Below are 56404 nucleotides of genomic sequence, written 5' to 3'. Positions count from 1 at the left end.
GTCGGCGGCCAGTGCGGCGTGGGCGTCCAGGGTGTCGGCGGGGTCGTCGGTGGTGGCCAGGAATGCGATCCGGAACCGGTCGAGCAGTGCCCGGGGCCGATGGGTGGGTGCGGCCAGCTGGGCGGCGACCTGGTCGTAGACGTCGTCGGCGGTGGCCGCCGACGGCCGCGCGGTGACACCGAAGACGTCGGCCAGTTCGGTCTCCAGCCAGTACCGCACCGGGGTTCCGGCCAGCAGCCGCCAGTTGGCGAACAGCAGCCGCCAGACGTCGCGGGCCCGGTCCTCCGGCAGCGGCCCCTGACCCACCCCGAGCCGGTCCAGGGAGATCCCGCCGGCGTGCAGCAGCCGGGTCACGTAGTGGTCGGGCTGCACGAACAGGGCGGTCGGGTCGGTGAACGGGGTGTCGTCGGCCAGGATGTGGGGGTCGACATGGCCGTGCGGTGAGATGATCGGCAGGTCACGGACCGCCTGGTAGAGCCGTCGGGCGATCGGCCGCACCGATGCGGCGGCGGGCAGCAGCCGGTCCGGATGCGGGTTCAGGGTGGGGTCCGTAGCCATGCCGCTGAGCGTGCGGATCGTTGCTCATCGCTGGCAAAGAGTTGCCATCAGTTGCACCGTGTTGTTGCGGCCGGGGTGGCGGGAAGCGCACGGTGCGCTCATGGAGAACATCATCGGCGGTCCCGGGCAGGTCCTCACCGACGCGGACGTCCGCGCCTTCGTGACGTCCCGGCTCGCCGCGGAGGACCTCGACGGCAAGCGGATCTGCGTGATCGTCCCGGACGCCACCCGCAGCTGTCCCCTGCCGCTGCTGCTCAGCGCCGTGCACGAAGCCCTGCACGGGCGGGCCGCGGCGGTCACCGTGCTGATCGCGCTCGGCACCCACGCCCCGATGTCGCCGGAGCAACTCGACCGGCACCTGGGCGGGCCGTATCCCGGCTTCGACGTGCGTAACCACGAGTGGTGGGTGCCGGAGACGCTGGTGTCGCTGGGCGGCATCAGCGGTGACCGGGTGGCCGAACTGTCCGAGGGCCGGATGCGGCAGCCGGTCGACGTCACCCTGAACCGGGCGGTGGTGGAACACGACGTGTGCCTGGTGATCGGGCCGGTGTTCCCGCACGAGGTGGTCGGCTTCTCCGGCGGCAACAAGTACTTCTTCCCCGGCGTCGCCGGGCCGGAGATCATCGACTTCTCGCACTGGCTGGGCGCGCTGATCAGCAGCGCCGAGATCATCGGCACCCGTGGCATCACCCCGGTCCGGGCGCTGATCGACGAGGCCGCCGCCCTGATCCCGGCCCGCCGGCTGGCGCTGTGCCTGGTGGTGCAGTCCGGGTCGGGAGCGCTGCACGCGGCGTCGTTCGGCGCTCCGGAACAGGCGTGGGCGGCGTGCGCGGACGTGTCCGCGCAGACTCACGTGCGGTATCTGGACGCGCCGGTCGCGCGGGTGCTGTCGATCGTGCCGGAGAAGTACGAGGACATGTGGACCGGGGCGAAGGGCTTCTACAAGGTGGAGCCGATCGTCGCCGACGGCGGGCAGGTGATCATCTACGCGCCGCACATCACCCGGATCTCCGAGATGCATCCGGAGATCGAGCAGCTGGGCTATCACTGCCGGGACTACTTCGTGAAGCAGTGGGACCGGTTCGCCGGCCATCACTGGGGCGTGCTGGCCCATTCCACACATCTGCGCGGGTCAGGCACCTGGGATCCGGTGGACGGCGAACGGCCCCGGGTCACCGTGACCCTGGCGACCGGTATCCCGGAGGCGGTGGTCCGGGGCGCGAACCTCGACTACCTGGACCCGGCGACGGTCGACGTGGCGGCCATCAGCGCCGGCCCGGAGACCTTCGTGGTGCCGGAGGCCGGTGAGGTCCTGTTCCGTCTGCGGTGACCGGTCGAGCCCCGCACCACCAGCTGCGAGGGCAGCACCACCGGCGCCTGGGTGGTGGGCCGGGCCCCCCGGGTCAGCGCCAGCAGGTTGCGCACCGCGGCCTGGCCCATCGCGTGCAGCGGCGCCGCGACCGTGGTCAGCGCCGGAGTCACCAGTTCGGCGGCGAAGATGTTGTCGAAACCGACCACGCTGACGTCGTCGGGCACCCGCACCCCGGCCGCGGTCAGCGCCCGGATCAGGCCGATCGCCATCAGGTCGTTGTAGGCCAGGACCGCCGAGGTGGGATGCCGCATCAGGTCGGCGGCGGCCGCCGCGCCACCGGCCACGGTCGGCTCGTACGGACCGAGCCGGTGGGCGTGCAGCTCCAGTTCGTGGGTGGCCTCGCGCAGCGCCCGCCAGCGGGTGCCATCGGCCCAGGACGCCTCCGGACCGGCCAGGTAGGTGATCCGGTCGTGACCGAGTTCGCCCAGGTGCTCCACGGCCCGGCGCACCCCGCGCGGGTTGTCGGTGACCACGCTCGGCACGTCGGTGACCGCCCGGTTCATCACCACCACCGGCCGCTGCTTGGCGATCATCCGGATCGCCGAGTCGGACATCCGCGAGGTGGCCAGCACGATCCCGTCCACCATCGTCAGTGCCCGTTCCAGTGCCTCACGTTCGCGGGCACCGGACTCCTGCGCGTCGGTGAGCAGTGTGGTGTAGCCGGCTTCCAGGGCGGCGGCCTGCGCGCCGCGGACGATCTCGTTGTAGAACGGGTTGGTCACGTCCGCGATGACCAGGCTGATCATCGACGTACGACCGGTCGGCAGCGCCCGGGCCAGGGGGTTGGCCCGGTAGCCGAGTTCGGCGGCGACCTTGCGGATGTGCTCGGCGGTCTCGGCGTTGACCCGCCCCGGCCGGGCGAACGCCCGCGACACCGTGGACGAGGCGACCCCCGCGGCCCGGGCCACGTCGTAGATGGTCGGGGACTTCGCCGCCCGCTCCGCCATTTGTTTCCCCCTTGTTTCCGGGAGGGCGACGCTATCCGCCCGCACAACAATTGGCAACCGCTTGCCACCGACCCGGAATCTGCGATCTCGTGGAGGCAGCCGACACGAGGGGGAACACGATGGACGGCACGGAGGTCGATGTCACGGTCGACCGGATCGGCGCGGCACTGACCGGGATCGACCGGCTCGCGGTGGCCTTCTCCGGCGGTGTCGACTCGTCGCTGCTGCTGGACCTCACCGCCCGCGCCCTGGGCCGCGACCGGGTCCTGGCGGTGCTGGGGATCTCGCCGAGCCTGCCGGAGCACGAGCGCCGCGCCGCCCACGACGTGGCCCGGCACGTCGGGGTACCGGTCGTCGAGGTGACCACCCACGAGGGCGACCGGGAGGCGTACCGGCGCAACGGCCCGGACCGGTGTTTCCACTGCAAGGACGAGCTGTTCACCCGGATCGGCGCGGACGTGCTGGCCGAGTACCGGGTGGACGCGGTCGCCTACGGGGAGAACGCCGACGACGCGCGCCGCCCGGACCGGCCCGGGTCACGGGCGGCCACCGAGCACCGGGTGCTGCGGCCGTTGGCCGATCTGGGGCTGACCAAGGCCGACGTGCGCCGGCTGGCCGCCGCCTGCGGGCTGCCCAGCGCGACAAAACCGGCCGCACCGTGCCTGGCCTCGCGGATCCCGCATTTCAGCGACGTCACCCCGGCGAAGCTGGCCCAGGTCGAGGCGGCCGAGGCCGGGTTGCGGCGGCTGGGTTTCACCGATCTGCGGGTACGTCACCACGATGACGTCGCCCGGATCGAACTGCTCCCGGAGGACCTGCCGCGCGCCGTCACCGCACCGATGCGCGACGCGGTGCACGCCGCGGTGACGGCCGCCGGTTTCCGGTTCGCCGCCGTCGACATCGCCGGGATCCAGTCCGGCGCGTTCACCCTGCCCCTGGTCCAGGTGTCCGGTGTCTGACCACCTCGGTTACGCCGACCTGGACCTGGACCGCACCGCCCGGCGCGGCTACCCGGAGGCCGTCTACTGCGCGGGTAAGACCCCGGCCCAGGTCGCCGGGATCGCCGCCGCGGTCCGGGACCGCCCGGACGTCGTCACGCTGTTCACCCGGGCCGGGGCGGACCACGCCGCGGCGGTGCTGGCCGAGTTGCCGGACGCCCGCCACGAACCGGATGCCGGGCTGCTCGCCTGGCCGCCCGCACCCCCACCGCCGACCGGGGGCCTGGTCGTGGTGGTCGCCGCCGGCACCTCCGACCTTCCCGCCGCCCGGGAGGCCGAACTGACCGCCCGCTACCTGGGCCGGCCCACCGAGTCGGTGGTGGACGTCGGCGTCGCCGGGCTGCACCGGATCCTGGCCCGGGTGGATCTGCTGCGCCGGGCCCGGGCCGTGGTGGTGGCGGCCGGCATGGACGGGGCGCTGCCCAGTGTGGTCGCCGGGCTGATCGCGGCGCCGGTGGTGGGCCTGCCGACGTCGGTCGGCTACGGCGCCGCGTTCGGCGGTGTCGCCCCGCTGCTGACCATGCTGAACGCGTGCGCGCCGGGGGTCGCGGTGGTCAACATCGACAACGGGTACGGCGCCGGTCACCTGGCCGCGCAGATCGCCGCGGATCCGGCGTGACCGGCCGGCACGCGTGGATCGACGCGTCCGCCGGGGTGGCCGGGGACATGATGCTGGGCGCCCTGCTGGATGCGGGCGCCCGTCTGGACCGGGTGCAGGCCGCCGTGGAGGCGGTGGCGCCCGGCTCGGTGCGGATCACCGTCACCGAGGTCACCCGCGCCGGACTGCGCGCCGCCAAGGCCGACGTCGAGGCGCTCACCGACAGCCCCCCGCACCGCACCTGGACCTCGATCCGCGCCCAGCTGGATGCCGCCGGCCTGCCCGAACAGGTCCGCGACCGGGCCGTCGCGGTGTTCGCCCGGCTGGCCGGGGCCGAGGCCCGGGTGCACGGCGTCCCGGCCGGCGACGTGCACTTCCACGAAGTCGGCGCGCTCGACTCGATCGCCGACGTCGTCGGTGTCTGCGCGGCGCTGCACGATCTCGGGATCGGCACGGTCTCCGCGAGTCCGGTCGCCGTCGGGTCCGGGCACGTGCGGGGCGCCCACGGCCGGTTGCCGGTGCCGGTTCCCGCCGTCGCCGAGCTGTCGCGGGGGTGGCGGGTGGCCGCCGACGGGCCGGGTGAGCTGGCCACCCCGACCGGGATGGCCCTGATCCGGGCGCTGGCCGGGGTCTGTGAGGATCTGCCCGCGATGACCCTGGACACGGTCGGGGTGGGCGCAGGTGGCCGGGACCGCCCGGACCGGGCCAACGTGGTGCGGGTCCTGATCAGCGCGGAGAAGGCCGCCGGGCCCGAACAGGCGGTGCTGCTGGAGGCCAACGTCGACGACCTCGATCCGCGGCTGTGGCCGGGCGTGCTGACCGGGCTGCTGGACCGCGGTGCCGCGGACGCGTGGCTGACCCCGATCGTGATGAAGAAGGGCCGCCCCGCCCACACCCTCAGCGTCCTGTGCACCCCGGAACGGGCGGCGGCCCTGCGCGAGCACGTCTTCGCGCACACCAGCACACTCGGGGTCCGCGAATCGCCGCGGATCAAGACGCCCCTGGACCGGCTGTTCGTGACGGTCCGGGTCCGGGGCGCCGAGATCCCGGTCAAGGTGGGTCACCGGGACGGTGTGATCGTGCAGGTGATGCCCGAGTTCGACGACGTCGCCGCCCACGCCCGCGCGCTGGACCTGCCGGAGCGGGTGGTGCTCCAGGAGGCCCAGTCGGCGGCCGGGGCGGCCGGTTACACGCCGGGTGTCACGCTGCCGCGCTGAGCACCTGCCGGACGATCTGCCCGGGGGTGCCGGCCACGTCGGCGACCATGCCGTACTCGCCGAGTTCGAGGTCTTCGAGGGTCTCCAGCTGGGACGCCAGCAGCCCGGCCGGCATGAAGTGCCCCTGCCGGGCGTGCAACCGCCCGGCGATCAGTGCGGGGGCGGCCCGCAGGTGGACGAAGAACAGCGGCCCGGCCCCGGCGACGAGCAGGTCCCGGTAGCTGCGGCGCAGTGCCGAGCAGGCCAGCACCACCGGACGGCCGGCGGACCGCTCGGCGGCGACCGCGGCCGCGCACGCGCGCAGCCACGGTTCCCGGTCCTGATCGGTGAGCGGGATCCCGGCGGTCATCCGCGCCCGGTTGGCCGCCGGGTGCAGGTCGTCGGCGTCCAGGAAGACGGCGCTGGGAAGCGCCGCGGCCAGCAGGGCGCCGACGGTCGACTTCCCGCAGCCGGACACTCCCATCACCACGATGGCCCGGGTCAAGGGGTGGCCTTCGACCAGCGGCGGCGCAGTTCGTGGGCAGCGGCCTTGGGACGGCGGTCGCGGGTGAAGACGCCCTTCTTGTTGCCGTCGACGCGGTGGATGCCGTGCGAGGTCTGGAAGTCGGCGAAGTTCCACACGTGCTCGCCGACGAAACCCTCGATCCGGTCGAAGACCCGGTGGTGCATGGCCAGGAAGGCGGACTGGTACTCCTCGGTCCACGGGGTGTCCCAGACCGAGTGCAGGCCGGCCTGAGTGTCGGCGCCGTACTCGGACATCATGATCGGCTTGCCGAAGCGCTGCAGCCAGCCGCGCAGGTCGGCTTCCAGGTACTGCTCGGCGGTGGCCAGGTCACCGGTGGCGACGTACCAGCCGTAGTAGCGGTTGATCGACAGCACGTCGAACAGGTCGGCGATCCGGTCGTTGGCGGCGGTGGCGAACATGACCGCGGAGTAGGTCAGCGGCCGGGTCGGGTCCAGGTCGCGGGCCAGTTCCACCAGCGGTTCGAAGTATTCGCGGGCGCCGTCCTCGTTGGAGGCGGGCTCGTTGGTCAGCGACCACATGACGACGCTGGGGTGGTTCTTGTCCCGGGCGATCAGTTCGGTGATGGCCTGCGCGTGCGCGGCCCGGGTCTCGTCGCCGAACGTCTCCGGGGAGAACGTCGGCCGGGGCGGGGCGCCGGTCAGGCCGGACACCACGGCCAGGTTGAGACCGACGGCGGCCGTCTCGTCGATGACCACGATGCCGTGCCGGTCGGCGAAATCCATCACCTCCTCGGCGTACGGATAGTGCGAGGTCCGGAAGGAATTGGCCCCGATCCAGTCGAGCAGCTGGAAGTCGTGCACCAGATACGCGTCGTCGTGGCCCTTGCCGCGCACGGCGGTGTCCTCGTGCTTGCCGAAGCCGGTGAACCGGAACGGCTCCCCGTTGATCAGGAATTCCAGACCACGGACCGCCACCGTGCGTACGCCGAACGGCTGCTCGTAGACGTCGTGGCCGTCGATCGAGGCCCGCAGCGTGTACAGGTAGCCCGCGCCGGGCCGCCACAGCGTCGGATCCTCGATCGTGGCGACCCCGTCGGCGCCGGTGGCCACCACCGTGCCCGAGGCGTCCAGGATCGCGACCGCGACCGCGGCGGGTTCGCTGGTGGCCACGTCGTAGGTGACGGTCCCGTCCAGGGCGGTCACCACGGTCACGTCGGTGACGTGCAGCGACGGCACGCTGTGCAGCCACACCGAGCGGTGCAGGCCGGCGTAGTTGTAGAAGTCGTGCTGGTACTGCTGGCGTTTGCGCCCGGCCTGGTCGACGGTGATCGTGCCGGGCGGAATGGTCGTCCCGGTCAGCTGGTTGTTGACGCCGATGGTCAGCGTGAACTCGCCGCCGGCCCGAACCAGATCGGTCACGTCCACGTCGAAGGGCGTGTAGCCGCCGACGTGCGAGCCGGCCAGGGTGTCCCCGACGTAGACACGGCCCTCGTGGGTGGCGGCTTCCACCCGTACCAGAATCCGGTCCCGATCCCAGCCCCGGGGAACCCGGACCGCGCGCTGGTACCAGACCCAGCCGACGTGGTCGCGGATCGCCGGGTCGGTGAACAGGTCGTTGTAGCTGGCCGGGACCGCCGCTTCCAGGGTGGTGCCGGCGTCGAAGGCGTCGCCGGCGCTGAACCGCCACAGCCCGTCGAGGCGGACCTGCTCACGGGTCGCGGTGGGGCGGGGTTTGAGCATGTCAGAGTCCGTTCCGCTGGGCGACGGCACCGAGCCAGGCCAGGCTCGGCTTGGGGGTGCGCACGAAGGTCTCCCGGTCCACGGCGATCAGCCCGAACGTGGGCGCCCAGTGGCCCCACTCGTAGTTGTCGAGCAGGCTCCAGTGCAGGTAGCCGCGCACGTCGACACCCTCGGTCACGGTGTCGGCGAGGCCCTGCAACGCCTCCGCGGTGTACGCGATCCGCCGGGCGTCGTCGCCGGTGGCCATGCCGTTCTCGGTGATCAGAATCGGCACCCCACCGGTGCGTTCCCACGTGTGCCGGACCGCCATCGCGAGGGCGTCCGGCCGGTACGCGGTGCCGATCATGGTGTTGTCCGGGTGCACCGGATGCGGCACGATGCCGTCCTCGGTCACCCACATGCTGGAGTACGACTGCACCCCGACGAAGTCGTCACCCTTCGCACCGTCCAGATAGAGGTCCTCCCGGGCGTACCGGACCTCGCGCAGTTTCTCCTCCCCGCCGGGCCGGGCGACCAGGGCCTGGTTGGCGATGGTCCAGCCGACCTTGGCGCCGGTCCGCTCACGCACGATGTCGCGGACCGCATGGTGGGCTTCGACCAGGCGGTGCCCGATGGCCGGGTCGGGGCTGGGCAGCACCGGGCGTTCGCCGTTGTCGACGGTGGGGCTCTGCCACTCGCCGGAGGCGGCCAGCCGGGCCATCATCGTCATGACCGCGAGCATGTTGGGTTCGTTCATCGTGCACACCCACGGCACGCCGTCGAGGATGCCGGCGGCGGTCTCGGCGAAGAACCGGAACCGTTCGATCGCCCGCTCCCCCATCCAGCCGCCCTCGGCGGCGAACCAGCGCGGGTTGGTGAAGTGGTGCAGCGTCACGATCGGGGTCAGGCCCAGGTCCAGCGCGGTGTCGATCATCCGGCGGTAGTGCGCGAGTTCGGCGCGCGAGACCAGGCCGGGTTCGGGTTCGATACGGGCCCACTCGATGCCGAACCGGTAGGAGTTCAGCCCGGCGCCGGCGAGCAGGCGCATGTCCTCGGCGTACCGGTGGTAGCTGTCGCAGGCGTCGCCACTGCGTTCCATGCCGGGCGCCTGGCCCTCGGCGGCCCAGAAGTCGCTGTTGACGTTGTTGCCCTCGATCTGGTGCGGCGCGGTGGCCGCGCCCCAGAGGAAACCGTCGGGGAAGGTCGGCATCACGGGGTCCTCATCTGTCGCACGGTGGTGTGGAAGGTGTCGTCCGCGGCGAGCCGCGGGTCGATCTCGGCCAGGTCCAGGCCGGAGGCGGCCAAGGCGGTCGCGCATCCGGTGGCGGGGCGGCCGGCGGCGCGTTCCCGGCGGGCCACCGGGACGATGCGCAGGCGCAGCTTGGTGAGGGTGTCCTCGGCGATCTGCGCGAGCCGGTGCTCGATGCGGGGGTTGGTGAAGCGGGCGGCCAGTGCGGTGCGGTAGGCGCGGATCTCCAGGTCCGGGAGGTGCCGGGTGGCCTCGTCCCACAGCGCCTCCACCTCGGCCCGGCCGGCCGGGTCGGTGAACGCCCGCGCGACGGTGGTGTGGCCGCGGCGGCGGCCGGTGGCGGCGAGCAGGGTGTGCGCGCCGTTGAGCAGCCAGAGTTTGCGGTTCTCCCACGGTTCGATGTCGTCGGTGAAACGGGCCGTCGACCAGGCGGGGTGGCCCGCCGGGAAGTCACCGGAGAGGACCCAGTCGGTGAACGGCTCGGTCACCACCGGGGCCTCGTCGCGGTAGCCGGTGGCCGCCTCCACCAGGCCGGTCTCCTCGGGGGTGACGCGCGGGGTGATCCGGTCGACCGAGGTGGAGACGACGCTGATGCCGGTGGGCAGCCAGTCGCGCAGCTCCGGGGACACCTGCTCGGCGAGGGTCTCCAGGGACCGCCGGACGGTTTCGCCGTTGGCGGCCAGGTTGTCGCAGGGCACGATGGCCAGGGCGGGTGCGCCGTTGCTACGGCGCAGTTCCAGGCCCAGCAGGATACGGCCGAGCACGGTCGCCGGGGTCGCGGCGGGGCTCTCCCCCCGTACTCGAAAAGCGGTCTGGAGAAGTGGAATCTCCTCCGGATCGACCTGGTAGGCCGCCTCGGTCACGGTCAGGGTGAGAATCGCCGTCCGCGGGTGCGCCAGCATCCGGGTGAACTCCGCGACGTCGCCGCCGGGGACGGCCCGCACGATGCTGCCGACCGTGCTGAACCGGTCCCCGTCCGGGGCCCGCTCGACCAGGGTGTAGACACCCTGTTGCGCGGTCAGCCGATCGGCGAGCCCGGTGCTGCGGCCGGTGAAAGCCACGATGCCCCAGTCGGCGGCGTCGGCAGCGCGATCGGTGTACCAGGCCTGGTGGGCGCGGTGGAAGGCGCCGAGGCCGAGGTGCACGATCCGCTCCGGCCGGTCACCTTCGGTGGTGCGGGAGAGGAGGGGACGCATGGCGTTCATCTGAGCGGTGTGCTCCCGCGCTGGTCAATCGGTTGCCGCTTATTGTCTTTGCCATCGCGGCAATCTTGCAAATTTGGCAACAAACGGCGATGGTGGTCGGCATGACACAGCCGGGACTGCGGGAACGCAAGAAGGCGGCGACCCGCGCGGCGCTGAGCCGGGCCGCCTGGACGATGCTGCTGGCCGATGGATTGGAATCGGTCACACCGGAATCCGTCTCGGCGGCCGCCGACATGGCGCCGCGCACGTTCCGCTACCACTTCCGCAACCGCGAGGAGGCGATCCTCGACGAGCTGGCCCAGCAGCATCTGGCGCTCGCCGACCGGATCCGGGAGCGCCCGCCCGCCGAGCCGATCTGGGACAGCCTGCTGGCCGTCCTGCCGCCGGAGGTGGTACGGATCTGCGGCGACCGCGCCGTCTTCGCCACCCTGCTCCGGGTCATCGGCGACGACCCGGCGATGCTCGCGCAGAACCTGACCGTGCTGGAACACAGCCGGATCTCCCTGGCCCGGGTCATCGCCGAACGCGCCGGCGGGCAACACCCCGGCACCTATCCGAACCTGCTCGCCGGGGTCGCCGTCACCGCGATCAGCACCGCCGTCACCCACTGGGCACTCGACACCACCGGCACCGACCTGGCCGCCGTGCTGCACGACTGCCTGCAGAAGATCCGGGAGGGCCTGTCTTGACCCACGAACTGCCCGACGAGGACTGGACCGCGTCGTGGATCTCCCCCGCCGAGCCGGCCGTGCCGCCGCCGGGGCAGCGCCCCGCCTACATGCTGCGCGGCACCTTCGAGGTCACCGGCGAGGTGACCCGGGCCCGGCTGTACGCCACCGCACTCGGTGTCTACGAAGCATTCCTGAACGGTGACCGTGTCGGATACATCGAACTCGCACCCGGCGCCACCTCCTACGCCGACACCCTGTACGCCCAGCTCTACGACGTGACCGCCGACCTGCGCCCCGGCACCAACACCGTGGAGATCCTGCTCTCCGACGGCTGGTTCCGCGGCATGAACGGCACCTGGCGCAAACCCGGAGCCTGGGGCGACCGCACCGCCGCCCGCGCCGAACTGCACCTGCACCACGCCGACGGCAGCACCCGGATCGTCCGCACCGGCCCCGACTGGACCTCACAACCCAGCACCATCACCGCCGCGGACCTGATGAACGGCCAGACCACCGACTTCACCTTCGTCCCGCCCGCACCACAGCCGGTGCTCACCGACGCCGTCACTGCGCCACCGATCGACTGGTCCCCCGCTCCCCCGGTCCGCAGGATCCAAGACCTTCACCCGGTTTCGGTACGCCTACACGCGAGCGGCTCGTGGATCGTCGATTTCGGTCAGAACGCCTCCGGCTGGCTCCGCCTCGACGACCTGGGACCGGCCGGCACCCGCACCGTCATCGACCACGGCGAACACCTCGGCCCGTCCGGCGACCTGGACACCACCCACCTGGACAGCGCCCGGCCCGGCCAGGCGCCGCTCCCGTTCGTACAGCGCGATCAGGTGGTCTCGTCCGGAACCCCCGGCGAGGTGTTCGAACCACGGCACACCGTGCACGGCTTCCGGTACGCCCGCATCGAACGTGGCGACATCCCTCTCGACCCGGCGAGTGTCGTCATGCGTGTCGTCCACACCGACCTGACCCCCACCGCCACGTTCACCTGCGGCAACGACGACGTCAACCGGCTCGCCGAGATCGCCGCCCGGAGCTTCCGCAGCAACGCCGTCGACATCCCCACCGACTGCCCGACCAGGGAACGACTCGGCTGGACCGGCGACTACCAGGTGTTCGCCCCCACCGCCGCCCGCCTGTTCGACGTCGACGGCTTCAGCCGCAAATGGTTGCGGTCGGTACGCGACGACCAGCTCCCCGACGGCCGCATCGTCAACGCCTCCCCCGATCACGCCCGCCTGAAGACGATCGAGAACCCGGAAGCCGACATCATCACCGGCTCGGCAGGCTGGGGTGACGCCATCGTCCTGGTGCCGTGGACGCTGTACGAGACGTACGGCGACGACGGGGTCCTGGCCGAGAGCTTCGACGCCATGGTCCGATGGGTGGAATGGGCCTTGAGCAAGGCCCGCGACCACCACCACCCGTCCCGCTCCGAACGGCTGCCGCACCACGAGTTCCTCTGGGACGGCACCTTCCACTGGGGCGAGTGGTGCGAGCCGAAACAGCGGGCCGCCGACGGCACCCTGATCGACCCGGTGGCCGGCGACCCGATGGCCTGGTTCATGGCCGACAAGGGCGAGGTCGGCACCGCCTACCTCCACCGCTCCACCAGCACCCTGGCAGCGACCGCCCGGGTGCTGGGCCGCACGGCCGAAGCCGACCGGTACACCTGTCTGGCCGAGAAGATCCGCGACGCCTGGCAGACCGAGTTCCTCGACAGCCGCGACCGGCCGCAGGCCTTCTACGTGCGGGCCCTCGCCTTCGACCTGGTACCGGACCACCGGCGGGCCCAATTCGCCGACGATCTCGTCGCGCTGATCCGCGACGCCGGCTTCCACCTCGGCACCGGGTTCCTGTCCACGGCGGACCTGTTGCCGGTGCTGGCCGACACCGGGCACGGCGACATCGCGTACGAACTGCTGTTCCAGCGATCGTCACCGTCCTGGCTGGGCATGCTGGAGCGGGGTGCCACCACGATCTGGGAGGACTGGGACGGCATCGGCGCCGACGGGACCGCCACCGCCTCCCTGAACCACTACAGCAAGGGTGCCGTCGTCCGGTTCCTGCACACCCACACCCTGGGCCTGCGGCAGGCGCCCGGCTCGACCGCCTGGGAACGGTTCATCGTCGCCCCCGTGCCCGACGAACGGATCGGCTGGGCACGCGGCACCTTCGACAGCCCGCACGGCACCATCACGGTCGGCTGGCACTACCAGGACGGCGAAGTACTCATCGACGTCGACGCCCCACCCGGCTGCACCGCCGAGATCATCCACCCGGACGGCCACGGCACCTGACCGTCCCCTCAGTCCGGTGTGATGCGGCGGGTACCGGCGACCAGGATCGGAACGCAGGGTCAGCTGGCAGGGCCCTGCGCCCCAGCGTCCCCGCAACCTGATCCGCGGCGGACAGCCCTGCAGAGCATCACCAACTACATCGAGTCATGGTGATGTCGTGCCGAGTCGGGTGACGTACCGTCGAACCGGCGGACGTTGTCAAAGCCGGCCGCCGCGCCCTGCCCTCTACCGGGGAGCCACCGAGATGAACCAGAACCAGGAGCCCTCCGCCACCCTCGGGGATCGCATTGGCCGTCTCCGGCGGCCCAGAGGCCTGACGCAGGAGCAGTTGGCCGAGGCCAGCGGCGTGAGCGTTGAGCTCATCCGAAAGCTGGAACGCAACGAGCGTGAGACCGCCCGCATGGAAACCCAGAACAAGCTGGCGCGGGCACTAGGTGTTCCCACCAGCGCTCTGATCGGTGACAGTGCCAACGCGACCGTGCACCGCGAGGCGGGTGACGACGGTGAGATCGGCTTGATCGAGCTTCGCCGCGTCCTGACGCCCGCTCGTGGCCTCGGCGGATTGGTGATCGGCGACGATCTCGAGGGTTCGATCACTGTGGACGGCGTTACCCGTTCGGTCCGATACACCGACGAGCTCTATCACCACGATCAGTACGCCGATGTCCTACGGGCTCTGCCGCAACTGGTGACTGATGCTCGGCAGCTCATCCGGGACGTCGAGGGCGACGACCAGGCGACTGCGTATGGTCTGCTGTCCGCGGCATACCGGACGGCTGGCAAGACCTTGCTTCAACTGCGTCGACTCGACTTGGCCCACATAGCATTGTCGGCAAGCCTGGATGCCGCAGAACGGTCCTCCGACCCGAATCGTGTAGGTGCGATGGCGGTCCGCAGCATGCTCTGGCTGCTCACCCGCCAGGCAAGATTCTCCGATGCGGAGCGGCTCGCCTTGGTTACCGCTGACACCATCGAGCCCAAGTTCAGCCGGGCGACACCGATCCAACTGGCGAACTGGGGATGGCTGCTCCTGTATAGCTCGGCCGCAGCAGCTCGGGACGCCCGGCCGGACGACGCCCGAGCGCAACTCGATGCTGCGGAGGCCGGCGCAGTCCGGCTCAGTCAGCTGATGCCGGTGCAGTGGGATGACGTCGAGATGGGCGGATTCAGCCTGGCGAAGGTGGGCTACATGCGCACGGAGGCGGCGGTTATGGCGGGTGAACCGGGCAAGGCGCTGGAAATTGCGGCTGGAATCGAACCGAGTACCGCGCCGACTCCGTCTTGCCGCAACCGACACCAACTCGATCTGGCGTCGGCCAATCTGCAACTGGGCACCAGCGCAGGTCATGCCGCTGCGAATGATGTCCTGCTGGGGTTGGGCCGGAAAGCGCCGACATGGCTACGGAACCAACGACTGGCTGGTGATTTGGTCGGTCAACTCGCAGCGACAAGACGGCGTGCGATGGGCGAGGATCTCGCCCGGTTGACGGCATTGGTAGGCGTTGATCAACAGTAACTGGTACATCCTGGGTTAGTTACCGACGATCTTCGGTGCAACTAACCCAAGACGTACCTTCATCTGCCGTAGCTATTCGGACACGATCGGGTCGGCTACGGCGGGCTACCTCACATCAGGAACGGCCGCCGTCGCCGCCGACACGGCGGGCCGTCGTTGCACTGAAATGCCTGCTCAGCCACTACCCAGGGGTTGGCCCGCCGCTTGTCGTCCGTGAAGGCGAGATGTGGGAGGTCCAATGGGTGGATTCGGCAGGGTCATGCGGCGGCTGACCAGGTACGAGGGTCGGGTTGCTGCGGCCCATCGATGGCGTGATGAGGAGAGAGCAGCACAGTCAGTTCAGTATGGCGAGTACGAGGCGGCGGTCGCCCGGATCGTAGGTCAGGGCACTGCCGAGCCTGACCCTGCTGGACTACGGCGTCTGGCATGACTGCATTCAGCGCAGCCGAGTCTGCTGTTGCGATGCAGGCGAGCGGTCCGCCGACTTTCAACGCCAACGTTCCACATTTCGCCCGGGTTTATGACTACTGGAGCGGCGGTAAGGACAACTTCGCCGTTGACCGGGAGTTGGGCGAGGTCATGCTCAAGGCAGTTCCCGGTCTGGGGTCGATGGCCGCCGAGAACCGCAGGTTCGTTCACCGATCGACCCGTGATCTGGTCGTGCACGAGGGTATCCGTCAATTCATCGACTTCGGCTGTGGGCTCCCCTTCGCGCCGAATCTGCACGAAGTCGCCCAGCACCACGTCCCGGAAACCCGGGTCGTCTATGTGGACAATGATCCCCTCGTACTGGCTCACGCCCGTGCCCTCCTGCACAGCCATCCCGCTGGCCGTATCGAGGTTGTCGGCGCTGATCTGCGGGATCCTGCCGCGATCTTGTCCCACCCGGTGCTGCTGGCCACTGTCGATCGGGGCCGGCCGGTAGGTCTCACGGTGATCGGCACGCTCATGCTGCTCGCAGATGACGACAATCCGTGGTCTCTCGTCGAACAGCTGCGCAACGCGGTGCCGTCCGGCAGCTGCTTGGTGGTCAGCCACCTCACCGTCGACTTCCAGCCAGCCGAGGTCAGCGCCGCGGTCACGGCTGCCGGTGATGCCGGTATGACCTTGGTCGCCCGTACGCGGGAGGAGGTGCGCCGATTCTTCGGTAGCTGGGAGCTGCTCGGGCCAGGGCTGGTTCCGGTGTCGGTATGGCGCCCGGACCTCCCGACAGCGAACCCGGTGGAGGCCTCCTGGTGGGCCGGTGTCGCGCGTAAACCGTGAAACGACCGGTCCCCCTGCCGTCAGTGAACTAGTTCGTCGAAGATTGGTGGTCACCCGCGATGTCCGAAAGTCCGATGCGCCTGATGGGAACCGGAGAGATCGCCCTCTGCTTCGGCGGTATCAGCCGCCAACGCGTCTCTCAGCTGACCAGACGGGCTACCTTCCCGGCCCCGATCGCGTGCCTGAACCAGGGAAAAGTCTGGCACGCCGAGGAGGTGGAAGCCTGGGCGAGCGTCTACCGCCGTCATCAGGAAGGCAGCGTCCCGGCGCCCACTGCACAGAGAGGAACACCACCGTGACTTCCGAGGAGCCCGCCCGGTGCGGACGTGCATGACGCCCCCGGGTTCCCGGACGCCGGCAAGGACTTCTCGCTCTGGCACTCCCCCGCGATGCGACCCGCGTCCACCGGCCCTCCACCTGCGGGATGTGGACACAGGGCGCAGTCTTTCCCGCGTCGATCTGCATGCTTGAACAGCGGCGGTCCGCGAGAGATCTCTCGCGGACCGCCGCACTGATCTTCTTGGCGCCCGATTGTTCGAACCAAACCGGGCCGATGGCCGGTCGGCCAGGTCGACGCGGGTCCGTGGGCGCTGCCTGTCTGTCGGTTGACGTTCGTGGCGGCTCTGCTCGGTGGCCCGTACGTCATCGGGCTCGGCGACTTCGGTGGCCGCCCGCCAGCCGGTTCGGCCGGCCATCGGGAGGTCAGCTCGGCCGGTTTGAGGCTTCGCTGGGACCGCTCGGGGTGGTGTCGACGCGAGGTGCGCGACGGTTGCGGATGCCGAACGCGATCGCGGCGATTACTCCGGATGCCGCGGCCAATCCGGCGAACAGCACGATCGTACCGACCGCGAACAGGCCACTGTCGTCGTTGCGGGCCGCATCGGCGGTCCAGACGATGGTGAACCCGACGGTCAGAGCTGCCGCCGCCAGCACCTCGCGCGTCCCGGCCCACAGGGCACCCACCAGCAGGAGAATCAGTGATGCACCGCAGCCGACGATCTGCCATACCTGGTAAGGGCCGGTGTACTCGCCGCTGGTCGGATTGAGCTGACGCTCGGTGTCCCAGCCCAGCCATGCGTACCAGATCAGGGCGGACAGCACCATGATCGTCACGGCGGCACCTGTCTGGAACAGCAAGCCGCGTCTGTTTGAACTCGCCCCTGACTCTCGGAGGCCGCTGTCAACAGTGGTGCTGCGGTGGTCGGCGGGAGTATTCATTGTCGTCGTTCTCTCAATTCTGGTGTGTGACTGCGCCTTGTTCTCGGACATGACGCTACGGACGGCGAACAGCCGGAACATCCACCCTCGGTGCCCTTCGGGCGTGGTACCGCGGTACCACTGCAGACGGAAGATGCCCCGGCCCGGTTGCCGGGCGCGGCTCATGTCGTCGTGGGCCGGCGGCCGTACTGCAGGACGTGGTTGACAAGGGCGGCGATCGGCCCCGGCACCGGACCCAAGGACACCGAAGGCATCCACGCCGAACTGAAACGACTGGTCAAGCGAGGAGTCCTGACCGAAATCGGCGCCGCGCGTGTCGTGTCGAACGTGACATCTCGCCGGGGACGATGCCGGGGCCCTGTGCCGTTTTGGCATCATTGGTGACCGATGGAACAGCGATTGATCTCTCCGGGCGCGGTGCGTCTCCAGGCCATGGGGCCGTTGCGGGTGTGGCACGGCAACGTCGAGGTCGAGGCCGGCCGCGGCGGTGACACCCGGTGAATGAGCAACCGCAGGTTCCGATCGCGGGCGACATCGTCGGGCGGGCCGCTCCGGCCCGCATCATCGAGGCGTTGCTCGACGATGCGATCACCGGGCAGGGTGCGGCTCTGGTGCTGCGCGGCGAGGCCGGGATCGGCAAGTCGGTGCTTCTCGACCGGGCGATCGAGAAAGCGCGCGGCCGGGACATGCGGGTGCTGCGGGTCACCGGGGTCCAGGCGGAGGGGCAGATTCCGTACGCCGGCCTGGATCACCTGCTGCGGCCGCTGCGCCCGGTCGTTGCGGCCGCAAGTTCGCCGTACCGCAGGGCGGTCGACGTTCTTGATCTGTTGAGCAACCGCGACGAGCCGGTACTGCTGGCGATCGAGGACGCCCACTGGCTGGACGACGCGACGTGGGAGACGCTTGCCCTGCTGTGCCGGCGGATCGAGTCGGACCGGGTCGCGGTGGTGATGGCCGTCCGTGACGGCGAGGACATCGACCGGCGGCTGGCCATCGCGGCGTTGCGGGAGCTGCGACTCGAGCCACTCTCCGCGGATGATGCCGGCGCGCTGCTCGACCGGACGGCGCCGAACCTGCTGGCAGCCCTGCGGGCCCGCGTGCTGGACGAGGCAGCCGGGAACCCGCTCGGCCTGGTGGAGCTCGGATCGGCGGCCGCGCGGTCCGGGTCCTCCGCGCTGCTCCCGTCGTCGCTGCCACTGAGCACCCGGGTGGAGCAGACCTTCGGCGGGCTGGTCGCGGACCTGCCGCCACTCACTCGGGACCTGCTGCTGATCGCGGCTCTGAACGACGGGGCCAACCTGGACGAGACCCTAGCGGCGGCACGTGTCATGACCGGCGCCGAGGTGCCGACCGAGGCGATCCAGCCCGCTGTCACCGCCCGTCTGGTGAGCGTCGACGAGCAGTACGACCTGAGGTTCCGGCATCCGCTGCTGCGGTCGGCGCTGCGCCAGCAGGCCCCGCCCGGCCGGCGCCGCCAGGTCCACACGGCCCTGGCCGAGACGCTGGCCGGCAGCCCTCAGCGGGAAGTCTGGCACCGGGCCTCTGCTGCCTCCGGCCCGGACGAGACACTGGCCCACGAACTCACCAAGGCCGCTCACCGGGCAGCCGACGGCCAGGCTGTCTCGATGGCGCTGGCCGCTGTCGACCGGGCGGTGCAGCTGAGCCAGGATCCGGCCGAGCGGGCCCGGCGTCAGCTGTGGGCGCTGCACCTGACGCACGAACAGGGAGACATCGCCGGCATCCGGCAGCGCATGGGCGACATCGACGAGATCGCTCTGCGTCCGGCCGAGCGGGCCCGGCTGGCCTGGATCCGTGACTCCTACGCCAGCGGCGCCTGGACCGGTCCGGAACGCACCCTGGGGTACGCCGACCTGGTCGAGTCCATGCTCCGGGCCGGCGACCCGGAGTTGGCGACACAGTCGATGATGGATATCGCCCTGCGGGTCTGGTTCTCCAACGTGCCGCCGTCCATCCGTGACCGTTTCGTCGATGTCACGCTGCGGCTACCGGCCGACGATCCGCGCCGGATCGGCATCCTGACACTGGTCGCGCCGGTGGAGTTCGGCGGCGCCGGGCTGGACGAGATGCGGCGGCTCGTGGACCGGACCGACCTGCCACCGACGTGGCGCAACGAGCTGGCGAACTCGGCCCGGGCGATCGGCGCGTTCGACCTGGCTGCCACGTTCGCCATGTCGGCCGCGACCGAGCTCCGCGCGCAGGGCCGGATCGGGACTCTGTCCCAGGCGCTGGTCGCGGCCGCGGCGGCGTACGCCGGAATGGGGGATGCCCGGACCGCTCTGCCGTTGGCCCTGGAATGCATTGCCCTCGCCGAGGAGGTCGGGCAGCCGATGTGGGCGGTCGGCGCCGAGCTGATGGCAGCCCTGGCCGACGCGCTGCGCGGTGACACGGTGTCGGCCCGGCGGCGCGCCGACGTCGCTGAGCGGGTGTTCTCCGCGGCCCGCAGATTCCCGATGCTCTCCGGTGTGCAGCGTGCCCGGGGCGTCGCGGCGCTCGCCGAGGGCCACTCCGAGGATGCGTTCCGGCAGCTGATGAGGGCGTTCGACCCACAGGACCCGGCATATCACGGGCATCAGCGGGCGCTGCTGCTCGGTCATTTGGCCGAGGCGGCGGTGCTCGGTGGTTTCCTGGACGAACTGGCCCCGGTGGTGGCGGAACTGGAGCCGATCGCCGTGCAGAGCCGGTCACCCGCGCTGCGTGTCGGGCTCGGATTCGCGCGGGCCGTGCTGACCGGCGACTATGCGGCGGCGCTGGCCGACGACCTGACCGCCTGGCCGTTCGACCGGGCGCGTCTGCAGCTGTTCCACGGGGCATCGCTGCGCCGCTCGTACCATGCGGCCGAGAGCCGGCCGCTGCTGCGGGCGGCCGCCGACACCTTCGACTCGCTCGGCGCCACCCCGTGGGCCGACCGGGCCCGGGCCGAACTACGCGCCACCGGGGAGACCCGGCGCCGGCCGGCGGACGCGATCGACCAGCTCACCCCACAGCAACAGCAGATCGCCCGGCTGGCAGCCGACGGCCTGAGCAACCGGGAGATCGGCGAGCGGCTCTTCCTGTCGCCCCGGACGGTCAGCACCCACCTGTACCGCATCTACCCGAAGCTGAACGTCCGGTCCCGGGCCGAGCTGGCTCGAATCCTCGGCTCGTCCGCCCCGGGGCCCGGCTGAGGCGATCAGATCGGCGACGGTCCGGGTAGCCGCAGGACTTCGGCCGCCCGTACGTCCAGAATCTGATGTTTCTCCGCCTCCGACAGGTAGGGCGAGTCGCTGATGTAGTCGACGGCCGCGGTCAGCGAGGCGAAGATCGCGTCGCTGCCCAGCAGCAGCCGGTCGGTGCCGAAGCTGTTCTGCACCAGGAACATCACCTCCGGGACGTCCTGGAACGCGGTGTCGTACCAGAAGTTCCTGAGCAGGCTCATCGGGTCGGCACGGTCGATGGGCAGGTCGTCGATCCAGGCGAAGTAGCCACGGCCCACCGCGGCGGTGGCGCTCTGGGTGATGCCGCGCCGCAGGTTGACCTCGTGGCGTTTCCAGAGCAGTGGCAGGGTGCCACCGCACATCGCGAAGATGAATCGCAGCTGCGGATAGCGGGTGGAGATCCCGGAGAACGCGATCCGTACCGCGGCCGCGGCGATCTGGGTCGGGCTGCCGTACGCGGTGTGCAGGCCCCAGTCGGCCAGTCCCGGGTGGCAGGCGCTGTGACTGCCGACCGGATGGACGTAGACGGCCGCGTTCCGTTCGGCGAGGGCGGCCCAGAACGGCTCGAACGCCGGGTCGTCGATGGGACGGCCGTCGAACGAGCAGGGCAGCGCGATCCCGGCCAGGCGCAGGTCGTCGAGTGCGCGGGCCGCCTCGGTCACGGCTTCGCCGACCCAGGGCAGCGGAACGCTGGCGAACGCCGTGAACCGGCCCCGGTAGCGCTCGGTGACCGAGGCGTACACATCGTTGATGTGCCGGCAGGCGTCGGCGTCACCGTCCGGGTAGCCGACATAGGTGTCGAGCCCGATGGCGGAGAGGATCTGGACGTCGACCTGGTTGGTGTCCATCTCGGCGAGGCGTTCGTCGAGGTCGTCGCGCTGCCGTCCGGCACGGGCCAGATCGGTGCGTCCGAGGTCGACGAGCCGGTCGAGGTAGGAGGCGGCCCAGTAGTGGGCGTGCACGTCGATACGCATGGGGAACTCCCGGGTCAGATCGGGGCGCGGTGATGGGTGGCGAACGCGAGCACCTGGCCGGTCAGTTCGGACAGGCGGTCGCTGATGTCGGTGCCTTTCGCGCTGGTGTTGATCGCGACGCCGAGTGGGGTGGGCCAGCCGCGCAGGGCGTGGACCACGGAGCGCATCGCGGTCAGGGTGGTGCCGCAGGCCTGCCAGCCGGCTGCGGTGACGATGCACCCGACGGCCCGGTCTGCAGGTAGGGAACGGTGTCGTCGCGTAGGTCCTCGAGCAGGTCGAGGGCGTTCTTGACCAGTGCGGAGATCCCGCCGTGGTAGCCGGGGCTGGCGATGATCAGCCCGTCGGCGCGGCGGACCGTGTCGACCAGTTCCCGCTGTTCGGGTGTCCTGGCCGGGTCCTCGGGGGCGAAGTGCGGCAGGCCGGCCAGGAACATGCCACCGAAGTGCACGGTGCCGGCGCCCTGCTGACCGGCCGTGCGCAGCGCGGCGGCGACGGCGAGGTCGCTGCTGGATCCGGGCCGGGTGGTGCCGCCGATCCCGACGATGAGCGGACGGCCGGTCACCGCTGGTACTCCGGGCGGATCTGGGCGGCGGTGGGTCCGGGGATCAGCGACGCGCCGGCCTTGGGCATCACCTCGGTGGCGAACAGTTCCAGGGAGCGCCGGTAGATGTCCGGGTCGGCGGTCGAACCGAACGCGAACCGCAGGTGCATGTGCGGCAGACCGGCGTCACCGTAGGCGCCGACCTGCTCCGCGACGGTTTCCGGGCTGCCGACGACGAACATCCGGTGCAGGTACGCCGACAGGCTCTCCGGGCGTCCCATCGCCGGGGCGAGCGGCCCGGCCGGCAGCCGCCACACCTCGCGCAGTGGCAGGCCCTGTTCCTCGGCGGTCGGCCGGATCCACGGCGGCAGGGTCAGGGCGCCGCCGAGCGCCGCTTCGAGGTGGTCCCACGCCTGCGTGTCGGTGTCGGCGACCATGACGATCTTCGTGTGCAGCAGCCAGGACATCGCGTGGTCGATCGGGGTGCCGCTCTCGGCGAGCGCGGCGCGGTAGACGCCGGCCAACTGCGCGGCCGTCTCCAGGTGGAACGGTCCCAGGTGCACCAGGCGGCCACGGCGGCCCGCCTCGGCGATCTTGTCCGCGGTGTTGGTACCGATCGCGAACAGCGGACGGCCCGCCCGGTAGGAGTACGGCATGATCCGCTGCCCGCGTTCGCCCATCGAGCCGGATTCCCGGCCGGTGTCGAACGTGAGGATCTCACCGGGCCGGTGTGCCCAGGCACGTTCCACCACGTCGAGCTTGGCGTCGAACAGGGCGGCCCGCTCCGCCGGGTTCAGTGTCGCGACGTGGAAGGTGGCGCCCTCGAACGGCCGGCCGGCGGAGATCCCGACGATGCTGCGGCCTTTGGTGAGCTGGTCGAGCAGGTTGACCCGTTGCACGAACAGCAACGGGTGGTGCAGGACCAACGGCACGACACTCAGGCCGACGTACGCGTTGCGCAGTTGCCCGGCGAAGTAGGCGGACATGCCGAGGCCGTCGCCGTACGGCTCGTAGTTGTTGAAGTGCTGTTCGCCGGAGTAGACCGCGGTGAAACCGTGGGCGTCGGCGTAGTGGGCCTGCTCGATGCCGAGGTCGATGGCGGCGGTGTCGTCCTGCCATCCGCCGACGCTCTGGCCGAGGAAGAGCGAGAAATGCATCAGGATCCTTCTTTCGTACGGGTGGAGAAGGTCAGCGGACGCCACGGATCGGCAGGATCGTGGCCGCGGCGACGATCGCGAAGAGCACACCGGCCAGGTACAGGGCGGTGTAGTTCTGCCCGGCCAGCCCGGTCGCCGACAGCACCGGAACGGTCAGGAACGCCGGTGCGACGGCGGGTGCCACGGACTGCGGGATCAGGTTCGCCATCCCGATCACCCCGAGGTCCTTGCCCGCGTCCCGGTCCTTGTCCGGCAGCACGTCGAGCACCAGTGCCGTGTCGACGGCGAAGTAGGCGCCCTGGCCGAGGCCGACCAGCGCCATCGCGACCAGGAACAGCCCGGTCGACGACGCGGACGGCGGCGCCAGTGCCAGGATCGTCAGGCCGCCGGTGGCGATCAGCGCGGCCACGATCACGAACACCTTGCGGCGGCGTACCCGGTCGGACATCGGCCCGAGCGTGATGCTGGCGATCACCACCATCACGGTCTGCACGGCGGTGGCCGCCGGTATCAGGGCGGTGGCGTCGGCCTCGGTCAGGCCCAGATGGGAGGTCAGGTAGAACACCTGGTAGTTGAGCACCAGCGAGATCGCCATGAAGATCGCGAACCGGCTGATCCACGCCCACCCGAAGTCGGGGAACCGGCGTGGGCTCACCCAGAAGCTGCGCGCGAACGCGGCCGGGTCGAACGGTGGCCGGTCGGCCCGGTCCAGGCGCCGGTCCCGCAGGACGCCAGCGGCGACGGTGACCAGCACCAGCGCCACCACACACGGCACCACCAGGGCAGCCGCCAGCGACACCTGCGACAGCCCGGCGACCAGGCCGACTCCGGCCATCGCGGCGAGCGCCTGGGTGAGGCCGGTGACCCCGGACATCACGCCGCGGCGTTCCGGGGCGACCTGGTCGGGAATCAGGGTCAGCAGCACCGACATGGTGGCGTTGAGGCCGATCTGGTTGAGTGACCAGCCGGCCGTCACCCCCGCCAGGCTGTCCGACACCGCGATGATCACCGCCCCGGCGGCCGAGAGCAGCGCGCCGATGAGCAGCCACGGCCGGCGCATCCCGGCCCGCCAGGTCGTCCGGTCGGAGATCCGCCCGACGATCGGGTTGGCGAGGATCCCGAACACCGCGCCGACACCGAGCACGATCGACAGGCTGGAGCCCTGACTCTGCGCGTCCGGGTCGACGGCCGAGATCTTCAAGGGCAGCGAGACGATCATCGGTGGCAGCATCGCCATCCACAGACCGAAACTGGCCAGCGCGTACGTCACCAGAAAGGTCCGCGGAATGCGGGGCGGTGGCACCACGGCGTTCATCCGCCCATGGCGCTGGACGCCATGACCTGAGCACCGCGCGCCAGAACGCCGGCCACCTCGGCGGGCGACAGGTGGTCGCGCATCGCGGCGAGGGTGCGGGTGGCGCTGCCCCACGGGGCGTCGGAGCCGAGGACGAGGCGGTCGACGACACCGGCCTGCCGTGCGGCGAGCGTGAGGACCGCGTCGATGGCCGAGGTGTCGTACCAGACCCGGTCACGCAGCAACGCCAGAATCGTGTCCGGGTCGTGCGACTCGGCGTGCCGCCGGCCCCGCTCCAGGCTGTCGGCCAGTTTGGACCGGGACACCAGCAGCGATCCGCCCATGCCGCAGACGACCCAGCGCACGTTCGGGAACCGGGCGAGGGTGCCTTTGAGTGCCAGCCGCGCCACGGCGACGGCCTGCTCGGCCGGGGAGCCGAAGACCGGGCCCAGCAGGAACGGGTACTCCTCGACGCCGACCAGGCCGGTGTTGGCCACGCCCGGGTGCAGATACGCGATCGCGCCGCGGGCGTCCAGTTCTGCCCAGAGCGGGTCGAACCGCGGATCGTCCAGGGGCAGCCCGGCCGCGGAGCAGCCCAGGCCGATCCCGTCGAAGCCGAGTTCGTCCAGGCAGCGCACCGCCTCGGCGGCGGCCTCGTCCGGGTGAGGCAGAGGGACGGCGCCGAACGCCCGCAACCGGCCGGCACTGGCAGCGGCCGTCTCGGCGTACAGATCGTTGGCGAATCCCGCCCCGGCGACCGCGGCGGCACGGTCCGGCCAGTACGGCTGCACCGCTCCGAGACCGAGGACCTGCACGTCGACACCGGCCGTGTCGAGGTCGGCGATCCGGCGGGACTGGTCGTCGGAGTGCCGCAGTGGGAAACGGGCACCGGACAGCTCGGTGAACCGGTCACCGAGCCGGGCCGGGAGATGGTGGGCATGAAGATCTACGACGGTCATGGTGGCTTGACCTCGCCTTCCTTCAGGAGAGAAACTGGATCGTACGGGTCCAGTACAGTTCGTCAAGGCCCAGTCCAATCCACCCCGGGAGCACCGAAATGGCCGGCAACACCATCCGCACACCGCAGCAGGACCGCAGCCGGGAGAAACTGGAACGCATCTACGCGGTCGCCTTCGAACTGCTCGTCGAGGGCGGGTGGGACGCGGTCACCGTCGGCGAGGTCGAACGCCGGTCCAAGGTCAGCCGCAGCACGTTCTACCTGCGCTTCCCCACCAGGGAGGCGCTCACCGACTACGTCCGGCAACGCCTGCTGCAGGAGGTCGCCACCGCCCAGGACGCCGCTTTCGAACAGGCCCGCGCCACCCCGCCCACAAGCCTCGCCGAGGCGGTCCACGCGGCGACCGAAGCCCTCGCCGGCATCTGCCGGGTCTACGGACCGGCGCTGGGCCGACTGGATTTCGGCGACGACCCCGGCGTCAGCGCCGAAGCGATGGACACCCTCAGCAACCAGTTCCAGGCCGTCATCGACCCGGTCCTACCCCCCGGAACCAGCCGGGAGCAGATCGAATTCACCATCGAACTCGTCTTCAACGCCCTCGTCGGCCGGATGCGCCACCAACAACCGTTCCCGTCCCACACCCGACAGCCCTGGGACCACTTCCTGAACCGCCTGTGCGCGGCAGCAGTCCGTTACCTGGAGTCCTGACCAGCCCGGCTCGTCGCAGGAGCTGAGTGCATGCCCGCATCCCCCGCGGCCGCGGTGAAGGCGATGACCCGGATGTCAGACCCCGGGACGGTCAGGACGTCACCATCGACCACGATCTCGCCCGCCAGCGGATGCGCGATCGTCTTACGGTCGTGGCGGCCGCCGCCGGGAACACGCTGATCTCCCCGCCTGCTCCCCTCCTCCTCGTCTGTAGGCGCAAATCCTGGAGGAACTACATGAATTACCCAGGTAATCTGGGTTCATGACGGACGATGAAATCGCGGCGTCGCTGCTGTCTCAGGTGACGGCCATCGCCGGTCAGATCACCGGCAGGATGCAGGAGGGCCTGGAGCGGCTGGACCTCACCGGGCCGACGGCGAACCTGCTGTGGGTGCTGGATCCCGAGGGCGAACCACAGTCGTTACGGAAACTCGCCACCCTGCTGCACTGCGACCCCTCCAACATCACCCAGCTCAGCGCCCAACTGGAGGAGCGCGGACTCGCCGAGCGGCGCCCGCATCCCCGCGACGGACGCGTGCGGACACTGGTGCTGACCGCCGAGGGCCGGCAGATCCGCCAGCGCCTGCTCGTCACCGTGGCCAGGCGCTCGCCTTTCGCGGACCACTCCGACAACGAACGACGGCTGCTGCAGACCCTGCTGGCCAAGGCACTGGAGGGCCCGTAATGCTTGAAAAACTCATGTATATTTTCAGGCATGAAGAGTGACGCACGCTCAAGACACGTACGGCTGACCGCACCCGGGGGCCCGGAAGTGCTCCGGGTGGAGCCCATGACGGTTCCCGAGCCCGGCCCGGGTCAGATCCTCATCAAAGTCGAAGCCGCGGGAGTGGCCTTCAACGACATCTCCACCCGTGAAGGGCTCAACCCCGGAACCCTGCCGGACGTGCTGGGCTTCGACGTCGTCGGCCACATCGAGAAGGTGGGGTCCGGTGTCGAGGACGTCACCGTCGGCCAGCGGGTCGGGGCACTCGTCGGCACCGGCGGATACGCGACCTACGTCCTGGCGGCGTCACACCGGGCCGCTCCGCTGCCCGATGACCATCCCGCCGAGGAACTCGACGCGCTCGTCCTCAACTACCTCACCGCCTGGCAGATGTTCCATCGCACCGCCAAACCGGCTCCGGGGCAGGCGGTGCTGGTGATCGGCGCGGCCGGTGGTGTCGGATCCGCGCTGTGCCAGATCGCCCGCGCGGCAGGGGCCGAGGTCTACGGCACCTCCAGCCGAGCCCGGCGAGCCCGGGTCGAGGCCAACGGCGCCACCTGGGTGCCGGACGCGGCAGCCGTGCCGGTGCTCGTCGCGGCCACCTTCGACCCGATCGGCGGGCCGTCGCTGGCACGTTCGCGACGCGCCACGCAACGGTCGGGCGTGGTCGTGTCGTACGGCTTCAGTTTCGCCGTCGGCGCCGGATACTCCAAGGCCGGAGCGTTGACGCGCACCATCGGCGCCCTCGTACGGGCAAAGCTCTCGCCCGGCGCCCGGGTGGCGATGCACGTCGTGGAACGCGCCGTCGACCGGGACACCGCCGGTTTCCGCGCCGACATGACCGCGCTGGTCGAGCAACTCCGGGCCGGCGCCCTCAAACCCGAGGTCACCACCCTGCCGCTCGACCGGGCCGCCGAGGCCCACCGCCGCCTCGAGAACCGCGAAGTCGACGGCAAACTCGTCCTCATCCCGTGACCACGCCGGGCGATATGCGGGATTCCTGCCCGGTCGGTGGTGGCTGGTAATGTCGCCCGATCACCACGTCGGCCACCACCGGCCACCGGCATATCTACCGTCTAGGAGTGCAGCAGTGCGGATCCTGCCCGAGACCTCCCGCACCTTCGGTGAGTACCTTCTCCTGCCGAATCTCACCGACGAAACCTGCACACCGGACCAGGTCGACCTGTCCGCTCCCCTGGTCCGCCACCCGGTCGGGCAGCAGTCCCCGATCCGGATCGCCACCCCGATGGTCAGCGCGATCATGGGCGCGGTGTCCTCACCCCGGCTGGCGATCGCGCTCGCCCAGGTCGGCGGCCTGTCCTTCCTGCACCAGAACCAGCCGATCGACGAGCAGGCCGCCATGGTGGCGACCGTCAAGCGCCACAAGGCCGGTTTCCGGCACAACGACGTCAACATCAAACCGTCGGCGACGCTGCACGAGGCCGATCTGCTGATCAACGAGAGCCGCCAGGACGTCATCGTGGTCACCGACGACGGCACCCCGTCCGGGCGTTTCCTCGGCCTGATCACCAGCCGCGACTACAACTTCCACCGCCACCAGCCGAACGACAGCGTCCAGTCGCGGATGCTGCCGCTCGCCGACCTCGTCACCGCACCGCGGGGCACGTCGCTGGAACAGGCCAACTCCCTGCTCTGGGACTCCCGCCAGGACGTGCTGCCCGTCCTGGACACCACCGGGCAGCTGACCGCCCTGGTCCAACGCCGCGACTACGAACTGCACGAACAGTTCCGCACCGAATCGGTCGACGACGACAAACGGTTCCGGGTCGGCGCCGGCATCAACACCCGCGACTACCAGGACCGCATCCCCGCACTGGTCGAAGCCGGCGCCGACGTGCTCTGCCTGGACTCCTCCGACGGCTTCTCGGTATGGCAGCAACGCGCCGTCACCTTCGTCCGCGAACGGTACGGCGACACCGTCCGTATCGGCGCCGGCAACGTCGTCGACGCCCGCGGCTTCCGCTACCTCGCCGACGCCGGCGCCGACTTCGTCAAGGTCGGCATCGGCGGCGGATCCATCTGCATCACCCGCGACCAGAAAGGCATCGGCCGCGGCCAGGCCACGGCTCTCGCCGAGATCGTCCCGGCCCGCGACGCCTACGCGGAGAAGACCGACATGTACGTTCCGGTGTGTTCCGACGGCGGCATCATCCACGACTCACACATGGCCGTCGCCCTCGCGTTCGGCGCGGACTTCCTGATGCTCGGCCGCTACTTCGCCCGGTTCGACGAGAGCCCGTCCCCGAAGGTCCGCGGAGCCGGCGGCCAGATCCTCAAGGAGTACTGGGGAGAGGGCAGCGCCCGCGCACGCAACGCCGCCCGCTACGGCCAGGGCGACATGGTCTTCGAGGAGGGCGTCGACGGCTACGTCAACTACTCCGGAGCCCTCGCCGACAGCGTCAAGGTGACCCTGACCAAGCTCCGCTCCACGATGATCAGCTGCGGTTCGACAAGCCTGCGCCAGTTCCACGAGACAGCGGTCCTGGAGGCGGTCTCCCAGCAGACCTTCGTACAGAACTCCGAAGAGGTCGACCGCAACGACCGCCCCACCGTCGTCTGACCGGCGGGCCTTCGACCTACATCGTGCCGGGGCCGGTCATCCGCCAGGACGCATGAACGGCCTCATACAAGGGCACGCCGAGGCGATCGCGTCCACGGTGGGAACAGAGCTGAAGAACCCGTCGGTGTACGCGAGCGGCTGCCGGGGCCGGCTCGGGGAGTACTCCGACTCGATCTTCAGCGTCCCGGCCCAGGGCGCGACCCGTCTGAACACGCTGGCCAAGGTCCGGGCCGATTGCAAACCAAGGGCTACACCATCACCGACGATCGGGAGACCGGCCGGGACGCCGGGGTCCTGGCAGCCAAGACTTCGGACGGGTTCGCGCTGGATCTGGAATCGACAAGTGGCCAGGGCTTCGCGGTAATCATTCATTCGGCCTGTTTCGAGCGCCCTTGACCGCCGCCCCGGCGATCGGCTGACCGCCGGAGAACGCATCTGATTTCCGGCAGGTCAGGCGGCAGGGGCCAGGCCACGCAGCTGTTGCTCCCAGCGGCGGGTGATCGGTGAGGTGAACCGATCAGCGGCGCGCATTCCGGAATCGTGCCTGACTCTGATCGGGGGTTACCGGCCGTTTCCCTGAGCGTGCCATCGGGGCCCACGCTGTAGCGAGGTCCTGCTGTCAATGCTGGGGTTGGAGACCTTGGAACAGGTAGACCGCCGCGAGGGTGGTAGCGAGGGCTCCGAGGAGCAGTCGCAGCGCTCGTTCGGGCAGGTGGGGCTGGAGCCGTGCGCCGAGGTAGCCGCCGACGAGTCCGCCGGCTCCGCAGAGCAGTCCGAGGGTCCAGTGCGGGGCGATGTCGCCGGTGGTGGTCAGGGCCAGAATGCCGTAGGTGCCGGCTCCGGCCAGAGAGGTCACGAAGGTGGCGGCGAGGGCTGCGGGCGCGATCTGGGTCATCGGTGTGCCGCGTCCGGCGAGGATGGGGCCGAGGATGGATCCGCCGCCGATGCCGTAGATGCCGCCGACGGCGCCGGTGATGACGCTGAGGCCCAGGATGGTGCGCCGTGCCAGTGGCGGCCGGTCGGCGATCCCAGGGCGTAGAGCACGTCGGAGAAGCCAGAGGCCGAGCGGGAGCAGTACGGCGGCCGCTACGAGGCGGAACACGTGCGGGCCGGGGATGGCGAAGACCCGGATGATCGCGCCGAGGATGACGCCGGGGACGGTGCCGACGATCAGAAGGCGGGCGAGTGGGCTGGTGAGCTGGCCGTTGCGGCGGTAGCGGGCCAGGGCGCCGGGTCCGGCGACGATGTTGTAGAGCATGTTGGTGGGGGTGACGGCCGGGTTCGGGACGTGCAGGATGCTGAGCTGGACCGGGAGCAGGAACACGGCCCCGGAGACCCGGACGGGCGAGGTGACGACGGAGATCAACAGACCGGCGAGGAAGCCGGTGAGCCCGGTCTGCCAGGTCATCGGTCACCGACGGATGTCGCATTGATCATGGCCGCGACGGTAGCGAGCAAATGTTGCGTGGCCCGCGGCCCCCACGGGATGGGATCCGAAGTCACGCACATTGATCATGGCGGGGATGCTCGGCCCGGATCCCGAGAAGACGCCCAGCCGGTCCGAAATTCACGCTCCGAGCCGGTCCTGGGCGCGGACACCAGATGGTCAGGGTCAAAGACGCAGACCTTGCCGTGTGTACGCCCGGCAAAATCGTTCAGTGCCCTATTGGCCGGGTGCAGCAGGTCGTTCAGTGCCGACCACCGCATCAACGGCGTCGTGCCGGTGTCCAACCTGATCCACACCGCCGCCGCCTCGTCATGGCGCGAACACCAGCCCATCAGCCGCAGACACAGGATCTGCGCCGTGACAGCCCCCGCCCGGCCGCTGTCACCGATCGCGAGCAGCGCCATGACCGCGTCGTCGCAGCGGCCTTGACGGTGCAGACACCACGCCCAGAACAGCCGAGCCCGATCAGCTCGCACCCACTCCCGCCGCGACTCCGCGCCGAGCATCACGTTCTCCCACAAGGCAGCGGCCTCACAGGCGTCGTCAGCCTGCGGGTCGACCTCGTCCAGCTCGATACCCATCACAAGAGCCGGGCCCACCGCATCCTGAATAGTCATCACTGACCTGCCAGAAGGCCGCGAACACCGACACGGACCGCACCGACCAACTCGGGACACGTCGCACCTGGACACCGAACCGGCAACCGCAGCGTGCGAGAGAAGACCACCACCGCGTTCTCCCGCCGCCAGCACGGCCCGTACGAGTCACAGGCCAGGCACCGTCCTGTCGCGCTCGACGTCACATGCTCGTCAAGGACCGCCTGAGCATCCCTCAACAGCTCCCCTGCCGTACCCGCGTAATACGTGGTTCCCGTCATCGCACCTCCCCTATCAGGCCCATTCCTGTGCTTCCTCCTTGAGCCTGGCCCAGCAGGACACCCTGGAGCGGCGTCGAGTTCGGTGTTCTTGGTGCGTACCGATCAGCTGGTGGTGCGGTTGGTGCGGATCGCCACGGGACAGCGCAGGAAGCGCTACCGTCCGCTCTGGACATGCCGAATCAGAACGGTCGACCGGAGAGGGACAGCTTGTGGCCGAGGAGAGTCCACCACCGGCGAACGGTCGCCTCAGCGAGCTGCTCCACCGAGCAGGATGGCGACCCGAAACCCTGGCCCGGCGGCTCAACACGGTGCTGGCGAGCAACGGCTCGGACCGGCGCATCCACGACAAGACCCCGTACCGCTGGATCCGCGGCGAAGTGCCTCACGGCGAGGTCCCCGACCTGGTGGTTCAGATACTGGCCGGAACCCAGGGCACCGAACTCACCTACGAGCAGGTGTGGAACCGGGCCCGGACCCGTGGCCCCGCACCGCTACGCGCCGATCACGGATGCGGCCTACCCTGGGACTCAGCCGGTCTACTCAGTCTCCTGGGGGAACCTGTGCCCACTCGCCGCATCGTCCTCGCGGTGACCGGTGCCGCGATCACCGGACCGGCCTGGGCCTGCCTCGACCACCCGGCCCCCACCCTCGCATCAGCCGCCGACGCCGCCGGACGTGTCACTCCACCCCTGCTGACCATGATCAACGGCATCGTCACGCACGCACAACAGCTCGACGACCAGCAAGGCGGCGCCGCCCGCGCCTTCGTGGCCGACCAGTACAGCTCCCTCGCCCGGCTCATGAAGCGAGCCTCCTACGACGCCGCAACCGGCCGCCGACTCGCTGCCGCCCTGGCACAGCTCGCCCAGACCAACGGCTTCATGGCGTTCGACGCCGCCGAGGACGGACACGCCCAACGCTGGTATCTACTCGCTCTCCGCGCCGCTCACGCCGCCGGCGACCGGGCACTGGCCGCCAGCATCCTGGCCCTGATGTCCAACCAGGCCGCCGACCGCGGCCACCCCCTGGACGCGCTGCAACTTGCCAACGCGGCCCAACACGCCGCCCGCCACGCCCCGGGTGCCGTGCGCTCACTGATCGCGACCCGCAACACTCTCGCCTACGCCGCAGCCGGCGACCTCACCGGCTTCAACCACATGCACGACCAAGCCGCCACCATCCGCAACGAACCCACCGCCGAACCCGGGCCGTCGTGGGCCGGATACATCGATCACGTCGAACTCGACGCGATCACCGGACGGGGTCTGGTCGTACTCGCCGAACACCTGCCCCGGCAACAAACCAGACTCCTACGCCAGGCAGCCCACCTGCTCCACGCACGCGCCTACACGCCGCACGACGCCACACCGCAACGCTCAGCATTGCGACACGGCGCATGGCTCAGTCTCGCTCACCTCGCCGCCCTGCGACAGAACCAGCCGACAAGCACCACCGACGACCTCGACCACTCGATCACCGCCGCACGCTCCGCCATCACGCGTCTTCCGACCGTCAGTTCGGTCCGCAGTGTCAGGCTGCTGCATCGGGTCGCCACAGAGGTCACACCAGTCGCACGCCGTTCTCCAGCCGCGCGCGCCCTGCTGCACGACCTGCGCACAGCTCTCGCCCCGACAGCGTGATGCCCACTGATCGCACCCTACCGACGTCTCGCCCCGGTTGGCTGCTTTGTCCCGGTACATCAGGTGTAGCGCTGAGATGTCGGTATCAATATGATCCTCGGCGATGCGTATCGCCTATCTCCTCGATGGTTCGGACAACTCTCTCTACGACGGCAAGCATGCGATGGACGGCCGGTTTCACACGTACGGCCAGCAGACGTACATCCTGGATCTGATCACCGCTTTCTCCCGCCGTGGCCACTCGGTTCAGGTGACGGCCCGCGGCGCGGATCGGCTACCCGTACTGACAACCCTGCAGCGTCTTCCCGGTGTGACCGTCGGCGCTGGACCGGCGGGCGGCGTCGACCTGCTGCTCGTCGACGAGGCGCCCGACGAGATGGTTGCGGCGTTCGGTCCGGCGATTCCGGCGCTGAAGATCATCCATGATCCGAAGACCGTGGTCAGCGCCTATCTCACGGACCGGTGCAGCCACTTCGTCTGCATGACCGAGAACGCGGTTCGTACGCAACGCAAACGCGTGCCGTCCAGCAAGTGCGTGCTGGTTCCGCAAGGCGTGGACCTGACCCGTTTCCAGCCGGCCGACCGGTTCGGAGGCGTCCCGGACCGGCCCCGGGTGCTGATGTACTGCCGGCTGGATTCCGGGCGCGAACGGGTGCTCACCGCGTTGATCGAGAACCTGGACCGTTTGGCGACCGACGTCCGGGTGGTCGGCGACGGGCCCGGGTTCTGGGAGCTGGAGCGACGCTTCGGCGACGAGATCCTGCTGATGAACCACGTGCCGAACCGGTCGGTGCCGCGCCTGCTGCGGGACGCCGACGTGGTCGTCTCGCTCGGCCGTGGCGTGATGGAGGCGATGGCGAGCGGGTTGCCGGTGTTGTGCGCCGGGTACGGCTACGCCGGTCCGGTCACCGAGACGAACCTGCCGGAACTGATGGAACGCAACCTCACCGGGTACGGCCACAACCGGGATCCGGGGCTGGTCATGGCCGATGTGAAACAGGCGCTGGCCACGCCACCCGGGGTCATGCGGGCCCTGGCCGAGCAGCACTTCTGTGTGGACACGTCGGTGGACCGGCTGATCGCCGGTCGACGCACGACGGAAATGGGGAGGGTATGACGACGGCGGCCTTCATCGCCGAGATCCGGGACCGGCACTTCCCGGTCAAGAACGAGAGCTCCGGGCTGATCGGCGAGGCGTGCGACGACCCGGTCCGGTTCAACGAGGCCACCGCCGCGCTGTACCGGCGGGTCTTCAACCACGAGCCGGCGTACGCCGTCCCCGAACAACGGCGGGCCGCCGCCGGGCGCCTGCGCGAGGTCCACGAGGGCATCCACCACGAGCGGTTCCTGATCAGTGACGCCGACGGCGCGGTGGTGGGCTGGATGTGCGGTGAGATGGAGGACCGGTCCACCTTCTATCTGCGCAGCACCGGGTTCCTGCCCGAGCACCGGATCCGCGGCGCCGCCCGGTTCTACCCGCTGTTCCTCGACTACCTGCGCGAACTCGGTTATGAGCGGATCACGTCGCACCATCATCCGCACAACTCGCCGGCCATCATCATGCAGCTCAAGATGGGCTTCGTGATCGACGGGATGACCTTCGACGAGCGGTACGGCCCGATGGTGAAACTCGTCCTGCACATCCACGAGGACCGCAAGCAGGAGTATCTGCGCCGGTTCCGGCTCGCATGATCGTCACGCACGGTTCCCGGGCACGGCGTCGGGTGGCGCTCACCTTCGACGCGGACCTGACCTCCGCGATGCGGGCCCGGCTGGTCGCCGGCACCGTCGACTCGTACGCCGACATGCGTATCGTCGACCACCTGGTCGCCACCCGTACGCCGGCGACCTTCTTCTTCACCGGCCTGTGGATGGCGACCTATCCCGCCGAGACGAGGCGCATCGGCGACCACGACCTCTTCGAGCTGGCGACACACTCCGAGACGCACCGCGGCTTCCGGCCCCAGTGCTACACCCTCGGGCTGGCGCCGCCGGAGGAATGGCACGACGAGGTGGTCCGGCCGGTCGCGACGCTGGAAACGCTGACCGGCCGGGCCACCCGCTACTTCCGATTCCCGGGCGGCTGCCACACCGACGAGGCCCTGCGGGCGGTGCTCGATACCGGGGCCACCGTGGTGCACTGGGACGTGGAATCGGGCGACGCCTTCTGCGACTCGGCCGACCACATCGTCGACACCGTGGTCCCGGCGGTGCGGCCCGGCTCGATCGTGCTGTTCCACATCGGCGGCCCGAACGCGCCCCGGACCGCGGACGCCCTGCCCCGCATCCTCGCCGCGCTCGCCGAGCAGGACCTCACCCCGGTGACGGTGTCCGAACTCCTCGCCGGATGACGGCCCGCGCCCTGCCACTGCTGTTCACCAGCCGGGCCCTGTCCCAGACCGGCACCAGCCTGCAGGGGATCGCCCAGTCCCTGATCATCCTCGCGATCCCCGGCGGGGACCGGCTCGTCGGGCTGGTCGCCGTCCTGCCCACGGTCTCGGTGCTGCTGCTCGGCGGGGTGGGCGGCCGGCTCGCCGACCGGTTCTCGCCCCGCGCGGTGCTGCTCGGCACCCAGCCGGCGCTCGCGATGATCGCCCTCGGCATGGGCCTCGGCAAGCCCGGTGACGCCGGAATCCTGGCCGGGGTCGTGCTGCTCAACCTGGTCGCCGCACTCGGCACCGCCGCCTGGCAGGTCCTGATTTCGGGGGTGACAGGCGACGGGCGGATCCGGCCCGGCACCATCGTCAACACCGTCGCTCTGGACACCGGCCTGATCGCCGGCTCGCTGATCGCGGCGCCCACCATCACCACGCTCGGAACCGGCGGGGCGTTCGTCCTCAACGCGGTCTCCTACGCCGTACCGACAATTGTCCTTCTGCTCCTTCCCGATGCCCGCCGCACCGTGACCCCGCGAGCCTTCACCGCACGGCAGCTGCTGGCCGGCCTGATCCGGGACCGGGAAGTCGTCACCGTGACCGTCGCGGCCACCGCCGCCGCGCTGGTCGGCACCAGCCTGCCCACCCTGCTGCTGCTCCTGGTCCATCACGAGCGGGCCACCGACGTCGCCGTCTACGGCCTGTTCCTCGGCGCGATGTCGGCGGGATCGCTGATCGGCGGGATCCTGACGTGGCGGTGGCGTTCCTCGGTGCGAACCGTGCGGATCGAGGCGGCCGCGCTCGGCGTCCTCGTCCTGGCCGTCGCGGTCGCCTCCGGCACGATCGTGACCGCTGCCCTGCTGCTCCCGGTCGGTTTTCTCTTCCTCACCCTGCGGGCCGGGGTGACGACCTTCATCCAGCAGCGGGCGCCCGCCGGCGGGCAGGCCACCGCGGTGGCGCTGCTCTCGCTCGTTCTCGCCGGTGCGCAGATCGTGGGCACCACCGGCTTCACGTTCCTCGCGGCCGTTCTCGGCGTACGCCACACCATCGCGGTGGCCGGGGCGCTCCTGCTCCTGGCCGTCCTCGCCGTCCTCACTGTCGTCGCTGTCCTCGGGAGAAGACATGGAAATCGTGACCGCCCGGCTCCTGCTGCGCGAGTTCCGGCTGGACGACGAGGCGGAGGTCCACGCGTTCGCGGCTGATCCTCAAGTGACCCGGCACACGGCATGGGGACCCTTAACCCCATCAGAGACCGCGGCTGAGGTACGGGCGTCGGTAGCGGCCGCCTCGGTGCGACCCCGGATCCGGTACGGCCTGGCGGTGACCGACCGTGCCACCGGGGCCGTGGCCGGCTCGATCGAGCTGCGGGTGGTCAGTGACCGGCACCGCCGGGCGACCCTGGACTTCGCGTTCGGCCGCCCGGCCTGGGGTCGTGGATATGCCACCGAGGCCGCCCACGCTCTGGTCGGCTACGGTTTCGCCACCCTGGACCTCCGCAAGGTCACCGCGACGTGCAGCCCGGACAACCTCGGCTCCCACCGGGTGCTGACGAAGATCGGCATGCGCCAGGAGGGTTACCTGCACGACCACATCCTGGTCCGCGACACCTGGCAGGACCGGTTGCTGTTCGGCCTGGTGTCCCCTGATGCTGCAACGGCGCTCGATCAGGCCGGATAAATAGATGACCTCGTGCCCGCATGCACGGGCACGGGCGAACAGGCAGCGCGGTCACCGCCTCCGATCGTAATGCCCGATCTCCAGGGAGACGGCCCAGAAAGCCCTCTCCACCCACACCTCCAAAAGCCCGTCCGATACGGATTTCAGCGTTTCCGCGGCCGACCGAAACTGCCGAGACCATCTTGCCCCCATCGACCGGTCGATGTGACTTTTGCCAATCAGGTCGTGCCCAGAGCGGATCCACTCCAGACCCCGTGATGATTTCATAGGAGCTAAACTCTCGCCATGGCGCGACGAGAATGGTGGCTGGTAATTGCCGCAGCCAGCGGGTTGGCTCTGGTTTCACTCGCCTCGAATGTGACGACCGTGAGTCAACTGGAAGGTCAGGCGAACACGTTGCTGGCCGGGCGGTTGACGGTCAGCCAGCTGGTCAACGCCGGGTCGGTGTGGGCCGGGCTCGCGGTGCTGTCCGGATGGCTCGTCCGCCAGCCGCTGGCGGCCGTGGCCGCCGGGGCTGCCTCCCTGCTCATCGCGTGTGTCGTGCACTATGGCGTCGGCATGGTCTTCGGAATCTTCGACGCGGATGTCTGGTCGGCCAACCGGCATTGGCTCCTGGGCGCGATGATCGTGGGTGGGCCTCTCGGCCTGGTCGGCGCGATCGCCCGGCGCCCGGGCCCGATCGGCCTGGTGAGCAGGCTCGTGGTGCCCGCCGGAGCCATGCTCGAACCATGGGTCCTCGGCCTGTTCTTCACGTCCGCAGTGCTCCCCTGGCCGAACCGGGTGGCTGATTTCGTCAGCGGTGCGGTGCTGTCGGCAGCCGGCATGGCAGGTGCCGTCCGGGTCCTCGCCGTCAGTTGGAAACGGCGGCAGGCGTCGCCGGGCCGGCTCGTTCCCGGCGAGAAGTGATCCTCCCGGGCGATTCACCAAAATAGCAACACCGACCGGCGGATCACTTGCTGTGCGTTTCTATGCCCATATCGGCGTTCCCGGCATCCGATGTGCCGGTGGGCTCGTCCGCGCTTTCGAGAACAATTTTACGATCAGAAATCGCCGATTGATGCGCGCGCCCTCCTCCGGTTGATCGCAATATTCAGGTTGAAATCGACGTCGGCGTTCTCGATCAGGGCGTAGTTCTGGCCGCATTAATGTCCTGAATTCGGTAGCGGTGCGTTCTGGCCAGAGGCCCTGCCCGGTCTCATGAGTCCGGCTCGTAACTGGTTCGCCAGATCGATGGTTTTTGGATCCGGTTCGGCGTCGAGGTCGGTGAGGGCTTTCGTCAGGGCTCGCAGGACGGTGCGGATGCCGTCGCTGTCGCCGAGGGCGTGGTGGGCTCGCATGGCCGCTTGGTAGAGGTCTTCGCGATATGGGTCGAGGGTGATGGCTTTGGCCAGGATGTCGACCGCTTTCTGCGGGGTGGCGGCGAGAAGGTCTTCGGCGAGCAGGAGGTGGGCCTCGCTCGCCCAGCGGCGTACAGCTTCGCGGTGCGGGTCGATCCACTCGTAGTCGTGGCCGTCGGCCAGTGGGGCCGTGTACAGGTCGCAGGCCTGCTGGAGCAGGTCGGTGCGGTCCGGGGCCGGGGTGAGGCGGGCGCGTTGCAGCAGGTCGCGTAGTTGCCACAGGTCGACGGTGACGGTGGCCGTGTCGAAACGATACCGGCTGGTGGTGCCGCGTTTGAGCAGGTAGCCGCCGGGGTTGAGGCCGCCGGCGCGGGCCAGGACGTGGCGCAGGTTGGAGGCGTTGGTGTGGACCTGTTGTTTGGCCTGGCGTAAGCGGACGTCGCCGAGCAGGTGTTCGCCGATGGTGTCGGTGTCGGCGCCGTCGGGGTGACAGGCCAGGAAGACGGCGAGTTCGGCGGCCTTGGCGCGCAGGTTGTTGCCGGGCCGGGTGATGCCGTCGATGCGCGGGGCTCCGAGGACGCGGATCCGAACGGGAGCAACGGTGCCGGGCTCGGCTGTGGGTTCGCCGGTGTTCTGTTCGACCGGCTGGGTGACCGGTTCGAGCTGGGACGGGTCGGGCCATTCGGGCTGGGAAGGTTCGGTGGTGGCGGTTTGTCCGGTGTGGGCTTCGCGGATGGTGGCCAGCAGGGCGAGGGCGTCGCCGCGGTCGAGGACGTCGACCTGCTCGGGCAGCAGGGGCGAGTGGCCGTCCTGGGCTGTGGTGTGACCGTCGGCGGTGATCTGGTGGGTGGTGCCGTCGCGCCACGGGCCGATGAGTGCGGCGGTGATGTCCAGTTCGGTGCCCAGGCGGAGGGTGATGCGGGCGTGCTCGGCGCTGGCGTCGGTGGCCGTGGCGATGAGCAGGATCGGCGGGAGAGCCTCTTCGGCAGGGGCGGTGTCGCGTACGGCGGCAAGGGTGTCGAGGTTGTGCTCTTCGAGGATCCGGGCGCGGTGCAGGATGCGGGCGTCGACGGTGTTGATCGTGTCGGTGAAGTCGGCGGTGATGTGCAAGCGGGGCCAGCCGGTGAGGCCGGGGCCGAACAGGTCGGTGCAGGTGGCGCGGTCGATGACGACTTCGGCGCGGTGGTCGGGGTCGTCCGGTGCGCCGGTGGTGAGGGCGGCAAGGATCAGCCCGCGGACGGCGCCGGGCGTGCCGGGGCCGTCGAAGCCGATCGGTCGTGCCGGCAGGACCGTGGTGGTGGGGGTGCCGGGCCGGTGCCGGGCGTGGCGGTGGATGGTGTCGACCGGTTCGGGTAGCCGGGGCGCCGGCAACTCGATGCTGCTACCGGTAGCGATCCGTCGGCGGCTGCGCTGGCGCCAGAGCAGCGCCACCACAGTGCTGATCGCGGCAGCCAGTGTCCAGGTGACGACGGTACCGCTGGGCAGGTGGATCCCGTCGTCACTGGTGGAGGGCTGGGGTGAGGCAGTGGCGGACGGCGTCGCCGAGGTCGAGGGTGGTGGCGACGACGGTGGCGGGCTCGGTGCGGTGACGGGAGGATCGGCGGGCGCCGCTACCGGAGGTCGGGGCGCGGGAACCCGGCGTTCCGGTTCGGTGCCCGCGCCCGGTTGCCGGGCATCGTCGGGGAGGCGCAGTTGCCAGCCGGGGCGGATGAGGTCGCAGTCGGTGAGCCGGGCCCCGCCGGCCTGGTGCTGATGCCGGTTGAGGCGGCAGATCTCCGGCCACCGGTCGGCATCCCCCAGCCACTTCCGGGCGATCTTGGACAGGCTGTCACCGCGTTTGACGCGGTAGGAGAACCGCTCTTCCCCCACCAGAACGGTGACGGTTCCCTGCTGCAGATCCGTGGTCCCGGCGGAAGCAACGGCCGGAGCCGGAGCGCTGCCGCCACCGTGCGGGGTGGTGACGACGGCGACGACCGCGGTTCCGGCGAGCCCGAACAGCATCCGGTGCACCGGCGCCGGCAACCGCCACCGAGGCAGGCGCCACCCACCGGCCAGCGACAGCAGGCTGCCGACCAGCAGCACCGCCGTGGCGAGCCAGCACAGCCAGAGCACGGCGGCCACCGTGTGGACGACCAGGTCCGGGATGTGCCAGGCCAGGTTGGCGGCCCGGAACTCGGTGAACTGCTCCCCCGACGGGATCAGCCCGGCCGGATTGCCGAAGACCAGGGTGAGCACCACCGGCGGCACGATCGCCAGCACCAGCACACCGGTGGCGATGCGGATCAGATCCAGGGTTCGCCGTACGGCTCCAGGTCCGCGTTCCGGTTGCGGCGCCGCGGCCCAGACGGTCGGTTGCCTGGCGTACGCCGCCGCTTTGCGCTGTACCTCGTCGTCGGTGGTGCTGCCCTCGGCCAACGTGATCCTCTCCCCCTGCGGTTCCCGGGTTCCGACCTTTACCGGCAAGTCACCCCCGATCGCCACCACATTCATGCCGGTCTATCACCATAAGAAGATCACTCCAATCCGGACGTGCACGGACAGTACTGTTTGCCACACTGCCCGGCATGCCCGCGAAGGATCTTCACCTCTCGATCGAGGTAGGCCCCTGGTGGACCACCGCCGTCTACGAACGCGCCGGCGTCGTGCACCCCGTCTACTTCGACGGCCAGCCGCGCCTGCCCAGCGGCGTCCATCAGCAACCCGGCACCCTGCTGACCGGAACCGCCGCGCTCACCGCCGGCATGGACAACCCCGGCGCCTACCACCCCGACCCCCTCGCGCTGCTGCACTCCCCCGCCGCCGCGAGTGAGACCGCCGCGGGTGACACCGCCGCGGGTGGCACCGTCGACCCGGTCGACGCCACCGCGGCCGTCCTCACCCACGTCGCCCGCACCGCGACCACCACGACCGGCGGCCGGATCACCGAGCTGACCCTTGTCACCGCGCACGCCTGGGGACCACAGATCCGGCAGCGCCTGCAGCAGGCCGCGACCACCGCCGGGCTGCCCGACCCCAACATCGCCACCGTCGCCGCCGCGCTCGCCACCACTGCGACCGGCCGCTACGTCGTCACCGCCACCAGCGACCTCGACCTCACGGTGCTGGACCGTGAAGAAGGCTTCCAGCAGGTGGCCTACCTCCGGGCCGGTGATCCGCACGCCGACGGCATCGACCGGGCCCTGTTCACCCGAGCCACCGGCGGCACCCCACCGGCGTACGGCTGGCAATGGGCCCGGGAGATCAACCAGGCCCGCGCCGCCCTCGCCACCCAGGCACGCGTCGCGTTGCTCCTGCCCCCACCGCACCGCGCCGCCGCCCTGGACCGCGAGGACGTCAGCGTGGCCGCGGCCGCCCACCTCGACCGCCTCCCCGAGAACGTCAAGACCCTGATCACCGACGCCGGGCTGACCACCGCCGACGTCAGCACCGTGGTCCTGCGCGGCGGCGACGCCGTCACCGCCGAGTTCGCCGCCGGGCTGCAGGTCGCCGGGCTGCCCGTACCCACCGTGCTGGACGATCCGCACGCCGTCGCCCGCGGCGGTCTCCAGCTCACCAAACCCCTGGCCCTCGCACCGACCGGCACCGCCGCCTCGGTGCGGCTGCCGCGCGCCCGGTTGACCGTGGCCAACCTGGTGCGGGTAGTCGTCCTGGCCGGTCTCTCCGCCGCCCTGCTGCACCTGACCATCGACAGCGCCTACATCATGAAGATCGGGATCACGGTACGCGGCGTCATGCTGCCGACTCCGACACTCAGCCTCGCCGCCGCCCTGGCCGCCCTCACCGCCTGGTCCGCCGCCCAGCTCGCCCCCACCACCTGGATCCTGGCGCCGCCACCGGACGACCGCACCACCGCCGGGATCCTGCTGCGGCAGGGCTTCCTCGGCGCCGCCGCCCTCAGCCTCGCCGCCGCCGGACTGTGGGCCCTGGCCACCATGGTCTCCGTCGGCCTGGACACCACCGACTACCTGCGCGCCACCTTCATCGCCGCCACCCCGATCGCGGCGAGCGCCGCCGTCATCGCCCTGTTCGCCGCCCGCATCCCGGCCACCGCGCTCCTGCCCTGGCTGCACCGGATCAGCCCACCCCTGATCCCGATCGCCCTCGGATCGACCGGCATCTACCTGCACAATCTGCAGCACTACCAGGTGACCGGCTGGTGGAAGACCCTGGTCTGGCACGCCGAGGCGCTCGGAGCCCTCGCCGAGTACGGCGGCGCGATCCTGCTCGGCATCGCCACCGCGATGATCGTCGCCCGCGGGCTGTTCCTGCGTGTCGCCGCGGGCGCCCTGCTCACCATCGGCTACGCCGCGATGGCCGGCTACACCACCGCCGGGTACACCCACATCGCCTATGTCATCGCCGTCGTCTGGTGGGCCGTCGCCGCGGCCTTCGCCACCGTCACGACAACCTCGATACCGGCCGTCGCGGCCCTGACCCGCTGGTTCAACCCACCGTCGTAACCCGCTCCTGCCCGGCGGCCGGACGTTTGACGGCGAAATTCTGGATAGGTAATGTCCAGGATATGAAGCTGAACGCCGGCGTCGAGTGGGTGCTACACACCTGCCTGAACCTGGGCTGGATCGAGGAGGACACCCGGGAGGGCGCCTCCACCGCCCGGCTGGCCGCCTTCTACCACCTCCCGCCGGCCTACCTGGGCAAGCAACTCCAGGCACTGGTCCGGGCGGGCATCCTCACCTCCACGTCGGGCCCGCGCGGCGGCTTCCGGCTGGCCCGGCGCCTCGAGGACATCTCCGTGCTCGACGTGGTGACCGCCATCGAGGGCCGGACGAACGCGTTCGAGTGCACCCAGATCCTGCACGACGGCCCCGGCGCGAACCCCGCCACCGACTACCGCACCGTCTGCGCGGTCTCCCAGACCATGAGCCGAGCCGACCTCGCCTGGCGCCGCGAGCTGGCCAGTGAGACCCTCGCCGACATCCGCGACCGGGTCCTCACGTTCTCCCCCGGAGCGCCCCGGCAGACCCGCGCATGGTTCGAGAACACCCGCGCCTGACAAAAACCCCTTCTTCGCCCGTACGCCATCAGCAGTTGATTCTGGATGTCAAGTATCCAGAATATCGAGAACCAGAAGAACCGCCATGCCCGAGAACCTCGCCACCACCGGTGTCTGGATCGCCCGCGCCGCCACCGCCGAACACGTCCAGGACGGGCCGACCAGCGAACTGCACCTGCTCGCCGACGCCGACCACACCGGCGGAGCCCTCACCATCAACCGCGCCGTCCTCGACACCGGCTCACCCGGAGCACCCGCGCACTCACACACCCGAACCACCGAGGCCATCCTGGTCCTGAACGGTTCCCTCGACGTGCTCACCGGCGACCGGGTGGCCACCCTCACCACCGGCGACCTGGTCGTGATCCAGCCCGGAGTCGTGCACGCCTTCGCACCGACCGCCGGCAGCGCCGCCGACATGCTGGCGATCTACACACCGGGCCAGCAACGATTCGAGTACTACCGCCTCCTGGAACGCCTCTACCGCGGCGAAGCCACCCTCGACAACCTCACCGCCGGAGCCGACCGCTACGACAACCGGTACGCCACCAGCGAGGTGTGGCAAGAGCACCGCAACGGATAGGAGGGCCCTGAATCCGCAGGTCGGTGGGCCACGCCGTACGGTCGGCACGGTCCCACCGAACCTGCACCTGGAGCCCCACCCGTGAGCTTTCCGATCCCGAACCCGGCGACGATCCGCCGGAACATGCTCGACCCGGACAGCCCGGACGTCGCCTCCATCTGGCAGTTCCCCCGCACCGTCTGGTGGTACGTGACCCGCCGCTCGGTCGCCGAGTTCTTCGCCGACGCGTGCCCGCACCACGCCGCCGCCCTCGGATTCCACGCCACCCTTTCACTGTTCCCGGCCCTGACCGTGATCGTCTCGATCCTCGGCCTGGCCGGGCAGTCCCCGGAGACGATCACCGCCCTGATCTCGATCCTCGACCGGGTCGGCGCCGCGAACTTCACCGCACCCGTCGTCATCTGGGTCGGCGAGCTGTCCCGGTCACCGGCGCCGGGCTGGGGTCTGGCCGCCGGTCTGATCGGCGCGATCTGGACCGCGTCCCGGTACGTGGTCGCGTTCAGTCACGCCGCCAACCACATCCACGGTGTGCCCGAGGGCCGGTCCGTGGCCCGGCTCCGCGCCGGGATGCTGGGGGTCACCCTGCTCCTGCTCGTGCTGATCGCCCTGATCACTCTCACCCTGGTCGTGTCCGAACCGGTCACCGAAGCACTGCGCGACCGGCTCGGCGACGGCACCGTCGACGCGTGGGCCTGGCTGAAGGTCCCCGCCCTGCTCGCCGTGGCCGCCCTGGTCGTCGCCCTGCTCCTGCAGGCGGTCCCGAATGTGCGCCTGTCCAAGGTCCGGTGGCTGTCCCCCGGCGCGGTCGTCGCGATCACCGGGACGGTGGCGGTGTCGGCGGGACTGTCACTGTTCTCCCACCTCGCCGGGACCTTCTCCCGTACGTACGGATCGCTCGCCGGTCTCGCCCTGCTCTGGCTCTGGTTGTGGCTGATCAACGCCTGCCTGCTGCTCGGCGCGGAGGTCGACACCGAGGTCGAACGGGCCCGCCGCCTCATGGCCGGCGAACGCGTCGAGTCCGGGCCGCCCGCACCACCCCGCGCGACCGCCCGGGCCGAGAAGTCCCAGGACCGGACCCGGCGCCTCGTCGCCGAAGCCACCCTGATCCGCCGCCGCCACGAACAAACCCCACCGACCGCCGACGAACCGGCCCGGTAAACCGACACGAACCACCCGGGCGCCGGGTCAGACCGGCGCCGGCCCGGCGGTTCCGGCGCTGATCGCCGCAAGGATGTCGGCCCACAACCGTTCCGGGTCGATCGCCGGGACGGTGACCACCTCCCGCAGCAGCCGCAACGCGTACACCGAGCCGGACGTCCCGGTCCGGGTGGCCTCCTGGTAGAGGTGGGCGCCGGTGACCGCGTCCACGGGCACCTGCAGCACCCGGGCGCCCGGCTGATCCCGCACCACCGTGTCGATGAGCACCTGCCGCCGCCCAGCGGCGGTGAGCCACTGCCGGACGGTCATCCCGCCGGCCTCGGCCGCGCGGCTGAACTGGTCGTGGACGTCGGCGGAGAGCTTCACCTTGGGCATGGCGGCCATTCAACAGCCCGGCCCGGCCGACACGCGAGAGCCACCGTGTGCCACCACCGACCTACCGGCGTGTCAGCCCCGCTCACCAGCGAACAGCCCAGAAGTGACCATCAGAACAGCGCCACACCTCTTCTGTGTACGCCGCCCGTGCTCATCCCGGAAGCGGGAATGTCCGGCAGCTGCCCGTCCGAGGCTCGGGGAGCACGAGACTCACCCTTGTGGCCAGCCCAGCACCTCACAGGCGATGGGAAACCAGTGGCGTTCCGCCAGTGGGGAAGGATCGCCGATCCACGTTCCGGCGTCCTCAGGCGGGACGGCTGTCGCATCGCGGGGCGTGAAGACGGGCACGTGCGCGAGCGGTGCCGGCAGTCGATACGTCTCATCCGGGGCCGGCACGATGTTCCGAACGAAACCGACACATCGGGTAGCCGTGCCGTCGGTCAGAAACTGCGATGTCAGCTCGGCGATCCCTTCCGAGGCGGGACGCCAGCCGTCCTCAGTGCCGAGAAACACCGTGGGGATGTCCAAGCCCTTGGGCGTCCGGATGCAGAACAACTCCCGCCCGGTACCGGCCTGGCGCTGTACGAGAAGACGCACGATCACCGCGGGCTCGGGGACCTCGATGTCGGCACCGGACCAGACCTCGGCGGTGCTCTCCTCGGGAAGCCACGGCGCTCCCGGCACGGACCTGATCAGTCTCAAGGAGTCGATCATGCGGCCCATGCTGCCGGACCGGATGGCGGCGCCGATCGACGGCTGTGCGCTCCGGTTACGGTGAATTGGTAGCCTTCGCGCCATGCCGATCGAGCCGTTGCGTTCTGCTGATCCCACCGAGCTTGGTGGTTATCGCCTGCTCGGGCGGCTCGGTGAGGGTGGCATGGGTGCCGTCTACCTGGGGGAAGGACCGAACGGGCGGGTCGCGGTCAAGGCGATCCGGGCCGAGATGGCCAGCCAGCCCGAGTTCCGGGGCCGGTTCCGCAGCGAGGTCAACCGGGCCCGGCAGGTTCCGTCCTTCTGTACGGCGGCGGTGCTCGACGCGGATCCGGAAAGCGAGACGCCCTACCTGGTCGTCGAGTACGTCGACGGCCCGAACCTGGCCGAGGTGGTCGCGGCGCGGGGGCCGCTGAGCGGCGGTGAGCTCTACAGTGTCGCGATCGGGGTGGCGACGGCGCTGACCGCGATCCACGGGGCCGGTGTCATCCACCGGGATCTCAAACCCCGCAACGTGCTGTTCTCGCTGGGCACCCCGAAGGTGATCGATTTCGGTATCGCGCGGGCCTTCGACGCCACGAGCAACCACACCCGTACGGATCAGATGGTGGGCACGCTGGCCTACATGGCGCCGGAGCGGTTCGAGACCGACGCTCGCGGCGTCGGCCCGGCGGCTGACGTGTTCGCCTGGGGCATCGTGGTGGCGTACGCGGGAACGGGTCGAACGCCTTTTCAGGCCGACTCGCAGCCGGCGACCGCGGCGCGGATCCTGACCCAGCCGCCGGACCTGCGCGGGCTCAGCTCGCCACTGCGGGAGATCGTCGACCGTACCCTGGCCAAGGACCCGGCGAAGCGGCCGTCCGCGGTGGAGCTGCTGGAGTTGCTGCTGGACACCGGCTCGCACAGCATGCAGGACCTGGGCGGCGGCCCGGAATTGCGACGGGCGGCGCTGGCGGCCCGGGCCGGCGGGCACCGCAAACGCCGTCGCCGCCGGACCCTGACCGTGGTCGCCGCGGGTGTCGCCGTTCTCGGTCTGCTCGGGCTGATCGGTGGCCGGAAGCTGGCGACCGGCTCGCAGGAGGCGGGCACGGCTGCCCCGCCCACTCCGTCGGCCGCGGCGTCGGCACCGTTGTACTCCCCGATCGGTGCGGGTCTGCTGATCAGCGATCCGCTGACCCGGGACGGTCAGTGGCACCGGTCCAGTGACGGTGGTGTCTGCGAGTTCAGCGGTGGCCGGATGGTCGCGTACAACGACGACTCGGAGTTCCCGGCCGAGGAGATCTACTGCGACGGCCCGGCCGACAAGATCACCGGAGACCATGCGGTGGCTGTCACGGTCGCCCTGCTGACGCCGACCAGCTGCGCGAACGTCTGGTTCTGGGGTGCCGACCGGATCACCGAGGACGGTTCGTTCGCGGTGGTCCTCTGCGGCGGCAAGGTGGAGCTGTGGGACCAGAAGGAGGACTCTCGGGACACGCTCGCCAAGGAGGCGACGAAGGTTCTCGCCGACCGGGCCGAACACCGGGTCCAGGTGCTGGTCGAGGACAAGACGGTGGCCGTGACCGTCGACGGCGCCCCGGTGCTGACCGCGGACCTGCCGGCACGCAGCCGCAAGAGCGGCCAGGTGTGGCTCAGCATGCGCAACGAACCGTTCACCGAGACCGCCAAGGGCCGGGTGTCCTTCCAGAACGTGGAGATCAGGGAATTATGAGGATCCGAACTCTGCTCCTGGTCGTGTTCGCGCTGCTGGGGCCGGCTGCCTGTGACGCGGGCGCGGCGGTGCCGCAGGCCTCCACGCCGCAGTCCGCGGTGCCGAGTGCGAAAGACGTCAAACCGACCTTCACCGACGTACGCGTCGGCGACACCGTCTCGGTCGTCCGGGTCGCGGCGTTCAAGGCCGGTAGGAACCGCTCGGTCGTCGTGGAGCCGGTCATCTACATGAAGAATCCGGACTTCTGCCGCGCCTTCAAGATCCCGCTGGACGACAAGCAGTGTTCGTATCCGTACGCCATCGAACACAGCACCGCCAAGATCACGCTGCCGCGCGCCGACGACGCCACCTACGCCCTGATCGACTCGGACCGGTGGCGCGAGTGCACCGACAAGGACCTGGTGGCCGCGGTCTGCAAGGTCACCGCGGCACAGTTCCAGAAGTGGGCGGCCCAGGGCGACGGCACGGTTGTCATGACCACCCGCAACGGCACGGCGACCGGTTTCGCGGAGCTCTACTTCCCCGAGTCGTACGAGGACTGACCGGCAGCGTGCCAACCGGCTGTCGGGAGCGCGACGGAGAACGCTGTCGATATCCGGCGGGCGTGAGGATGGCTGGGCTGGGCGGCCCGAGCGCGGCCGTCCGCCGGGAGGAAGTGAACGAGATGGCGTTGGAAGCGTGGCCGCTGGTCAGCAGGGGCGACGACGTTCACCCGGTGACCAGTCTGCAGTACCACCTGCGGCAGCGCGGTCACACCGTGGACGTGGACGGTGAGTTCGGATCGGAGACGGACGCGGCGGTACGCGCGTTCCAGAAGGACCGGCAGCTGACCGTCGACGGCATCGTGGGGCCGCTGACCTGGCAGGCCCTGGTGACCACGGTCCGGCGTGACGACCGCGGTGACGCCGTGCGGTCGGTGCAGGAGGAGTTCCAGTTCCGCAACGGGTCCGGCGACCCGAACAAAGCGCCGCTGGTGGACGGCGTCTTCGGACCGAAAACCGAGGCGGCGGTACGCAACTGGCAGCACTTCGTCCGCGACCACGACGAGCCCTCGATGGCCGTCGACGGCATCGTCGGAAAGATGACCTGGCAGTCCCTGATCAGCGGCATGCACGGCAACTGAGCCGACACAAACGGGCCTCCGGTGCGCGGTCCTACCCGGTGTAGTTCGGGGAGGTAGGAACGCGCATGGAGTGCCGCGTCGGGTGCTGTTGTCTCAGGCAGCATGGGTGGGGTCGTCGGTTCCCCATACCAGGCCGTTGCCCCGGTCCATGGTCGTGATAGCGGCCAGGTCGGTAGCGTCGATGGTGAAGGCGAACAGGTCGGCGTTTTCCCGCATCCGGGCGGGGTTGGTGCTCTTGGGCAGCACGGGGAAGCCGTTCTCGATGCCCCAGCGCAGCAGGAGCTGGGCCTCGGTCACGCCGTACTTGGCGGCCATGGCCTTGAACGGGGAGTCCTCGCGCCGGCCTTCGGCGCGCTGAGCATCGGTTTTGCCGCTGCCGTGGCCGGGGGCGGTGCGCCAGGTCGACAGCGGGGCGAGGCTGCTGTAGGCGATCGGGGTGATGTCGTTGTCGTTGAGGTAGGCGACGATGCCGGGATTCTGCGACCACGGGTGCAGTTCGATCTGGTTGGCGTGCGGCAGCGGCAGGCCGGCGGCGACGAGTTCCTGGATGTGGCCGGTGTTGAAGTTCGAGACGCCGATGGCGCGTGCCTTGCCGTTCTTGTGCAGCTCGACCAGGGCGCGCCACTGGTCGAGGCGCTGGGCGGGCTCGAACGGCGCGTGGATCAGGTACAGGTCGACGTAGTCCAGACCGAGCTTGTCCAGGCTCTCGTCGAACGCCCGCGGGGTGGTTTCGGTGTTCTTGAACGCGCCGGGGTTGCCGGGCCACAGCTTGGTGGTGACGAAGACGTCGGCGCGGGTCAAGCCGGTGGCTGCCAGGCCGCGGCGCAGGCCCTCGCCGACGCCGCGTTCGTTGTCGTACACCTCGGCGGTGTCGATGTGCCGGTAGCCGGCGATGATCGCGGCTTCGACGGCATCGGCGGTCTCGGCGTCCGGGATGAGGTAGGTGCCGAACCCGAGGTACGGGATCTCGACGCCGGTGGTGAGGGTGCGGGTGAGCTGCTCACTCATGGGTTTCTCCGGTTTCGCGTGGTGCGGGTGTGTTCGAGGCGTGCGTCATCTGCCCAGCGCCCGTGATCGGGCGCTCGGCCTGGTGGTGCAGCCTGTGGGTTAGGTCAGTGGTGTTTCGGTGTCCGCGGGGAGGCGGTCCGGGGCACTGGGCGCCGACCAGCTGGCCAGCAGCTGGAGTTTCTCCTCGGAGGCCGAGCCGGGCTCGGCGGTGTAGGCGTTGATGGTCAGCCCGGGGTCGAGGGGTAGTTGCATCGCGGTGAACGTGAGGGTCATCTCGCCGGCGATGGGGTGCCGCAGCACCTTGGTGCCGGAGTGTTGCAGCTGCACGTCGTGGGTGCCCCACCAGGTACGGAAGTCGTCGCTGCGGGTGACGAGTTCGCCGACCAGGTCGGTGAGGTCCTTGTCGTACGGGGTGCGGCCGGCCTAGGTACGCAGCAGCGCCACCGCGTCGCGGCCGACGGCGGCCCAGTCGCCGTAGAAGTCCGGGCCGTGCGGGTCGAGGAACGCGAACCGGGCCATGTTGGGTCGGCCGACGACGGTGTCGATCGCCGGCGCCCACAGGGCCCGGCCGAGGGGGTTGGTGGCCAGGATGTCCAGGCGGCCGTTGCGGACCAGCACGGCGGAGCCGGTGATCGTGTCGAGGAAGTGCTGCACCGAGGGGCGGATCGCCGGGGACTGCAGGCGCCGGCAGCGAGGGCTGCCCGCCCGGGAGGCCTGGGCGAGGGCGAACAGGTGAGCGCGTTCGGCGTCGTCGAGGTGCAGCGCGTTCGCGATGGCGGTCAGCACACTGTCGGAGGCGGTGTTGAGGTTGCCCTTCTCCAGGCGCACGTAGTAGTCGACGGACACGCCGGCCAGCCGGGCGACCTCGTCGCGGCGCAGCCCCGGCACGCGGCGCTGGCCGTACGAGGCGATGCCCGCCTGCTCGGGGGTGATCTTGGCGCGTCGTGTCCTGAGGAAGTCACGCACTTCGGCCCGGGTGTCCATGACTCCACGGTAAGCGCTGTTCAGAGCGGCTGGGGGGTCACGTTGTGACCCGTCAGAGCCGGGCCTGTCAGGCGGGCGGGCGAAGCGGTTTCCTCGTAAGCGGATCACCTCACCGGCGGCGCCCGCCGCCTTCTTTCAGGAGTTTTGTCATGAAGATCGCTGTCATCGGTACGGGCATGGTCGGCCGGGCGTTCGCGAGCCGGTTCACCGGCCTCGGGCACGAGGTCGTCGTCGGCACCCGCGACGTCGAGCAGACCCTGGCGTGTACCGAGCCGGACTGGCTGGGCAACCCGCCCTACGCGATCTGGCAGCAGAGCAACCCCGGCGTGCGCCTGGCCACCTTCGCCGACGCCGCAGCGAGCGCCGACGTGGTCATCAACGCCACCTCGGGTGCCTTCTCGCTGGAGGCGCTGCACGCCGCCGGTGCGGGCAACCTGGCCGGCAAGCCGCTGATCGACGTGGCGCTGCCGCTGGACATGTCCGAAGGCATGCCGCCGCTGTTGTCGGTGGCCAACACCGACAGCCTGGGCGAGCAGATCCAGCGCATCTTCGGCGAGGCTCAGGTCGTGAAGACCCTGACCCCGATGCTGGCCGACACCATGGTCGACCCGTCCCGCCTGGGCAGCGCGCACAACGTCTTCCTCGCCGGCGCCGACGCTGCCGCCAAGGAGACCGTTCTCGGGCTGCTGCGCGAGCTCGGCTGGCCGCAGGACGCGGCGATCGACCTCGGCGGCATCAAGGGCGCCCGTGGCATCGAGATGTACTCGCGGTTGTTCTTCACGCTCTCGGAGACCTTCGGCGACTTCGACTTCAGCATCGCCGTCGTCCGCCAGAAGTAACCCTCCCACCGTTGTGGGCGCGGGACGGCTGATTCGTCCTGCGCCCCGGCCGGAAAGCACAGGTCATGTCCCTGACATCCACGACCCGGCTGACGCCGGCCCGCACGATGGTGTTCGCCATCGCCGCCGGGCTCGCCGTCGGCAACCTCTACTGGGCCCAGCCGCTCATCGAGATCATCTCCGACGCGTTCGGTGTCTCCTCCACGGCCGCCGCCGTCCTGGTCACCGTCACCCAGATCGGCTACGCGGCCGGGATCTTCCTGCTCGTCCCACTCGGTGACGTCCTCAACCGGCGGCGCTTCATCCCGCTGATGCTGACGCTGTCGGCCGTCATGCTGGCCGGTGCCGCGCTGGCGCCGGCATACGGGGTGCTGCTCGCCGCCCTCGGCGGCCTCGGCCTGACCACCGTCGGCGCCCAACTACTCACGCCGCTCGCCAGCGAACTCGCCGAACCGGAACGCCGGGGCAGCGTCGTCGGCACGGTCGCCTCCGGCGCGCTGATCGGCATCATGGGCTCGCGCACCATCAGCGGCGTCGTCGCCGACCTGTTCGGCTGGCGCGCCATCTTCGCGCTAGCCGCCGTCGCGACGGTGATCGTGGCCGTCGTGCTGCACCGCATCATCCCCGAACTGGGACCGCGCGAGCCGATCCCGTACCCGCGGCTGCTGCGCTCGGTGTTCACCACCATCGCGCAGCACCGGGCCGTACCCCCGACGCTGGTGATCTCCGCGGCCACCTTCGCGGTGCTCTCGCTGTTCTGGACCTCGCTGACCTACCTGCTCACCGCCGACCCGTTCGGCTACACCGTCACCCAGATCGGCCTGGTCGGGCTCGCCGGGCTGGCCGGCGCGATCGCCGCCCGCAACGCCGGTGCCCTGCACGACCGGGGCTGGTCCGTACCGGCCAACGGTGCCGCCACCACCCTCCTCGCACTGTCCCTGCTGCTGGCCTGGGCCGGACGCACCTCGATCATCGCGCTGATCATCGCCGTCATCCTGCTCGACGTGGCCGTCCAGGCCACCCTGGTCCTCGGCCAGACCCGCCTGTTCGCCCTCGACCCGGCCGCCCGCAGCCGCCTCAACACCGCGGTCGTGGTCGCCAACTTCCTCGGCGGCGCCATCGGCTCCGCCCTGGCCGGCCCCTTGTGGGCCACCGGCGGCTGGACAGCGATCATGCTCGCCGCCCTCGCCCTGACCCTCACCGCCCTGACCGTCTGGACCCTCACCCGAGCCCGCCTCGCCACACCGCCCGTGCGGACACCCACCTCCGACCGAAACGGACCGGCGTGAAACCGACCTCACCGGCCATCGTGCTCGCCGTACCCGGCATCGAGGCCTCACGCGACTTCGCCACCGACCACTAGGAGGACGTCATTCTCACCGTCAACGCCATCGCTGCGACCTCAGCCACCGACCCGCTGGTACGCACCACCATCGATCGCCGCGACCTCGGCCCCACGATGTCCTCATCGAGGTCCGCTACAGCGGTGTCTGCCACACCGACATCCACGTCACCCGCAGCGAATGGTTCGACGCCACCTACCCGCTGACCCCGGGCCACGAGATCGTCGGCGTGATCACTGCGGTCGGCGCCGAGGTCACCAGACACGCGGTCGGCCAGCGGGCCGGGGTGGGCTGCCTGGTCAACTCGTGCCGCGAGTGCAAGAAATGCCGCGCCGGCATGGAGCAGTACTGCACCACCGGCAACACCCTCACCTACGCCGGCGTCGACCGCGACGGCACTATCACCCAGGGCGGCTACGCCACCCACATCGTCGTCGACCAGGACTTCGTCCTGCGCGTTCCCCAGGCCATCGCGTACGAGGCCGTGGCGCCGCTGCTGTGCGCGGGCATCACCACCTACAGCCCCCTCAAACACTGGAACGCCGGCCCCGGCACGCGGGTCGCCGTGATCGGCATGGGCGGCCTCGGCCACCTCGCACCCGGTCGGATTCACCCCCGTCGACAACTCGAAGCTCAACGCCCGGATCGACCAGGCATACCGGGATAAATATGGCCCGACCGTATGGAACACCCTGGCCATGATCCGGCCCCCGGCCAGCAACAGCACCCTGCGCCTTGACCCAGCATGAAGTCTTCGAACACCGCGATAAGCTGCCGGTCGACGGCCTGTTGCTGGTGCTCTACTACCCGGACGAGACCGGCGACAACGCCGAGAAGCTGCGCCTGCTGGTCTCGCTCGCCGCGTCCTGACGATGCCCCTCGCCGACTACCTTCCCGCCGCGAGGAGGGCGCGCAGCCGGGACGCCACGTCGGCGGTGGTGTGCCCGTCCCACACCGGGGCCGTCTCGACCTCGGGCACATGATCGAACAAGGACCAGCTCGCGGACCGGTAGTGGTTGCTGACCTGGCCGGTGGGCAGTTGCGCCACCACGATGAACCAGCCGCCGCCGAAGCAGGGCTCTCCGTCGTGGTGCCGCCACGAGCGGATCACCGGATACCCGTCGGAGAGCCAGGCCCGGGCGGCGTACGCGTGGTAGAGCCGCCGGAACTCGTACAACTCGTCGAAGGTGTGAAACCCGTCGGAGATACTGCCGCTGTCGGTCATCGTCGGCTCCTGATCGTGGGCGGTCGCGGGGTTCGCCGCTTGTGCCCCGGGCTGACGGAGGTTACGTTTTCGGGCTGCCCACCACAACAGCTCAAAGGATGTACCGGTGACGAACAGCAGCAAACCACGCCACCCGGACACCACGACGGTCGAGATCGTCGGAGGTCCGGAGCCGCTCGAGGTCGGCCTGTGCGACCACGACCCCCGGTGGGCGCGGGCCTACGACCAGCACCGGCAGCGCATCCTCGGCGCGGTGACAGCGGTGGACGTCGAGGTGGAGCACATCGGTTCCACGTCGGTGCCGGGCCTGGCCGCAAAGCCGATCGTCGACATCGTCGTCGCGGTCCCCGACATCACCGCCGAGGAGGACTACCTCGACGGCTTGCTGGCTGCCGGCTACGAGTTGCGGGTCCGCGAGCCGGGGCACCGGCTCGTACGCACCCCGGCCCGTGACGTCCACGTGCACATCTACGAGCGCGGGGCCACAGCGATCCACGACTACCTGCTGCTGCGCGACCACCTGCGTACCGACGCCGCCGACCGCGCCTTGTACGAGGACGTGAAAAGGAATCTGATGACCCGCCGGTGGACCGACATGAACGACTACGCCGACGCCAAGAACGACGTCATCCACGCGATCAAGACCCGGGCCGGAGCGGCTCGGCCCGGGCTCCGATGAGACTTCGGGTTGGTCGGCACCGCGAAGCTGGGGAGTTTCCGTGGGGTCATCCCGGAGGAGCTGTCGAATATTGCCTACGGTCGGGTCCGGGGGCGGTCTGAGCCAGCAGGGTGCGGACCTGTTCGTGGGAGTACCGGGACGCTTCGGCGATGCGGCGCAGTCCCCAGCCGCCCCGGCGGGCGTCGGCGCGGCGACGTCCATCAGTGCCTCCGGGTGGGCGAGAGATCAAGCCGTGGGTGTGTCGACGTGCAGGAGCATCAGGGCGGTGTCGTCGGCGGCGTAGGGCCCGGAATGCATGCGGACCTGGTCGCGCAGGTGGGCAAGGGTGTCGGAGGCGCCGAGGCCCCGCGTCACGGCCAGCTCGACGGCGAGACGATCTTCGCCGAACAGTGGGCCCCTGCCGTCACGTGCCTCGGTGATGCCGTCGGTGTAGAGCAGCACGGCGTCTCCACGGTGCAGACGGAAACGGGTCTCGCCGAGCCTGGTGGTCCCGGGTTTCAGCAGTGGGCTGAGCATGGTGCCGGGGGCATGGATCTCCTCCACGGAGCCGTCGGCACGGCGGATCAGCGCCGGCGGGTGGCCGGCGCTGGCGTACCAGCCGCTGACACCGCCCTTGACCGGTCGGAACACGGCCAGGGCAACGGTCAGGAACCGATCGCTGACCCGCTGCTCCACCATCGCCTCGTGGAGCCGGTGCAGGATGGCGGCCGGCCGCGCATGCTGTGTCGCTTCGGTCCGCACGGTGTAGCGGGCCAGGGCGGTGACCTTCGCCGCCTCGATGCCCTTGCCGCAGACATCGCCCTTGACCTCTCCCCGCCCTAACGGACGGGGATTCCAG

At 70.2% G+C, this 56404-nt stretch carries 52 protein-coding genes and 3 pseudogenes (1 of these 55 cut by a window edge); 34 read left to right on the top strand and 21 right to left on the bottom strand.

The features are described from left to right. Positions 1–558: the 5' end (the start) of a glucuronate isomerase gene (uxaC, locus tag Aco03nite_RS42910; protein ID WP_203807068.1), read on the bottom strand. The gene continues 843 nt to the left of window position 1, outside the view; only the first 558 of its 1401 coding nucleotides appear in the window; it begins with the start codon at positions 556–558; its stop codon lies off the left edge, out of view. A 100-nt stretch (positions 559–658) separates the two neighbouring features. Between uxaC and Aco03nite_RS42905 the strand changes: the two genes are divergently transcribed. Then, positions 659–1888, top strand: a complete 1230-nt coding sequence (locus Aco03nite_RS42905) for a lactate racemase domain-containing protein (protein ID WP_203807066.1) — start codon at positions 659–661, stop codon at positions 1886–1888. Here Aco03nite_RS42905 and Aco03nite_RS42900 read toward each other — a convergent pair. Then, positions 1789–2877: a LacI family DNA-binding transcriptional regulator gene (locus Aco03nite_RS42900; protein ID WP_203807064.1), complete on the bottom strand. Its 1089-nt coding sequence runs from the start codon at positions 2875–2877 to the stop codon at positions 1789–1791. The genes Aco03nite_RS42905 and Aco03nite_RS42900 overlap by 100 nt on opposite strands. Positions 2878–2996: 119 nt before the next feature. On the opposite strand from Aco03nite_RS42900, the gene larE reads away from it, so the two are divergent. The 3 genes from larE to larC are packed head-to-tail and all read left to right on the top strand — an operon-like array spanning position 2997 to position 5690. Continuing rightward, positions 2997–3836 carry an ATP-dependent sacrificial sulfur transferase LarE gene (larE, locus tag Aco03nite_RS42895; protein WP_203807062.1) on the top strand — a complete coding sequence of 280 codons (840 nt, stop codon included), beginning with the start codon at positions 2997–2999 and terminating at the stop codon, positions 3834–3836. After that, positions 3829–4494, top strand: a complete 666-nt coding sequence (gene larB, locus Aco03nite_RS42890; RefSeq protein ID WP_203807060.1) for a nickel pincer cofactor biosynthesis protein LarB — start codon at positions 3829–3831, stop codon at positions 4492–4494. Before larE ends, larB begins: the two co-directional genes overlap by 8 nt. Further along, a complete protein-coding gene (gene larC / locus Aco03nite_RS42885) occupies positions 4491–5690 on the top strand; it encodes a nickel pincer cofactor biosynthesis protein LarC (RefSeq protein WP_203807058.1) in 1200 nt (399 codons plus the stop codon). The genes larB and larC overlap by 4 nt, the downstream gene beginning before the upstream one ends. Here larC and Aco03nite_RS42880 read toward each other — a convergent pair. From Aco03nite_RS42880 to Aco03nite_RS42865, 4 genes are read right to left on the bottom strand one after another with little or no spacing between them, the layout of a single operon-like run. Beyond that, a complete protein-coding gene (locus tag Aco03nite_RS42880; protein WP_203807056.1) occupies positions 5674–6174 on the bottom strand; it encodes a gluconokinase in 501 nt (166 codons plus the stop codon). The two genes, larC and Aco03nite_RS42880, sit on opposite strands and share 17 nt — an antisense overlap. Then, positions 6171–7895: a beta-glucuronidase gene (gene uidA / locus Aco03nite_RS42875; RefSeq protein ID WP_203807054.1), complete on the bottom strand. Its 1725-nt coding sequence runs from the start codon at positions 7893–7895 to the stop codon at positions 6171–6173. The genes Aco03nite_RS42880 and uidA overlap by 4 nt, the downstream gene beginning before the upstream one ends. A gap of 1 nt (position 7896) precedes the next feature. Beyond that, complete coding sequence (locus tag Aco03nite_RS42870) at positions 7897–9084, bottom strand: glycoside hydrolase family 1 protein (protein ID WP_203807052.1); 1188 nt, start codon at positions 9082–9084, stop codon at positions 7897–7899. Further along, positions 9084–10319, bottom strand: coding sequence for a mannitol dehydrogenase family protein (locus Aco03nite_RS42865; protein ID WP_203807049.1), 1236 nt, complete (start codon positions 10317–10319; stop codon positions 9084–9086). The genes Aco03nite_RS42870 and Aco03nite_RS42865 overlap by 1 nt, the downstream gene beginning before the upstream one ends. A gap of 110 nt (positions 10320–10429) precedes the next feature. On the opposite strand from Aco03nite_RS42865, the gene Aco03nite_RS42860 reads away from it, so the two are divergent. The 4 genes from Aco03nite_RS42860 to Aco03nite_RS42845 all read left to right on the top strand — a co-directional run bounded on the left by Aco03nite_RS42860 (position 10430) and on the right by Aco03nite_RS42845 (position 16090). Further along, complete coding sequence (locus Aco03nite_RS42860) at positions 10430–11017, top strand: TetR/AcrR family transcriptional regulator (protein WP_203807047.1); 588 nt, start codon at positions 10430–10432, stop codon at positions 11015–11017. Continuing rightward, the gene (locus Aco03nite_RS42855; protein WP_203807045.1) at positions 11014–13311 is read left to right on the top strand and encodes an alpha-L-rhamnosidase; all 2298 of its coding nucleotides are present in this window, start codon (positions 11014–11016) and stop codon (positions 13309–13311) included. Before Aco03nite_RS42860 ends, Aco03nite_RS42855 begins: the two co-directional genes overlap by 4 nt. A gap of 244 nt (positions 13312–13555) precedes the next feature. Then, positions 13556–14827 carry a helix-turn-helix domain-containing protein gene (locus Aco03nite_RS42850; protein WP_203807043.1) on the top strand — a complete coding sequence of 424 codons (1272 nt, stop codon included), beginning with the start codon at positions 13556–13558 and terminating at the stop codon, positions 14825–14827. A gap of 462 nt (positions 14828–15289) precedes the next feature. Further along, positions 15290–16090: an SAM-dependent methyltransferase gene (locus Aco03nite_RS42845; RefSeq protein ID WP_203807169.1), complete on the top strand. Its 801-nt coding sequence runs from the start codon at positions 15290–15292 to the stop codon at positions 16088–16090. A 702-nt stretch (positions 16091–16792) separates the two neighbouring features. On the opposite strand, the gene Aco03nite_RS42840 is transcribed toward Aco03nite_RS42845, so the two are convergent. After that, positions 16793–17389, bottom strand: coding sequence for a hypothetical protein (locus Aco03nite_RS42840; protein WP_203807041.1), 597 nt, complete (start codon positions 17387–17389; stop codon positions 16793–16795). Positions 17390–17695: 306 nt separating this feature from the next. Between Aco03nite_RS42840 and Aco03nite_RS55130 the strand changes: the two genes are divergently transcribed. Further along, entirely contained in the window at positions 17696–17809 is a 114-nt protein-coding gene (locus Aco03nite_RS55130; RefSeq protein ID WP_486303519.1) for a UBA domain-containing protein, read from the top strand. Continuing rightward, positions 17806–20493, top strand: coding sequence for a helix-turn-helix transcriptional regulator (locus tag Aco03nite_RS42835; protein ID WP_203807039.1), 2688 nt, complete (start codon positions 17806–17808; stop codon positions 20491–20493). Before Aco03nite_RS55130 ends, Aco03nite_RS42835 begins: the two co-directional genes overlap by 4 nt. Positions 20494–20498: 5 nt before the next feature. Here Aco03nite_RS42835 and Aco03nite_RS42830 read toward each other — a convergent pair whose 3' ends face one another. The 5 genes and pseudogenes from Aco03nite_RS42830 to Aco03nite_RS42810 form a co-directional block, all read right to left on the bottom strand. Further along, on the bottom strand, positions 20499–21497 hold the full coding sequence (locus Aco03nite_RS42830; RefSeq protein ID WP_203807037.1) for an amidohydrolase family protein: 999 nt from the start codon (positions 21495–21497) through the stop codon (positions 20499–20501). 14 nt (positions 21498–21511) lie between these two features. Continuing rightward, positions 21512–22059: pseudogene (locus Aco03nite_RS42825) on the bottom strand (NADPH-dependent FMN reductase). Next, positions 22056–23195 (bottom strand): LLM class flavin-dependent oxidoreductase, encoded by a 1140-nt coding sequence (locus Aco03nite_RS42820; RefSeq protein ID WP_203807035.1) that lies wholly within the window; start codon positions 23193–23195, stop codon positions 22056–22058. The pseudogene Aco03nite_RS42825 and the gene Aco03nite_RS42820 overlap by 4 nt, the downstream one beginning before the upstream one ends. 31 nt (positions 23196–23226) lie before the next feature. Next, complete coding sequence (locus tag Aco03nite_RS42815) at positions 23227–24510, bottom strand: MFS transporter (protein WP_203807033.1); 1284 nt, start codon at positions 24508–24510, stop codon at positions 23227–23229. Next, the gene (locus tag Aco03nite_RS42810) at positions 24507–25448 is read right to left on the bottom strand and encodes an amidohydrolase family protein (RefSeq protein ID WP_203807031.1); all 942 of its coding nucleotides are present in this window, start codon (positions 25446–25448) and stop codon (positions 24507–24509) included. The genes Aco03nite_RS42815 and Aco03nite_RS42810 overlap by 4 nt, the downstream gene beginning before the upstream one ends. A 98-nt stretch (positions 25449–25546) precedes the next feature. On the opposite strand from Aco03nite_RS42810, the gene Aco03nite_RS42805 reads away from it, so the two are divergent. The 5 genes from Aco03nite_RS42805 to Aco03nite_RS42785 all read left to right on the top strand — a co-directional run bounded on the left by Aco03nite_RS42805 (position 25547) and on the right by Aco03nite_RS42785 (position 29856). Further along, positions 25547–26155: a TetR/AcrR family transcriptional regulator gene (locus Aco03nite_RS42805; protein WP_203807029.1), complete on the top strand. Its 609-nt coding sequence runs from the start codon at positions 25547–25549 to the stop codon at positions 26153–26155. A 262-nt stretch (positions 26156–26417) separates the two neighbouring features. Next, positions 26418–26840: a MarR family winged helix-turn-helix transcriptional regulator gene (locus tag Aco03nite_RS42800; protein WP_203807027.1), complete on the top strand. Its 423-nt coding sequence runs from the start codon at positions 26418–26420 to the stop codon at positions 26838–26840. Positions 26841–26945: 105 nt separating this feature from the next. Then, the gene (locus tag Aco03nite_RS42795) at positions 26946–27854 is read left to right on the top strand and encodes an alcohol dehydrogenase catalytic domain-containing protein (protein ID WP_203807025.1); all 909 of its coding nucleotides are present in this window, start codon (positions 26946–26948) and stop codon (positions 27852–27854) included. Between the two features lie 115 nt (positions 27855–27969). Next, entirely contained in the window at positions 27970–29460 is a 1491-nt protein-coding gene (locus tag Aco03nite_RS42790) for an IMP dehydrogenase (RefSeq protein WP_203807024.1), read from the top strand. Positions 29461–29694: 234 nt separating this feature from the next. Next, a complete protein-coding gene (locus Aco03nite_RS42785; RefSeq protein WP_203807022.1) occupies positions 29695–29856 on the top strand; it encodes a hypothetical protein in 162 nt (53 codons plus the stop codon). Positions 29857–30079: 223 nt separating this feature from the next. Here Aco03nite_RS42785 and Aco03nite_RS42780 read toward each other — a convergent pair whose 3' ends face one another. Together Aco03nite_RS42780 and Aco03nite_RS42775 are read right to left on the bottom strand one after the other, a co-directional pair. Beyond that, the gene (locus Aco03nite_RS42780) at positions 30080–30868 is read right to left on the bottom strand and encodes a sulfite exporter TauE/SafE family protein (protein ID WP_203807020.1); all 789 of its coding nucleotides are present in this window, start codon (positions 30866–30868) and stop codon (positions 30080–30082) included. A gap of 104 nt (positions 30869–30972) precedes the next feature. Continuing rightward, entirely contained in the window at positions 30973–31524 is a 552-nt protein-coding gene (locus Aco03nite_RS42775) for a hypothetical protein (protein WP_203807018.1), read from the bottom strand. A 469-nt stretch (positions 31525–31993) separates the two neighbouring features. On the opposite strand from Aco03nite_RS42775, the gene Aco03nite_RS42770 reads away from it, so the two are divergent. From Aco03nite_RS42770 to Aco03nite_RS42740, 7 genes are all read left to right on the top strand, one after another. Further along, entirely contained in the window at positions 31994–33424 is a 1431-nt protein-coding gene (locus tag Aco03nite_RS42770; RefSeq protein WP_203807016.1) for an NsdA family TPR-like regulatory protein, read from the top strand. A 103-nt stretch (positions 33425–33527) separates the two neighbouring features. Next, positions 33528–34541 carry a glycosyltransferase family 4 protein gene (locus tag Aco03nite_RS42765; protein WP_203807014.1) on the top strand — a complete coding sequence of 338 codons (1014 nt, stop codon included), beginning with the start codon at positions 33528–33530 and terminating at the stop codon, positions 34539–34541. Continuing rightward, positions 34538–35116 carry a GNAT family N-acetyltransferase gene (locus tag Aco03nite_RS42760; RefSeq protein ID WP_203807012.1) on the top strand — a complete coding sequence of 193 codons (579 nt, stop codon included), beginning with the start codon at positions 34538–34540 and terminating at the stop codon, positions 35114–35116. The genes Aco03nite_RS42765 and Aco03nite_RS42760 overlap by 4 nt, the downstream gene beginning before the upstream one ends. After that, positions 35113–35775, top strand: a complete 663-nt coding sequence (locus tag Aco03nite_RS42755; RefSeq protein ID WP_203807010.1) for a polysaccharide deacetylase family protein — start codon at positions 35113–35115, stop codon at positions 35773–35775. Before Aco03nite_RS42760 ends, Aco03nite_RS42755 begins: the two co-directional genes overlap by 4 nt. Continuing rightward, on the top strand, positions 35772–37001 hold the full coding sequence (locus Aco03nite_RS42750) for an MFS transporter (RefSeq protein ID WP_203807008.1): 1230 nt from the start codon (positions 35772–35774) through the stop codon (positions 36999–37001). Before Aco03nite_RS42755 ends, Aco03nite_RS42750 begins: the two co-directional genes overlap by 4 nt. Then, the gene (locus Aco03nite_RS42745; RefSeq protein ID WP_203807006.1) at positions 36922–37476 is read left to right on the top strand and encodes a GNAT family N-acetyltransferase; all 555 of its coding nucleotides are present in this window, start codon (positions 36922–36924) and stop codon (positions 37474–37476) included. Before Aco03nite_RS42750 ends, Aco03nite_RS42745 begins: the two co-directional genes overlap by 80 nt. A gap of 285 nt (positions 37477–37761) precedes the next feature. Beyond that, the gene (locus tag Aco03nite_RS42740) at positions 37762–38382 is read left to right on the top strand and encodes a hypothetical protein (RefSeq protein WP_203807004.1); all 621 of its coding nucleotides are present in this window, start codon (positions 37762–37764) and stop codon (positions 38380–38382) included. A gap of 236 nt (positions 38383–38618) precedes the next feature. Here Aco03nite_RS42740 and Aco03nite_RS42735 read toward each other — a convergent pair whose 3' ends face one another. After that, positions 38619–41228 carry a BTAD domain-containing putative transcriptional regulator gene (locus Aco03nite_RS42735; RefSeq protein WP_203807002.1) on the bottom strand — a complete coding sequence of 870 codons (2610 nt, stop codon included), beginning with the start codon at positions 41226–41228 and terminating at the stop codon, positions 38619–38621. A 149-nt stretch (positions 41229–41377) separates the two neighbouring features. Between Aco03nite_RS42735 and Aco03nite_RS42730 the strand changes: the two genes are divergently transcribed. From Aco03nite_RS42730 to Aco03nite_RS42715, 4 genes are all read left to right on the top strand, one after another. Further along, positions 41378–43273: an Hsp70 family protein gene (locus tag Aco03nite_RS42730; protein WP_203807000.1), complete on the top strand. Its 1896-nt coding sequence runs from the start codon at positions 41378–41380 to the stop codon at positions 43271–43273. 62 nt (positions 43274–43335) lie between these two features. Then, a complete protein-coding gene (locus Aco03nite_RS42725; protein ID WP_239145903.1) occupies positions 43336–43827 on the top strand; it encodes an RrF2 family transcriptional regulator in 492 nt (163 codons plus the stop codon). Positions 43828–43912: 85 nt separating this feature from the next. Further along, positions 43913–44410 (top strand): cupin domain-containing protein, encoded by a 498-nt coding sequence (locus tag Aco03nite_RS42720; RefSeq protein ID WP_203806998.1) that lies wholly within the window; start codon positions 43913–43915, stop codon positions 44408–44410. A gap of 81 nt (positions 44411–44491) precedes the next feature. Beyond that, entirely contained in the window at positions 44492–45568 is a 1077-nt protein-coding gene (locus tag Aco03nite_RS42715) for a YihY/virulence factor BrkB family protein (protein WP_203806996.1), read from the top strand. 27 nt (positions 45569–45595) lie between these two features. Here the strand turns inward: Aco03nite_RS42715 and Aco03nite_RS42710 are convergent, their stop codons facing one another. Further along, positions 45596–45943, bottom strand: a complete 348-nt coding sequence (locus tag Aco03nite_RS42710) for a hypothetical protein (protein WP_203806994.1) — start codon at positions 45941–45943, stop codon at positions 45596–45598. Between the two features lie 210 nt (positions 45944–46153). Next, positions 46154–46657, bottom strand: a complete 504-nt coding sequence (locus Aco03nite_RS42705) for a hypothetical protein (protein WP_203806992.1) — start codon at positions 46655–46657, stop codon at positions 46154–46156. A gap of 82 nt (positions 46658–46739) precedes the next feature. Here Aco03nite_RS42705 and Aco03nite_RS42700 point away from each other — a divergent pair, with 82 nt between their 5' ends. From Aco03nite_RS42700 to Aco03nite_RS42690, 3 genes are all read left to right on the top strand, one after another. Continuing rightward, the gene (locus Aco03nite_RS42700) at positions 46740–48365 is read left to right on the top strand and encodes a serine/threonine-protein kinase (protein WP_203806990.1); all 1626 of its coding nucleotides are present in this window, start codon (positions 46740–46742) and stop codon (positions 48363–48365) included. Next, positions 48362–48907 (top strand): hypothetical protein, encoded by a 546-nt coding sequence (locus Aco03nite_RS42695; protein WP_203806988.1) that lies wholly within the window; start codon positions 48362–48364, stop codon positions 48905–48907. Before Aco03nite_RS42700 ends, Aco03nite_RS42695 begins: the two co-directional genes overlap by 4 nt. 68 nt (positions 48908–48975) lie before the next feature. Continuing rightward, entirely contained in the window at positions 48976–49488 is a 513-nt protein-coding gene (locus Aco03nite_RS42690) for a peptidoglycan-binding domain-containing protein (protein WP_239145913.1), read from the top strand. A 93-nt stretch (positions 49489–49581) separates the two neighbouring features. Here Aco03nite_RS42690 and Aco03nite_RS42685 read toward each other — a convergent pair whose 3' ends face one another. Both Aco03nite_RS42685 and Aco03nite_RS42680 read right to left on the bottom strand, forming a co-directional pair. Then, positions 49582–50496: an aldo/keto reductase gene (locus tag Aco03nite_RS42685; protein WP_203806986.1), complete on the bottom strand. Its 915-nt coding sequence runs from the start codon at positions 50494–50496 to the stop codon at positions 49582–49584. A gap of 99 nt (positions 50497–50595) precedes the next feature. Beyond that, positions 50596–51480: pseudogene (locus tag Aco03nite_RS42680) on the bottom strand (helix-turn-helix transcriptional regulator). Between the two features lie 149 nt (positions 51481–51629). Here Aco03nite_RS42680 and Aco03nite_RS42675 point away from each other — a divergent pair. From Aco03nite_RS42675 to Aco03nite_RS54400, 4 genes and pseudogenes are all read left to right on the top strand, one after another. Further along, positions 51630–52319, top strand: a complete 690-nt coding sequence (locus tag Aco03nite_RS42675; RefSeq protein WP_203806984.1) for an NADPH-dependent F420 reductase — start codon at positions 51630–51632, stop codon at positions 52317–52319. A gap of 65 nt (positions 52320–52384) precedes the next feature. Then, entirely contained in the window at positions 52385–53608 is a 1224-nt protein-coding gene (locus Aco03nite_RS42670; protein ID WP_203806982.1) for an MFS transporter, read from the top strand. Positions 53609–53691: 83 nt separating this feature from the next. Beyond that, positions 53692–54260 (top strand): annotated as a pseudogene (locus Aco03nite_RS42665) (alcohol dehydrogenase catalytic domain-containing protein); the annotation flags it as partial. Between the two features lie 137 nt (positions 54261–54397). Then, on the top strand, positions 54398–54532 hold the full coding sequence (locus Aco03nite_RS54400) for a hypothetical protein (protein WP_275415962.1): 135 nt from the start codon (positions 54398–54400) through the stop codon (positions 54530–54532). 16 nt (positions 54533–54548) lie between these two features. Here the strand turns inward: Aco03nite_RS54400 and Aco03nite_RS42660 are convergent, their stop codons facing one another. Further along, the gene (locus Aco03nite_RS42660; protein ID WP_203806980.1) at positions 54549–54887 is read right to left on the bottom strand and encodes a WDGH domain-containing protein; all 339 of its coding nucleotides are present in this window, start codon (positions 54885–54887) and stop codon (positions 54549–54551) included. A 106-nt stretch (positions 54888–54993) separates the two neighbouring features. Between Aco03nite_RS42660 and Aco03nite_RS42655 the strand changes: the two genes are divergently transcribed. Next, a complete protein-coding gene (locus Aco03nite_RS42655) occupies positions 54994–55566 on the top strand; it encodes a GrpB family protein (protein WP_203806978.1) in 573 nt (190 codons plus the stop codon). Between the two features lie 225 nt (positions 55567–55791). Here the strand turns inward: Aco03nite_RS42655 and Aco03nite_RS42650 are convergent. After that, a partial coding sequence (locus tag Aco03nite_RS42650; protein WP_203806976.1) for a PP2C family protein-serine/threonine phosphatase occupies positions 55792–56404 on the bottom strand: 613 nt, incomplete at its 5' end.

Origin of the sequence: Actinoplanes couchii, assembly GCF_016862075.1 — a bacterium.
In the GTDB taxonomy this organism is placed as follows: Bacteria; Actinomycetota; Actinomycetes; order Mycobacteriales; family Micromonosporaceae; genus Actinoplanes; species Actinoplanes couchii.
The sequence above is the reverse complement of the archived record's forward strand: the minus strand, read 5'-3'. Positions and strand labels throughout refer to the sequence as shown.

Bases quoted from the DNA above. Each gene is read 5' to 3' on its own strand.
- Aco03nite_RS42905 (WP_203807066.1), top strand. From the start codon at position 659: ATGGAGAACATCATCGGCGGTCCCGGGCAGGTCCTCACCGACGCGGAC.
- Aco03nite_RS42900 (WP_203807064.1), bottom strand. From the start codon at position 2,877: ATGGCGGAGCGGGCGGCGAAGTCCCCGACCATCTACGACGTGGCCCGG.
- larE (WP_203807062.1), top strand. From the start codon at position 2,997: ATGGACGGCACGGAGGTCGATGTCACGGTCGACCGGATCGGCGCGGCA.
- uidA (WP_203807054.1), bottom strand. From the start codon at position 7,895: ATGCTCAAACCCCGCCCCACCGCGACCCGTGAGCAGGTCCGCCTCGAC.
- Aco03nite_RS42870 (WP_203807052.1), bottom strand. From the start codon at position 9,084: ATGCCGACCTTCCCCGACGGTTTCCTCTGGGGCGCGGCCACCGCGCCG.
- Aco03nite_RS42865 (WP_203807049.1), bottom strand. From the start codon at position 10,319: ATGCGTCCCCTCCTCTCCCGCACCACCGAAGGTGACCGGCCGGAGCGG.
- Aco03nite_RS42860 (WP_203807047.1), top strand. From the start codon at position 10,430: ATGACACAGCCGGGACTGCGGGAACGCAAGAAGGCGGCGACCCGCGCG.
- Aco03nite_RS42850 (WP_203807043.1), top strand. From the start codon at position 13,556: ATGAACCAGAACCAGGAGCCCTCCGCCACCCTCGGGGATCGCATTGGC.
- Aco03nite_RS42845 (WP_203807169.1), top strand. From the start codon at position 15,290: ATGCAGGCGAGCGGTCCGCCGACTTTCAACGCCAACGTTCCACATTTC.
- Aco03nite_RS42840 (WP_203807041.1), bottom strand. From the start codon at position 17,389: ATGTTCCGGCTGTTCGCCGTCCGTAGCGTCATGTCCGAGAACAAGGCG.
- Aco03nite_RS55130 (WP_486303519.1), top strand. From the start codon at position 17,696: ATGGAACAGCGATTGATCTCTCCGGGCGCGGTGCGTCTCCAGGCCATG.
- Aco03nite_RS42830 (WP_203807037.1), bottom strand. From the start codon at position 21,497: ATGCGTATCGACGTGCACGCCCACTACTGGGCCGCCTCCTACCTCGAC.
- Aco03nite_RS42820 (WP_203807035.1), bottom strand. From the start codon at position 23,195: ATGCATTTCTCGCTCTTCCTCGGCCAGAGCGTCGGCGGATGGCAGGAC.
- Aco03nite_RS42815 (WP_203807033.1), bottom strand. From the start codon at position 24,510: ATGAACGCCGTGGTGCCACCGCCCCGCATTCCGCGGACCTTTCTGGTG.
- Aco03nite_RS42810 (WP_203807031.1), bottom strand. From the start codon at position 25,448: ATGACCGTCGTAGATCTTCATGCCCACCATCTCCCGGCCCGGCTCGGT.
- Aco03nite_RS42805 (WP_203807029.1), top strand. From the start codon at position 25,547: ATGGCCGGCAACACCATCCGCACACCGCAGCAGGACCGCAGCCGGGAG.
- Aco03nite_RS42800 (WP_203807027.1), top strand. From the start codon at position 26,418: ATGACGGACGATGAAATCGCGGCGTCGCTGCTGTCTCAGGTGACGGCC.
- Aco03nite_RS42795 (WP_203807025.1), top strand. From the start codon at position 26,946: ATGACGGTTCCCGAGCCCGGCCCGGGTCAGATCCTCATCAAAGTCGAA.
- Aco03nite_RS42780 (WP_203807020.1), bottom strand. From the start codon at position 30,868: ATGACCTGGCAGACCGGGCTCACCGGCTTCCTCGCCGGTCTGTTGATC.
- Aco03nite_RS42775 (WP_203807018.1), bottom strand. From the start codon at position 31,524: ATGACTATTCAGGATGCGGTGGGCCCGGCTCTTGTGATGGGTATCGAG.
- Aco03nite_RS42765 (WP_203807014.1), top strand. From the start codon at position 33,528: ATGCGTATCGCCTATCTCCTCGATGGTTCGGACAACTCTCTCTACGAC.
- Aco03nite_RS42760 (WP_203807012.1), top strand. From the start codon at position 34,538: ATGACGACGGCGGCCTTCATCGCCGAGATCCGGGACCGGCACTTCCCG.
- Aco03nite_RS42755 (WP_203807010.1), top strand. From the start codon at position 35,113: ATGATCGTCACGCACGGTTCCCGGGCACGGCGTCGGGTGGCGCTCACC.
- Aco03nite_RS42750 (WP_203807008.1), top strand. From the start codon at position 35,772: ATGACGGCCCGCGCCCTGCCACTGCTGTTCACCAGCCGGGCCCTGTCC.
- Aco03nite_RS42745 (WP_203807006.1), top strand. From the start codon at position 36,922: ATGGAAATCGTGACCGCCCGGCTCCTGCTGCGCGAGTTCCGGCTGGAC.
- Aco03nite_RS42740 (WP_203807004.1), top strand. From the start codon at position 37,762: ATGGCGCGACGAGAATGGTGGCTGGTAATTGCCGCAGCCAGCGGGTTG.
- Aco03nite_RS42730 (WP_203807000.1), top strand. From the start codon at position 41,378: ATGCCCGCGAAGGATCTTCACCTCTCGATCGAGGTAGGCCCCTGGTGG.
- Aco03nite_RS42725 (WP_239145903.1), top strand. From the start codon at position 43,336: ATGAAGCTGAACGCCGGCGTCGAGTGGGTGCTACACACCTGCCTGAAC.
- Aco03nite_RS42720 (WP_203806998.1), top strand. From the start codon at position 43,913: ATGCCCGAGAACCTCGCCACCACCGGTGTCTGGATCGCCCGCGCCGCC.
- Aco03nite_RS42710 (WP_203806994.1), bottom strand. From the start codon at position 45,943: ATGCCCAAGGTGAAGCTCTCCGCCGACGTCCACGACCAGTTCAGCCGC.
- Aco03nite_RS42705 (WP_203806992.1), bottom strand. From the start codon at position 46,657: ATGATCGACTCCTTGAGACTGATCAGGTCCGTGCCGGGAGCGCCGTGG.
- Aco03nite_RS42700 (WP_203806990.1), top strand. From the start codon at position 46,740: ATGCCGATCGAGCCGTTGCGTTCTGCTGATCCCACCGAGCTTGGTGGT.
- Aco03nite_RS42695 (WP_203806988.1), top strand. From the start codon at position 48,362: ATGAGGATCCGAACTCTGCTCCTGGTCGTGTTCGCGCTGCTGGGGCCG.
- Aco03nite_RS42690 (WP_239145913.1), top strand. From the start codon at position 48,976: ATGGCTGGGCTGGGCGGCCCGAGCGCGGCCGTCCGCCGGGAGGAAGTG.
- Aco03nite_RS42685 (WP_203806986.1), bottom strand. From the start codon at position 50,496: ATGAGTGAGCAGCTCACCCGCACCCTCACCACCGGCGTCGAGATCCCG.
- Aco03nite_RS42675 (WP_203806984.1), top strand. From the start codon at position 51,630: ATGAAGATCGCTGTCATCGGTACGGGCATGGTCGGCCGGGCGTTCGCG.
- Aco03nite_RS42670 (WP_203806982.1), top strand. From the start codon at position 52,385: ATGTCCCTGACATCCACGACCCGGCTGACGCCGGCCCGCACGATGGTG.
- Aco03nite_RS42660 (WP_203806980.1), bottom strand. From the start codon at position 54,887: ATGACCGACAGCGGCAGTATCTCCGACGGGTTTCACACCTTCGACGAG.